A 57,671-nucleotide genomic window follows, 5' to 3' on the forward strand; every position below is an offset into this window, starting at 1 on the left:
TTCTTATTATGAAATTCCGCTCCTAGATACATTTTCTGCCGATGAAATCAGTTCAGCCATTGGCAAACCGCGAATGGTGGTGGGCATTCTAGATGCAGGATTTGCAAAGAAGGTGCAGGAATTAATATTAGGTTAGGAAGGTGATTGCATGGGAAAAAAAAGAATTTATGAACTTGCAAAAGAATGGAACAAATCGAGCAAAGAGGTTGTTGAAAAAGCACAATCTTTAGGCTTTGATGTGAAAAATCACATGGGCGCGATCTCAGATGGAGAGGCGCAAAAATTGCGGCAGTCATTAGGCGGCAATCCAAATGATCGATCATCAGCAAAACCAACTCCCGCAAATCAGAAACCAGCCAACCAGCCGGAAAAACAAGAGCAAAAGAAATTTAAAACGCAGAGAAATAATCCTAACTTCCAGAACCGACACAATAATCAAGGGCAGCGGAACACGACGAATTATCGTCCTAATGGTCAAGGACAACCCAACCGCCCAACAAGTCAAAACAACGGATCAACAAATCAAGGAAGTAATCGACCAAATAACCAAGGAAGTCAAAATCGAGTGAATAACCAAGAAAATCGTAACAATCAAGGACAACAAAATCGTCCAACGAACCAAAATAGAACACAAGGACAACAAAATCGTCCAAATAATCAAACCACAAACAATCGGCAAGGACAGCAAAACCGTCCAACGAATCAATCAAGCAATAAACCCGGACAACAAAACCGTCCTAGCGGTCAAGGGCAACAAAATCGCCCAGCACAAGGACAACAAAATCGTCCGAACCAAGGAAATCAAAGTCAAAATCGCCCAGCACAAGGACAACAAAGTCGTCCAAACCAAGGGGCTAGCAGTCAAGGAACACAAAACCGTCCAGCTGGTGATAACCAAAATCGCGGTGGAAATCAAAACCGTGGTAAGTCAAACTACAACGGACGCAACAATAATTTCAATAACAATAACCGCAACAAGTTTAACAAAAAAGGGAAAAAAGGTCGTCAACAGCAAGAGAAAAAACCACCTGTTCCAGCACGTAAATTCCGTGAATTACCAGAAGTATTGGAATATACAGAAGGCATGAATGTAGCGGATATCGCGAAAAAAATCTATCGTGAACCTGCTGAGATCATCAAGAAGTTGTTTATGATGGGAGTTATGGTCAATCAAAACCAACCATTGGATAAAGATACGATCGAATTGTTAGCAACTGATTACGGTATTGAACCACAAGAAAAAGTTCAAATCGACATCGCGGATATCGATAAATTCTTTGAACCAGAAGAACAAAACAAAGAAAATCTTGTTTCTCGTCCGCCGGTAGTTACCATCATGGGACACGTTGACCACGGGAAAACAACGTTATTAGACACATTGCGCCATTCTCGTGTGACAAGCGGAGAAGCTGGTGGGATCACGCAGCATATCGGTGCTTATCAAATCGATATCGATGGCAAACCAATTACTTTCTTGGATACTCCTGGACACGCGGCCTTCACAAGTATGCGGGCACGGGGAGCAAGTATCACTGATATTACGATTTTAGTTGTAGCAGCAGATGACGGTGTAATGCCACAAACTGTCGAAGCAATCAACCATGCTAAAGCAGCAAAAGTACCAATCATCGTTGCGGTTAACAAAATCGATAAACCAGGTGCGAACCCGCAACATGTCATGCAAGAATTAAGTGAATATGAATTGATTCCAGAAGCCTGGGGTGGCGATACCATCTTTGTAGAAATCTCTGCTAAATTTGGTCAAAATATTGAAGAATTGCTGGAAATGATTTTACTTGTTGCTGAAGTAGAAGATTTGAAAGCAGATCCATCACAACGGGCGATCGGTACAGTGATCGAAGCTCGTCTGGATAAAGGAAAAGGTCCGGTTGCTACCTTATTGGTACAGCAAGGAACGTTACATGTAGGTGATCCTATCGTCGTCGGGAACACATTCGGTCGAGTTCGTGTGATGACCAACGATTTAGGCCGTCGGGACAAAACAGCGGGACCAGCTACACCAGTTGAAATTACCGGATTGAATGATGTGCCGCAAGCGGGTGATCGATTCGTTACATTTGAAGACGAAAAGACAGCTCGTGCAGCAGGGGAAGAACGCGCGAAACGCGCCGTGATGGAACAACGCGCTTCCAGCAGCCGGGTAACGCTTGACAATCTGTTTGAAAGCCTAAAAGAAGGCGAATTAAAAGAAGTCAATGTAATCATTAAAGCGGATGTTCAAGGTTCTGCTGAAGCGTTGGGTGCTTCATTGAAGAAAATCGATGTAGAAGGCGTTCGGGTCAATATTGTCCATTCAGCAGTTGGAGCAGTCAATGAAAGTGACGTGACACTTGCAGCAGCAAGTAACGCGATCATTATTGGTTTCAATGTGCGGCCAACTCCGCAAGCTAAACAACAAGCCGAAGCCGAAGAAGTCGATATTCGTTTACACCGAATCATTTACAAAGCTATCGAAGAAATCGAAACAGCGATGAAAGGGATGCTTGATCCTGAATTTGAGGAAAAAATCACTGGTCAAATGATCGTTCGTGAAACCTACAAAGTTTCTAAAGTTGGTACGATCGCCGGTTGTTATGTAACGGAAGGCAGCATTCGCCGTGACAGCGGTGTGCGGGTAATCCGTGACGGAATCGTGATCTATGAAGGAAAATTAGCTAGTTTGAAACGTTTCAAAGATGACGTGAAAGAAGTAAAACTAGGGTTTGAATGTGGTGCCATGATCGAGAAATTCAATGATGTCAAAGTAGACGATGTGATTGAAGGCTACGTAATGGAAGAAGTACCAATGAATTAAGACACTAGTTATCAGGGAGGTTTTTTGAATGGCTAATTATCGTGACCGTAGAGTTGCCCAAGAAATCTTAAAAGAAGTGAATCAAATACTTCGTAAGAAAGTCCGTGATCCTCGTGTTCAAGATGTTACCATCACAGATGTTCGCGTGACAGGGGACTTGCAGCAAGCAACGATTTTCTACAGCACTTTGAGTGATCTTGCATCTGAAAAGCAAAAAGCACAAGCCGGATTAGAGAAAGCAACAGGGTTGGTCCGTCGTGAATTGGGACAGGCACTGTCATTATATAAAGTTCCGGAGTTGCAATTTGAACTAGATGAATCTGTTCAATATGGAAATAAGATCGATGAAATGATTCGCGATTTGCATAAAGGCGAATAAAGAATCACATAAAAAAAGGCCGCGTATATGCGGTCTTTTTTTTATTACTGAGAGGTGAGGCTATTCTATAATGATCAAACAGATACTGTGCAAGGCCAAAAATCATAACAAAATGGTGATCAATGCAGCAACTGCTAATCCTAAAAACCACCCACCGATAACATCTGTCAAAAAATGGATCCCTAAATAAACGCGACTGAACCCAATCATAAAACTGAGCAGGACCGCAAGAATGCTCATGGGCAGAACAGCAGGTGGCAAAAGAAAAGCCATATTCATCGCTGCAGTTCCATAAAGTGCGGCAGAAGTAGCAGCATGGGCACTAGGGAAGCTGTGGTCTTTTTCTTCGACTAACCGATGATCGTTTGGTCGTTCTCTGCGGACGATCCGTTTAATCAGATAAGCGAATGCAGAGACAAGTAAGACACTCGCTGCTGCTTTCGGCGCTAGGATAGTTTGTGTAGCTGGAAAAACATAAAGCAATAATAATAAGATGATCGTGGGCAATGCTTTACCGAAATTTGTAAAAAAGAGCATCATCCGTGTTAAAGCAGGTGTTCGGCTCTTGATAACAAATAAAGCCAGTGCCTCCTCTTGTTGTTGCAGCGTACCACGTTGAACCAAATATAAAAAAAGTATGAAACCAATCAATGAACAAACGAATACAATCATGTGGCACCTCCTTATAATATAAGTGTATCATGAACGAATATCATTCTGAAAGACTTTAAGACCATACTAAGTTTTTTTAGAATATGGTATAATGGTCAAGTTGAAAAAGAAGCGGAGGGATACTATGGATGGAATTTTGCCATTATGGAAAGAACGTGGTCAAACCAGTCACGACTGTGTCTTTAAACTACGAAAAATTTTACATACAAAAAAAGTCGGACACAGTGGAACCCTAGATCCTGATGTAGACGGTGTATTGCCGATCTGCATTGGCAAAGGAACCAAAGTCGTGGAATACTTGGTGGATTCCGGAAAGATATATACAGGAGAAATCACGCTAGGTTTTTCCACAACGACCGAAGACCGTTCGGGTGAAGTTGTTGAAAGGACGCCTTTAGCAAAACCTTTTACTACAGCAGAAGTCGATCGTGCAATGGCAAGTTTGACTGGTGAAATTACCCAAATTCCGCCAATGTATTCCGCAGTTAAAGTCAATGGGAAACGTTTGTATGAATATGCCCGGGCAAATGAAGAAGTGCAGCGTCCAAAACGGCGAGCTTTGATTCATTCATTTAAGCGGATCAGCGATCCAATCTTTGATGAGACAAGTGGCACCCAATCGTGGCGGTTTCAAGTAAGCTGTGGGAAAGGAACGTATGTCCGTACGTTAGCCGTCGATACGGGTGCTGCTTTGGGAGTAGCCTCTCATATGTCTGACTTGACACGGTTAGCAAGCGGCGGCTTTACCAAAGATCAATCTGTTACGCTTGCAGAAGTTCGTGAAGCAATGGAATCAGGGCGAATCAATGAGTTGCTGCAGCCCATTGAATATGGGGTAAGCGGGTTTCCCAAAATTGCAATTGATGAGAAGTTGTGGCAGAATGTCAAGAATGGCATGCCCTTGCCATATCGTAGTTTTGGTCTTCAAGAACCTCCTGCAACACCTGTGGCATTGTTTTATCAAGATAAAGTCGTTAGTATCTATATGCCGCATCAAAGGAAACAGGGGCTATTAAAACCTGCGAAAGTTATTCGTACAGAAATAGGAGAGTAAGAATGGAAATTATCGAGCTACGTCATCCATATAATAAAGATGTCATTCCATCAGAACCTGTCGTTTTGGTTCTAGGCTTTTTTGACGGTGTGCATCTAGGTCATCAAAAAGTTATTGAAACAGGAAAAGCAGCAGCAAAAGAAAAAGGATTGAAGCTGGCATTGATGACATTCAACCAGCATCCATCTATTGTCTTTCAAAAAGTGGATCCTGAGGCAATGCAATATCTAACCAGCTTATCACAAAAAGAAGCCCATATGGCTGATTTAGGAGTCGACTATCTTTACGAAGTGGATTTCACTTCAGCTTTTGCAAATTTAGCGCCGCAAGTCTTTGTCGATCAATACATGGTAGGTTTACATGCGGAAGTGGTCGTGGCTGGATTCGATTATACCTATGGAAAGAAAGAGACAGCAAACATGGCACTTTTACCTTCTTATGCCCAAGGCCGTTTTGAAGTGATTACCGTTCCCAAGGAAACTTTGGCAGGGGAGAAAGTCAGCTCAACAAGAATCCGCGCCGCTTTGCAGAACGGAGAAATGGCAGAAGCCAATCGACTGTTAGGTTATCCTTATGAGTTTGAAGGAACTGTCGTACATGGCGATGCCAGGGGACGCGAACTTGGCTTTCCGACAGCGAATATTAAAGTCAAAAGTACAGTGCGCCTGCCAAAAGAAGGTGTCTATGTTACCGAGCTTAAAGTAGGTGATCGCTGGTATCCGTCTATGGGATCGATTGGTCATAATGATACCTTTGGTCAAGGCCGACAATTAACAGTGGAGATCTATATTTTAGATTTCCATCAAGATATCTATGGAGAGACTGTTGCGATTCGCTGGCACCACTTTTTGAGAGATCAAGTTGCTTTTAGTGGCGCAGAAGCCTTGATTGAACAACTGCAACAAGACGAGATTGATACTAGGAAATACTTCGAATAAATAAGAGCTACCTTTAGTACTCGTAAAAAATCTTAAGAGGATCGGAAAGTGTCAATCAAACTGATCTAATTAAGATTTTTTGTTATTTTAAATAATAGTTAAAAGAGTTTTATGACGAATGTTATCGTTTTTATTGTAGTCTAGACAAAATATAAGTTGGTTTTTTTCTATTACTGTTCACTTTGTTTAGCGGGATGAGTGGTGTAAGGGGATATCTTGCGTGAATAAAATTATTTTTCTAATCATTAATAGTTAAAAGTCTGAAAAATTCCAAAATTCTGTTTTATCTTTTTTCTAAAAAATTTGTTTAGGTGCTAATTTCCAGTAAAGGAACGGAACGCAATAGAAGTTATTTTAATCTAAATAATGGTTTTTATCTCGTTATTTATATATCGCTTAACCCATTGTTAAAAAACGATGAAAATTGTTATTATTTTCTCTTGACCAAAATAATTTTGGGGTTTATTCTAAAATGAGGTGATGACTGAAACGAAATGAATGGTCAAAAAAAATGATATTCTATTCAATTTCTGGTCAATGTTAATGACAGTTATCGAGAAGTTCGTTAGAAGTGAAAAAGCGTTGTGGACAGCTCATTCGACTTACAAATAAACTTTGCTCGATACATGGAAATCATGATCATTCGAGAATTCGGTTCGATCACTGAAATCATATGTTTAAAGGAGAAAGTAATGAACGAGAAACAATTGCGCTGGTATAATATTGCGCTAATGGCGTTTGTCTCTGTTTGGGGACTCGGGAATGTAGTGAACAACTATGCACAACAGGGATTGACTGTTGTTGTATCTTGGATCTTGATCATGGCATTATACTTTGTTCCCTACGCATTGAGTGTAGGTCAACTAGGATCAACGTTCAAGGAATCAAGCGGTGGTGTATCCTCTTGGATCAAAGAAACTTCAACCAAACGATTGGCCTTTTTCGCTGCTTGGACTTACTGGGTCGTTCACGTCCCATATCTCGCACAAAAACCACAAGGGATCCTGGTATCATTGAGTTGGTTATTTAAAGGAAACGGCTCTTTCGTATCGACTGTCGGATCAATGGAAGTCTCATTAATTTGTTTAGCTATTTTTCTTTTCTTTTTATGGATCGCATCTAAAGGATTGACTACATTGAAGATGATCGGTAATATTGCCGGAACAGCGATGTTTGTCATGTCGATCTTATTTATTATTTTAGCAGTAACAGCACCAGCGATGACTGGAGCTCAAGTAGCAACACCAAATATGACAACTGTTTCAACTTATATTCCTAAATTCGATTTTACTTACTTAACGACGATTTCGATGCTGGTGTTTGCGGTAGGTGGCTGTGAAAAAATTTCGCCTTACGTTAATAACACGAAAAACCCTGCCAAAGAATTTCCTAAAGGAATGATCTTTTTAGCCGGAATGGTCGCTTTATGTGCGTTACTAGGATCAATCGCAATGGGGATGCTGTTCGATGCAAACAATATTCCTAAAGATTTGATGGTAAATGGCGCTTATGAAGCATTCCAACGTCTTGGCAATTTCTATGGGATTGGCAATACATTTGTGATTCTTTATTCGATCGCCAATGCATTAGCGCAAATTTCAGCATTAGCATTTTCTATTGATGCGCCGTTGAAAATTTTGCTTTCTGATGCAGATCCAGAATTTGTACCAAATGGTTTGGCAAAATTGAACAAAAAAGGTACACCGATCAATGGATATATCATGACAGGGATCTTAGTCAGCATCTTGATCATCATTCCTGCGTTAGGTATCGGAAATATGACTGAATTGTATCGCTGGTTGTTGAACTTGAATTCGGTTGTGATGCCATTACGTTACTTATGGGTATTTGTAGCCTTCATGCTGATCAATAAACAAGCCCATCGATTCTCATCAGATTATAAGTTTGTTAAAAATACAAAACTAGGCTTTGGTATTGGTTTGTGGTGTTTCTTATTTACAGCATTTGCTTGTATCTTAGGGATGGTACCAAAATTAGATTATGCTGCTGATCCAAAAGCTTGGTTGTTCCAATTGTCATTGAATATCATCACACCGATCATCTTTATCTTGATTGGACTGATTTTACCAATGATCGCAAAACGTGTGAATAAATAGAAGATGCATCACCTAAAAGTCTTCAAGATATTTTACTGTCTTGAAGACTTTTTCTTGTCTATTACTTGTTTGGTACATCAGTGTTCTCCTAGCTTATTTCGCTAGAATTTACAACAAATTCTAATGGTTTCCCAATGAGTAAAGGGCAAAATTCCGCTATACTAAAAAAGATGGAAAATGATAATTTATGCAGTGAATGTATAAGGTGAAAGGGAGAAAATTGGTGAAAAAGAAAAAAGATTTAACAAAAATGAAAACGCCACACACGTATGTGATCATTTTTGGCGTAGTGCTGGTAGCATGGGTATTGACGTTTCTGATTCCTGCCGGAAAATTCAGTACGGAAGAGATTGAATATGTTGATGCAAATGGTGAAGTGAGCACGCGAACGGTTTTGAAACAAGATTCATTCCGTTATGCGTATCCGCTTAATACCGATTTTGTCTTCGAGCAGTTAGAGAATTTAGAAGAAAATCCAGCAGAGCTAGAAGAATTGGGTGTCGATCAAGCAGCACTGCAAAGTGTGCTAGACGAAGGGGAGTCGAAACTTGATCAAGAAAAGCTCGATGAGCTCTCCCTAACGGATGATGTTCTTTATGAGTTATATGGAGATAAAATCTACGATACATCAGAAAAACTTCATAAGACAGCAAAGGTTTGGGGAACAGATGATTTTGGCGGTTTTGGTTTCTTGAACTTTGTGTTTGAAGGATTGGTTTCAGGAGATAAATATGGTTCCGCTGTGGGGATCGCTGCGTTGATCTTAGTAGTCGGTGGCGCATTTGGGATCATTATGAAGACCGGAGCGATTGATGCTGGGATTTTTGCCTTTATCAGTAAGACACGAGGATTAGAACGATTGGCTTTACCGCTTTTATTCTTTGCTTTTTCATTTGGAGGAGCAACTTTTGGGATGGCGGAAGAAGTAATTCCTTTTTCTATGGTCATGGTGCCATTTGTGATCGCACTTGGGTATGATTCGATCGTGGCGGTAACGGTCACCTATGTGGCCTCGCAAATCGGGAATGCAACTTCTTGGATGAGTCCGTTTAGTGTGGCGGTTGCGCAAGGGATCGCGGGTATCCCAGTTCTTTCAGGGGCAACTTTCCGAATTATCATGTGGGTAGTCATTACTGGCTTATCAGCTGCATATTTGATGGTGTATGCAGAACGTATTCGTAAGAATCCGGAGAAATCATTGACTTACAAATCGGATGCCTATTTCCGCGACCATATCCAGAAGACATCTGATGAAAACAAGCCGTTTCTTTTGGGGCATAAACTGATTTTGCTTGAAATGCTGGCAGTTTTGATTTGGATCGTCTGGGGAGTAACACAAAAAGGGTACTATATTCCAGAAATTGCTTCACAGTTCTTCGTGATGGGCTTAGGTGCAGGCCTGATTGCTGTGATCTTTAAGTTAGAAGACATGGGCTTGAACGATGTAGCAAGTGCTTTTCAATCAGGTGCAGCTGATTTGGCCGGAACAGCGATTGTTGTTGGGATGGCAAAAGGAATCCTGCTTGTTCTAGGTGGTTCTGATGCCAATGTGCCTTCAGCGTTGAATACGATCCTACACAGCATCGGCGGATTGCTAAGCGGTGTGCCAGCCTTTATCGGTGCTTGGTTCATGTATATTTTCCAAAGCTTATTTAATTTAGTTGTTACTTCGAACTCAGGTCAAGCAGCATTGACAATGCCGATCATGGCGCCATTAGCTGATCTTGTGGGTGTCTCCAGACAGATCGCCGTTTTAGCTTATCAATTAGGTTCCGGATTCATGGATGCATTCACTCCAGTATCTGCCAGTTTGATCGGTGTGCTTGGCGTTGCCCGAATCGAATGGGCAAAATGGGCAAAGTTCCAAATTAAAATGCAAGGATTTCTGTTTGTGTTAGGTACGATCTTTATCTTTATCGCTGTAGCGATTGGTCTGCAATAAGAGGGGAGCTGCGAGAATGAAACTTATTCGTCAAGCGGAAGTTTATGCACCAGAATATTTAGGAAAGAAAGATATTTTAGTGATCAATGACAAAATTGTTGCCATCGAAGATCAAATCAGTGGCGGCTTTGATCAACTAACTGTCGAAGAAATCGATGGTTCTTCATTGATTGCGACACCCGGATTCATCGATTGCCATTTCCATATCTTAGGTGGTGGCGGGGAAGGGGGCTACCAGAACCGAACGCCTGAAGTAACCCTTAGCCAGCTGACAACTGCTGGAGTCACAACGGTTGTCGGCTGTTTAGGAACCGATGGTGTTGGGCGTGATATGGTGGCATTGATCAGCAAAGCCAAAGGTTTAGAAGCGGAAGGAATCTCGACTTATGTCTATGACGGTTCGTATCGATTGCCTCTTGATCCAGTGACGGATTCATTGATCAAGGACTTTTTGACGATCGACAAAGTGATTGGCATTGGTGAAATTGCGGTCTCAGATCACCGTTCTTCACAACCTAGTTTTGAAGAATTTACTCGTGCTGTAGCAGATGCTCGAGTAGGGGGCATGCTCTCAGGAAAAGCAGGGATCATCAATGTGCATTTAGGTGGTGGCAAGCGACAATACGAACTCTTGCTACAAACTGTGGAGGAGACTGAGATCCCTATTAGTCAATTTTTACCGACTCATGCAAATCGGACAAGTGAGTTGTTTGAAGCAAGTATCGCTTTTGCTAAAATGGGCGGTACCATCGATTTTACCGCAAGTGAAGATCCTGATTTTTGGGAAAGAGAAGATGATGAAGTTCGCTTTAGTAAAGGGCTAAAACGTTTGTTAGACGAAGGTATCGGGTTGGATCAATTCACCATGACATCGGATGGTCAAGGAAGTCTGCCTTACTTTGATGAAAACAATCAATTCATTGGGCTTGGGGTAGGTAGTTCCCGAGCTTTAATGGTAGGAATCAAAGAAGCTGTACAAGTAGAACAGATTCCTTTGGAGATTGCATTGCGTGCAATTACTTCTAATCCAGCAAAGATTTTGAAGTTGGCTCAAAAAGGCCGGATCGCTCCTGGAATGGATGCCGATCTTTGCCTGTTGAATCAAGATACGCTAGATGTTGAAACGGTGATCGCTAAAGGAAAAGTGATGGTCGATAAAAAAGACGTGAAAGTCTGGGGAACCTTTGAACAATTAGTATAAAACAACCGTAAAAAGGCTCACCTGCAAGTTGATCATTTTGCAGGTGAGCGATTTTTTGCGTTAGGGACGTTTAGAGTTGATCTAAAAAGGCCATATCTTCATCGGAAATGGTAAAATCAACTTTTGCATTATCCAAAATATATTCTTCGTGAACGGATTTTGGCAATGGTAAAATGTCCTTTTGCAATAGATAACGAATAGATAATTGAGGGATCGAGCGTTGATAGTTCTCGGCAATTTTCTTGATGTCGGCATTATCCAGCAAGCGACCAGTCGCGATTGGTGAATAACCTTCCACTAAAAGGTCGTTGTCTTTACAGAATTGCAGCAACTCTTCATTTGTTTTTCCAATATGATAAATGATTTGATTGACCATTGGTTTCACATCGCAATGGTCAAAAATATTTTGCAGGTCATCTTGGTCAAAATTGGAAACACCAATCGATTTGATCAAACCACTTTGATACGCTTCTTCCAGTGCTTTCCAGACATCAATGTTTTCTTCGAAATATTTTTTTTGCTCCGGATTATCCCGCATGATTTTCCAAGGTCGTGGAGCATGGATCAAAACAAGATCGATATACTCAGTGTCAAGCTCTGCCATTGAGCGTTTGATGCTATCGACAGCTTCTTGAAAAGACTTCAGTTCAGCAGGAATTTTTGTCGTAACGAATATCTCTTCTCGAGGAACACCAGAATCTCGGAGGGCTTTGCCCACAGCCGCTTCGTTTTTATAGGCAGCAGCAGTATCCACATGACGATAGCCGTTTTCAAGAGCAAATTTTGTCGCATGATAGGCATCTTCCGGAGAGGACTGCCAAGTGCCCAATCCGATCTTAGGTATTTTGATTTGATTCTTCAGTGTGAATGTTTCATTCAGTAGACTCATAGTTTCCCAACTTTCTATTTTTTTAAAAGCGTTTTCCTATCTATTACTTTAACCCGAGTAGCCTATAAGAAGTCAAGGAAAATGATTCTATTTAAATAAAAAAACGATCACTCGAGAGATAAATTGACATTTTCACAAGATATTGATAAATTGAACCAAATAATCTTTTCAGAAAGTGGGACGATCATGAATTTTGTAAAAGATGACTTTGCCTATTATCGGCGATCTTTTGAACAAATGTATCGCAGTTATTTCCAACGAAGAATGATTGTTGTTGGAATCGCTCTTTTGATTATTTGTGCTTATCTAGCGCTGATCCAAGAGGGATTTCTACTAAACTTGTTTTTGATTGCTGTTTTGCTCGTGCTGTTTGCTTGGCTTTATCTACGTTGGCAAGAAGTCGATCAAATAATTGCTGAATTTGAACAAGAAAATAGCGAACCGATCATTTATCAAATCGTAGAATTTGAAGATTATTATGCTGCCAAAAATAAAAACGGGCAGCAAGTGCGAATCAAGAAAAACGGCAATCGGAATTTTCCGTCTGCTAATAAAACGTACACGTTGATGGCAGGATTCAAAAAAGCATTTTTCCCTAAACAACCTCTTTTTATCTTTTACTATGATATGTTGGAGAATACTTATGATGAAGCCTATCGTATTAGAAGAAATGGACAAATTACTTTTAGCAAATGGTCCCGTTACTTTAGTTTCCGCTCGTTTCGTGCCTCCATTGGAAATGGCTTCCGCTTTATTTTAGGTAACCTGTTTTTCTTGTTTTTGATCTATCGATTGATTCGTTATCTGATTTCGCTCTTGCGGATGTTTATTCAATGATAGGAAAACGTATAGCCTGAAGAGCTTTTTTTCTCACTATAGCATGCGAAGGTCAGACCTAGTTAAATAAGTCGTTGTTAGCAAAAAATTACTGTGAGCAGTAGTTAACCCAAAACATGAGTCTTTTAAGGAGTGGAGAAATCCACTCTTTTTTTATGGAGGGCAGAAAAAAACGATTAACAACCTTATTTAGAGAGAGTTTATAAGTTGATCCATCAACTATCAGTTGAACAAAAGACACTTGAGAAATAGTTTTTGCGATATTCTTTAGGAGAAATGATCGCAAATTGCTTGAATACTTGGATAAAGTGGCTTTGATTCGAAAAATGAAGCAATGCAGCTATTTCTTTATAGCTATAATCAGTAAACAATAACAAATGCTTTGCTTCCGCTACTTTCTGCTGATTGATATAGGTGTGGATCGTTTGGCCTACATGTTTTTTGAATTCTGTGCTCAGATGGGTGGGGTGTTTTTCAGTAAATTCAGCCAAATCGTTTAATGTAATTTTATCGTAAATATGCGTATCAATGTAATTGATGAGACTTCTGATCAAAAAACTTTTCTGGGTAGGAAATGCATGAATCAACCTCATGAAATGATAAGTACTTTCCTGAATATGGGTCAAACATTCCTGAACGTCATAAATATTTTGTAGTTTTTGGAGTAGTGTATCGGATAACCCATAGGCTTGACTCACCGGAACGCCTTCATTGATACTGACCCGAGTTAGAATGGTAATCAATCCTGAATACTTGTATTTCAAACTTTCTAGCTTGTTGTTTGCTAGTTCGACGCTGTAGGTGCTGCTCATTTTATGGAATAGCCAAAGAATTTTTTCGGGTTGATTTCGGCGTACAGCCTCTACGTAACGTTTCTCAAATTCAAACGAGTCCAAATAAGGATCCTCTAACCGTCGTTGATAAAGATTTTCTTCTAATAGGGTGGACGTATTGGAATTTGCTTGTTTCTCTGGAACGCTCCAACGAAACTTGTTGGCATCAGGGATGGCTCCTTTTAGGATCGTGTAAAACAATTCAACGAAAGCGACAAAAGATTCTCGACTTTCTTTCGAGTAATGGACCCCAGCAATGTAATCATATCCTTGAAAAGGAAATGATCTTTTGTTAGTACCTAATATCCCGCAAGGTCCAATCAGCACATTGCCAATTGAAGAATCTGGTAGATCACAAGTAAAGCTGCTGAAAAAAAAGTCATCTCCTTCAAAAAACGTCACCACATCCAATTCAGTCGATTGGCTGGTAAGGAAAAAATGTTCCGCCACTTGTTTATCAGTTATGAAGGAATTACGAGGAATCACCACTTGCTGTTTTTCATCGAAGATAAATAAAGGAATCAAATATTTATCGTAGAGTTTTTTCACAATTGATTCTAGTGCTTCTCGATTCATCAAAAACCTCATTTCTGTTTTTTTAGTATGAATTCTCTTTTTTTAGTATACCTTATTTTAGAAGATTCCTATAATAGAATTACGACTAAAAACGCTTGCAACTACCTGAGAGGGATAGTCGATCAAAACGTGACTATCTGTCTGAGAAGAAAAAGGAGGACAATGATGAAACAACGACAGCATTCTCAAAAATTGATACTAGGAGGAGAAGTCCATAACTCCACTGCTTCATCTATCGCTTACATGGAGGAAAAAGTATGGGACAAGATTGACAAGGTTGCGACCAATACCCTTTTGATACCTATTTATTGGGAGCTGATCGAACCACAGCCTAATCAGTTTGATTTTTCATTAATTGATTCCCATTTGGAAAATGCCGCTGAGAAGAAAATCGATGTGATTTTTTTGTGGTTTGGCCTTTGGAAGAATGGCTTATCCACGTATGTTCCTGAATGGATCAAAACGGATCCCAAATATTTTCGCATAGAGGATAGCGCCGGAAACAAGATGAATAGTTATAGTCCGCTATGTCAAGATGTGATAGCACAGGCTCATTCAGCCTTTGCCGCCATCTGCGACTACTTGGGAAGCCATCCTTTGCGGGCCTTTATCAGAATGGTGCAGATTGAAAACGAGATTGGTAGTCTTGGCACTAGTCGTGATCATTCGTCAGCAGCAGAAAAAGTCTATCAGATGGCGTTGCCGCAAGAAATCAGAAACCTCTATCCCGGAGCTAAACAATGGTCAGAAGTCCCCTTTGGGGATGAAGTGTTTATGGCATATCATTATGCCGCAGCAATCCAAGACTATGCAAAGATTGCAAGAAAACGTTTAGCGTTGCCGTTATTTACGAATGTATGGCTCAAAAAGCCAGACAGGCGGCCGGGAGAATATCCTAGTGGTGGCGCTGTATCCACCACTTGGCAAGTTTGGAAAGTTATTGCCTCTCAGTTGGATTTTATTGCCCCAGATATTTACGAAGAAGAAATCAAACCGATCATCGCGGAATACGGGAATGATCAGCCGTTGTTAATTCCGGAAACCCGAATTGACAAAAGATATATTTCGAATCTATTTTATGCTTTTGGTCAAGGAGCAATCGGCTATTCACCTTTTGGTATCGAAGATCTTCTGACGGATGATACTAGTCAGGATTACCGCTTTTTATCCCAGTTAGGATTAGCGAAAGACGCCTTTGATTCTTCCGATACACTGCCTCATTTAAACCAAGGATATCGAATCATCGCCGCCCTTGAGCCACTGTTGCAAGATCAGGAAGCTCAAATCTTCTCATTTAAAAAAGAAGGGGCTCAGAACCAAATTGTGTATGAAAATGGACAGGATCGCTGGGCAGTCAAATTATTTTCTCGAGACAAAATGATCAATTCCGCAGGTCTGATCATTAAACACAAAGAATATTACTATCTCACCGGTGCTAATTTCGCATTGGATCTGCAAGCGCAGCAGGGTTCTAATCCTTTAGGTATCCTTTCTTTAGAAGAGGGGATTCTACAAGATGGGCAATGGCGGACAAATCGTCGCCTGAATGGGGATGAAGCCTATTTCCCATTTATCGGTGAAGATTTTAAAATTTTGCGCATGCGATTGTATTCTTATTAACGGGTAGCAGTGAGATCTGCTTCTAACTACTTTTAAAGCAGAGGCGTTTCGAGATAATCTTACTTATGATAGAATGGGGAGCGGATATACCTCGGATCAGGTTCATTTGTTGCGAGCCGTATTTGTGCAGTTGAACGTTGATTTGATCTCTGAAAGGAATAAAAATATGCAAACCATGAATAAGATTCCAATCAATACACTTTCCACCAGTACTTCTGCCTATATTCACATCCCATTCTGTGAACATATTTGCTATTACTGTGACTTTAATAAAGTTTTTTTAGAAGGGCAACCGGTTGATGAATACATCGACTGTTTGCTGAAAGAAATCGCTCTAACGGTGAGCAAACAACCAATCACTACTTGTGAGACGATTTATATTGGCGGCGGAACGCCGACTTCCCTTTCGGCTGCGCAGCTAGACCGTCTGATTACGGGCATACATGAATTACTGCCCACGCAAACGACCAAAGAATTTACGGTAGAGGCCAATCCTGGGGATTTATCGGAAGATAAATTGCTAGTTTTGAAAAATCTGGGCATTGATCGGTTGTCGATGGGGGTGCAGACTTTTGATAACCGCTTGTTAAAGAAAATCGGCCGCAAGCATACGGCAGAGGATGTCTATCAAACGATTCGGTTGTTAGATAAACATGATTTTCAAAATATTACGATCGATCTGATTTATGCTTTACCTGGACAAACGATGGAAAGTTTTCGAGATACGCTAACACGAGCGATTGATTTGGGTTTGCCTCACTATGCTATGTATTCACTGATTTTAGAGAACAAAACGATGTTCATGAATTGGGTTAGGCAAGGGAAAATGGAGTTGCCTTCTCAGGAATCTGAGACACAAATGTTTGAAGAAGCCATCACTGCAATGGCTAAAGCTGGCTTATCGCAATATGAGATCAGTAATTTTGCCCGGCCAGGATATGAGTCTAAGCACAATCTTGTTTATTGGAATAATGAACATTATTACGGATTTGGCGCAGGAGCGAGTGGTTATATCGGACAGACGAGATACAAAAACTTTGGACCGATCCAGCACTATCTGCGTCCATTGAGGGAAGATCAACTGCCGATCCATGAAACAGAATCGTTAACGACCAGCAATCAAATGGAAGAAGAAATGTTTCTTGGATTACGGAAGAAACAAGGTGTATCGAAAGCAGCCTTTTCAAATAAATTTGCCTGTTCTTTTGATTCGATCTATGGCAATGTCGTTGAAGAACTTTCTAAAAATGGCTGGTTAGTCTCAGAAGGAGACCGCGTTTATTTAACAAAGGCTGGGATGTTTATCGGCAATGATGTATTTGAAAAATTTTTATTAAGTTAAGAATAACCAAGAAGATCGAGCTGTTTTCGATCTTCTTTTTTTGGAGCTAATTGACAATGAAGTGGATTAGCACTCTCTCTATAAGAGTGCTAAAAATCTGTGTCAAATTCTTGACATTCGTAGGAAATATGGTATATTAATAATCGTGTTAGCACTTAATGTGAAAGAGTGCTAACGGAGGAGTGGATAAGATGTTGACACAACGACAACAAACTATTTTACACCTCATCATCCAAAATTATACGGATACTGGTCAGCCTACGGGCTCCAAACGATTGATGGAGGATGGGGTTGAAGCAAGTTCGGCTACCATCCGCAATGAGATGAAGGCCTTAGAAGAAGCGGGTCTCTTATTGAAGACACATTCCTCTTCTGGACGTGTTCCTTCAATGGCCGGCTACCGCTATTACGTTGATCACTTATTAAGACCATCAAAAGTCAATCAAAATGAGATCAAAGCAATTCGCCATTCCTTGGGGAAAGAATTTCATGAAATCAATGAAATCATTCAGCAATCTGCTACGATCCTATCCAACCTTACGAGCTATACCGCATTATCGTTAGGACCGGATGTCAAAGAACGGAAATTAACTGGCTTTCGGATCGTACCTTTGAATGCCCGACAAATTATTGCTATCATTGTTACGGATAAAGGCAATGTTGAAAATCAGATTTTTTCATTACCTTCATCGATGGATAGCAGCGACTTAGAAAAGATGGTTCGGATTATCAATGAAAAATTAGTGGGTGAACCGCTCATGACGGTCTATCATCGATTGCGAACAGAGATTCCGATGATTTTGCACAAGTATTTTCAAACAACAGAAGGAATCATTGATTTATTCGATGATATGTTGAGTCATCTCTTTGAAGAGAAAATTTACGTCGGCGGACGGATGAATTTATTAGATTTTGAACCAAGTCAAGATGTTCGTCAGTTTAAGTCGATGTACTCTTTCATGAAAAATGCAGAGGAACTCACACAATTATTGGCACCGAGAGACTCCACGATTCAGATCCGCATTGGTCAGGAACTAGGGAATGAATTACTCCAAAATATGAGTTTGATTCAAGCAAACTATGACATTGAAGGTCATGGCCAAGGGACGATTGCTTTATTAGGTCCTTCTAGTATGCCTTATTCGCGAATGTTTGGACTGATGGATGCCTTTCGTCGAGAATTAGCAATGACATTGGCTGATTACTATCGCACACTAGATGCAAACAGTGAATGATCAAATAAGTGAATTATAGAAGGGATGGTAGCAAGTGTCAGAAAAAGAAGAACAGGTAGAAAAAGATCTTGAGACAACTGAAGAGCCTCTGACAGAACCGTCAGAAGAAGAAATCGATGCAGCTGGTCTATCAGAAGCAGAAGTAGAAAAAAGCGAGATCGACAGTTTAAAAGAAAAAAACAATGAACTAGAAGACCAATTTCTGCGCGCACGGGCCGAAATCGCTAATATTACAGCAAGAAATCGTAATGAACGTGAATTGTTGCAAAAATACCGTTCGCAAGATTTGGGCAAAAAATTATTGCCAGCGATCGATAATTTGGAACGCGCTATGGCAGCAAATGTGGAAGAAGACCAAGCGGCTAACTTGAAAAAAGGTGTCGAAATGGTGTTGGAAAGTTTGCGTCAAGCGTTGAAAGAAGAAGGAATCGAAGAAATTCCTGCTGAAGGAGAAACTTTCGATCCCAATCTTCATCAAGCGGTACAGACCGTACCTGCGACAGAAGATGTGCCTGCGGATACGATCGTCACAGTATTGCAAAAGGGCTATAAGCTGCATGATCGTGTCTTGCGTGCAAGTATGGTTATCGTAGCACAATAAATAAAAAGAACGATGAATGAAAAGGAGCGTATTACTTATGAGTAAAATTATCGGTATTGACTTAGGTACAACTAATTCAGCTGTTGCTGTCCTAGAAGGCGGCGAAGCAAAAATCATCACCAATCCAGAAGGAAATCGTACAACACCATCTGTTGTTTCATTTAAAAACGGCGAGATCCAAGTAGGGGAAGTCGCTAAACGTCAAGCAGTTACGAACCCTAACACGATTTCATCAATCAAACGTCATATGGGTGAAGCTGGCTATAAAGTAGAAGTTGAAGGGAAATCATACACTCCTCAAGAAATCTCTGCAATGGTCCTACAATATATCAAAGGATTTGCTGAAGATTATCTAGGAGAAAAAGTAGACAAAGCAGTTATCACTGTTCCTGCTTACTTCAATGATGCACAACGTCAAGCAACAAAAGATGCTGGTAAAATTGCCGGATTAGAAGTAGAACGAATCGTCAACGAACCAACAGCAGCAGCTTTAGCTTATGGATTAGACAAAACAGACAAAGACGAAAAAATCTTAGTCTTCGACCTTGGTGGAGGTACATTTGACGTATCGATCCTTGAATTAGGGGATGGCGTATTCGATGTGTTGTCTACTGCTGGGGACAACAATCTAGGTGGAGATGACTTTGATAACAAGATCATCGATCACATGGTTGCAGAATTCAAAAAAGAAAATGGCATTGATTTAGGTAAAGACAAAATGGCATTGCAACGTCTGAAAGATGCTGCTGAAAAAGCGAAAAAAGACCTTTCAGGTGTGACAAGTACACAAATCAGCTTGCCATTTATTACAGCTGGCGATGCTGGTCCATTGCACTTAGAAATGACATTGACACGGGCAAAATTTGATGAATTAACCGCTGATTTAGTCGAACGGACAAAAGTTCCTGTACGTCAAGCGCTAAAAGATGCTGGTCTTTCACAATCTGAAATCGATGAAGTGATCTTAGTCGGTGGATCAACTCGGATTCCTGCAGTCGTCGAAGCAGTTCGCAAAGAAACCAATAAAGAACCAAACAAATCAGTGAACCCAGATGAAGTAGTAGCAATGGGTGCTGCGATTCAAGGTGGCGTGATCACTGGTGATGTGAAAGATGTCGTTTTACTTGATGTCACACCATTATCATTGGGTATCGAAACAATGGGCGGCGTCTTTACGAAGTTGATCGATCGCAATACGACGATCCCAACAAGCAAATCACAAGTCTTCTCAACAGCTGCAGACAATCAACCTGCTGTAGACATCCATGTCCTACAAGGCGAACGTCCAATGGCTGCTGACAACAAGACATTAGGAAGATTCCAATTAACGGAAATTCCACCAGCACCTCGAGGAATTCCACAAATCGAAGTAACATTTGATATTGATAAAAATGGTATCGTAAATGTATCTGCAAAAGATTTAGGAACACAAAAAGAACAAAAAATCACGATCAAATCTTCTTCAGGTCTAACCGATGAAGAAATTGAACGGATGGTTAAAGATGCGGAAGCAAATGCGGAAGCAGACAAACAACGTAAAGAAGAAGTTGATTTGCGTAATGATGTCGACGCATTACTATTCACTGTTGACAAAACATTGAAAGAGCTTGAAGGCAAGGTAGATGCCGATGAAGTGAAGAAAGCGGAAGAAGCTCGTGATGAGTTGAAAGCTGCTGTCGATGCAAACAATATCGAAGAAATGAAAACAAAACGCGATGCATTGAATGAAATCGTACAAAACTTGACAGTGAAGTTGTATGAGCAAGCTGCACAACAACAAGCACAAGAAAATCCAGAAGCTGCACAAGGCGGCGCAGACGATGTGGTAGACGCCGATTTTGAAGAAGTAGACGGCGACGATAAATAATCGCTGTTTGTGAAAAAGCCAAAGTCACCACTTTGGCTTTTTCTTATGAATTTCTGAAACGTATTTTTCTGAAGCAAATTATATGCTAAAATACGAGGGACGCAAGAAAATAGTGGAGGGAAGCCAATGGCAGACAAAAGAGATTATTATGAGGTCTTAGGTCTACAAAAAGGGGCTTCGGATGACGAAATAAAAAAAGCATATCGGAAGCTTTCCAAAAAGTATCATCCAGACATCAATAAAGAACCTGATGCAGAAGCAAAATTCAAAGAAATTTCTGAAGCATATGAAATACTGAGCGATCCTCAAAAACGAGCTGCTTACGATCAATATGGTCACGCGGGAACTGATCCGAACTACGGTGGTGGTTATGGCGGCGGCTTTGGCGGCTTTAACGGCGGGGGATTCTCCGGTGGCGGCTTTGGTGGATTTGAAGACATCTTTGAATCATTCTTTGGCGGCGGTGGCAGAACGGCAAATCCAAATGCTCCGCGACAAGGAGCTGATTTGCAATATGCTGTGGATCTTTCTTTCGAAGAAGCGATTTTTGGTGTGGAAAAAAATATTCAGTATAACCGCGAAGAAACCTGTCATACTTGTGGCGGTAATGGCGCAAAACCAGGAACACAACCTGAGACCTGTCATAAATGTCATGGCTCAGGTACGATCAATGTGGAACGTCAAACACCTCTTGGTCGTGTCATGAGTCGTCAAACCTGTGATGTATGTCATGGTACAGGGAAAGAAATCAAAGAACCTTGTACGACTTGTCATGGCACAGGACACGAAAAGAAAAAACATAGCGTCAAAGTCAATGTACCTGCTGGCGTGGAAGATGGCCAACAAATGCGCCTATCCGGTCAAGGAGAAGCTGGCAGCAATGGCGGACCTTATGGAGACCTGTATGTCGTTTTCCGTGTTGAGGAAAGTGATATCTTCGATCGTGATGGATCCGAAATTTATTACGAATTACCATTGAACTTTGTTCAAGCAGCTTTAGGTGACGAGGTCAATGTTCCGACTGTTCACGGAAATGTCAAATTGAAGATTCCTGCTGGTACCCAGACGGGCACGAATTTCCGTCTAAGAGGCAAAGGTGCACCAAAATTACGTGGCAATGGCAATGGTGACCAACAAGTCAAAGTTAAGTTGATCACACCAAAGAATTTGAATGAAGAACAAAAAGAAGCGTTACGGGCTTATGCAAAAGCAAGCGGCCATGTAACCAACGAGCAACAACCCGAAGGATTTTTTGATAAAATGAAAGATGCTTTTGGTGGTAAGAAAAAATAATAAGCGGAGCCTGAAGAAAACCACTTTTTCAGGCTGCGCTTTTACTAGTTTTTGTGAAATTTTTAACAAAGTCGGGAATTGGTATAAAAAACTGAAAGTAGGAGAGTTCATGGAAAAAATATTTGTTAGTCCGCAACGCTACATTCAAGGAGAAAACGTATTAAAAAAAGGCTTGCACTATATTAGCTCATTAGGAGATAAATTATTACTAATAACCGATCCATTTGTTTGGAGGATTGCTGGCGAAGAACTGGCAAGCGATTTAGCCCATCTAGGAATCGAAGTAACCTTAGCAAATTTCAGCGGTGAATCCTCCAATGCAGAAATCAGACGTATTGCAAAAGAAGCAGAAAGAGCAGAAGCGGCAGCAGTTGTTGCTCTTGGTGGCGGAAAGGTGATCGATACCGGTAAAGCAGTGGCCCATCAATTGAAGCGAGCGGTTGCTGTCGTACCAACAGTTGCCTCAACAGATGCCCCTACCTCCTCCATCTCGGTTCTTTATTCGGAAGAAGGGAAGTTTGAACAATATGGTTATTATCCGAAGAATCCAGAACTGGTCTTGGTTGATACAACTCTGTTAGCCAAGGCACCTGCAAAATTATTAACTTTCGGCATCGCCGATGGATTGGCGACGTATGTTGAAGCCAGAGCAGTAGCTAAAAGCGGCGCTCAGAATCTCGTAGGAGGCCGGCCGACTTTAGCAGCTCTGGCAATTGCTGAGAAATGTGAAGCAGTGCTGTTTGCCGATGGGGTCGCTGCCTATAAAGCCAATCAGCAGCAACAGGTAACAACCGCTTTCGATCAAGTAGTGGAGGCGAATACGCTTTTGAGCGGACTAGGATTTGAAAGTGGAGGACTAGCAGCAGCTCATGCGATCCATAATGGGTTGACAGCCGTTACTGGGAAGTTCCACCAACTTTCTCACGGAGAAAAAATTGCCTATACGACGTTGATGCAATTGCTGTTGGAACAAGATACAAACGAGTTGGAACGTTATATTGTTTTATATCAAGCTCTGGGGTTACCAACAACGTTAGCAGAAATGCAGATGGAATCACTTAGCGATCAGGAATTACTAGCAATCGGTATTCAAGCCACTATCCCTAATGAAACGATCCATCGAATGCCCTTTAAGATCACAGCAGAAGAGGTAGCAAATGCATTTCAGGCTGTCGATGCATATGTCACCAAAAATTTTTCACAAAGAAAAAAAGATTGACTTCTATTTTTTCCCATGCTATTTTGTTTACAAGCTTAAAAAGGAGGGGACGTAGACATGACAAACAACAACTTTGCATTGGTATGTTGTTGTTGTATGGTGCTAAAAAGCAGCATACTGATTTGTCATGCCTATTAATCGTTCCCTCATCTGGATAAATCACTCTAAGAGTCTCTTTCGTTGGGAAAGAGTCCTAGAGTCATTCTCTAAGAGGTACTGATTGAATAGTCAGTGCCTCTTTTTGTTTGCCTTGATTTACCTTGCAAAGATCTGTAAACAAAGACAGATCATGCCTTTTTAAGCAGGTGATCACCTAGGAATGACCAATTTTAAAACGCAGTGCCTCTGATTTGCTGCAGCACTTTAGTGGACTGACAACAAAAATTTCATTGAAAAGAAGGTTGCCCATGATCGTATCAGATATTAAAGAATTAATTGGTAAGACACCGATTTTTCAGTTTTTAGCCACTGACTACGGCGGAGAAAGCCAAAGCCGGATCTATGCGAAATTAGAATACTTAAACCCTGGAGGTAGTATCAAAGACCGATTAGGCAGTTATTTGATCTCAGAAGCAGTTGCTGCTGGAAGAATAACGAAAGACACAACCGTGATTGAACCCACCGCTGGCAATACTGGGATTGGCTTAGCTTTAGCCGGTTTGGCATATGGATTAGACATGCTTTTTGTGATTCCAGAGACATTCAGTCAAGAAAAGCAACAACTAATCAAAGCCTTAGGAGCACGAATCATTCACTCGCCTAGTCAAGAAGGCATGCAAGGGGCAATCAGGAAAGCCAAATTTCTTGCTGACCAATTGCCAAACTCTTTTTTGCCGCTACAGTTTGAAAATGAACAAAATCCGGCTGCCTATTATCGAACACTAGGTCCGGAAATCGTTCAAGAAATTCCTGAGAGAATTGACAGTTTTGTAGCAGGAGTGGGGAGTGGCGGGACTTTCGCCGGGACAGGCGCGTATTTAAAGTCGATAGATTCTACTATACGTTTGATTGCTGTGGAACCAGAGGGATCGATCTTGAATGGCGGGCCTGCTCATGAACATGCGATCGAGGGGATAGGCGTTGAAGAGAGGCCGATCTTTTTTAAGAGTCTTATGCCAGACAGCATTGAGACTATCAGTGATCCAGAGGGATTTTATTATACCCGGTTGCTGGCAGCCCGTCATGGTCTATTGGTAGGCAGTTCCAGCGGTGCAGCATTTGCAGCCGCTATCCGAGAAAGCAAGCGACTGCCAAAGGGAAGCACGATCGTCACTATCTTTCCTGACAGTGGAGATCGCTACTTGTCAAAAAATATTTATGGTCAACTAGAGGAGGCATAAACATGGAATTTCGCACAAAATTGATTCATGCTGGGATCAGTCAAGATCAAGAAACGGGGGCTGTCAGTGTACCTATCTATCAAACGTCTACCTACAAGCAAGTAGCTGTGGGACAGCCAAAACAATATGAGTACTCTCGTTCGGGCAATCCTACACGGTTTGCATTAGAAGAACTGATTGCTGAACTAGAAGAAGGCATACGTGGGTTTGCTTTTGCTTCAGGTTTAGCAGCAACCCATACTATTTTTTCTTTATTTCAGTCCGGAGACCATATTTTGTTGGGAGATGATGTCTATGGAGGCACCTTTCGACTGCTTCAGAAAATCTTCAAAAAAAATGGATTGACGTATACATTGGTCAAGACTGATGACCCCCAAGCGATTCAGCGGATTGCCGCAGCGATTCGGCCAGAAACAAGAGGAATCTTTCTGGAGACGCCTACTAATCCTTTGTTGAAAATCACAGATATTCAACAAGTTGCCACGATTGCTAAGAAAAAGGATCTCTTGACCATCGTTGATAACACATTTGCGACACCTTATTTTCAGCGTCCACTGGTATTAGGTGCCGATATTGTCATTCATAGTGCAACGAAATATCTGGGGGGCCATAGTGATGTCGTTGCTGGGTTGGTCGTAACCAATCAAGCGGAACTAGCTGAGCAAATTGGTTTTCTGCAAAATGCTATAGGTGGTGTGTTAGGGCCTCATGACAGCTGGCTAGTTCAGCGGAGCATCAAAACATTGGCTTTGAGGATGGAAGCCCATCAAGCCAATGCACTAAAAATCGCCACATTGCTTCAAGAACATGCAGCTGTAGCTAGAGTTTATTATCCGGGGTTATCAAGCCATAAAGGACATGAGATCGCCAAAAAACAAATGTCTGGTTTTAGCGGGATGATTTCATTTGAATTAAAAGCCGAAAACCGAGTAGCTGCGTTTGTTGAATCGCTAACTATTTTTACACTAGCTGAAAGTTTAGGTGGCGTTGAAAGTTTAGTTGAAGTTCCTGCGGTCATGACGCATGCTTCAATTCCACCTTCAATCAGAGAAAAAGCGGGAATCAAAGATGGCTTGATCCGTTTGTCTATTGGTATTGAAGACGCTGCCGATTTATGGACGGACTTAAAGCAAGGATTAGAAAGGGTGCTGGAAGATGGGGCGTGAATTCATTCCGATTTTTTCTGAGTGGGCCAAGCAATATGACGAGACCGTCAAAGGGAAGGATGAAGAATATCGGGAGGTTTTTCTTCATTATCCAGAATTGTTAGCAAATATTGCTGAAAAAGCAGGAGATTCTGTGATAGAATTTGGTAGTGGTACGGGAAATTTGACGTTGGAGTTGATTCGCAGAAAGAAAACAGTGTTCGCGATCGAGCCATCGGCTGCGATGCGTCAAGTAGCTGAGGCAAAGCCGGAGTTGTCACAGGTAACTTTTATTGATGGAGATATGGAACAATTTCCACAGATCAATTTTCCAATCGATACGATCGTTTCTAGTTATGTCTTTCATCACTTGAATGAAACAGAGAAACAGCGAGTGATCAAAAGATATAAAGCGCTGCTTTCTGAAGGCGGAAAAGTCATTATAGGGGATACGATGTTTTTATCCCCTGAGCATAAAGAAAGCATCCTAAGACAGGCAATCAAAGCCAATCACTTACGATTAGCAGCGGATCTGCAACGAGAATACTACCCATTGATACCAGATATTGAAACCTATTTTCGAGCCAATGGTTTTACCAGTCGCTTTAAACAAATCAATGCTTTTGTTTGGCTCGTCGAAGCGAGAGGAGAAAAAGAATGAAAATGAACGTGGAAAGCTTTAATCTAGATCATACGAAAGTCAAAGCACTTTATGTACGGGTCGCTGACAAAAAACAAGGAACAAAAGATACGATTATCAAATATGATGTTCGATTGAAACAACCGAATCAAGCACATATGGAGATGGCTAGCCTCCACTCATTAGAGCACTTGACCGCAGAATTGATTCGTAATCATGCCGATTACATTGTTGACTGGTCTCCGATGGGCTGTCAAACAGGATTTTATCTAACGGTTTTAAATCATGAAGATTATGATGAAATTTTAACTGTGTTAGAAAAAACGATGGAAGATGTGTTGAAAGCGACAGAAGTTCCAGCTAGTAACGAAGTCCAATGCGGCTGGGCAGCCAACCATACCTTAGAAGGCGCCCAACAATTGGCAAGGGAGTTTTTAGCCGAACGGGAGAACTGGTCAACCGTCTTTGCTTAAATCCATTCTAAAAAGCTGTAAGCCACACGAAACATTTCAGCGTGGTTTACAGCTTTTTTTGTTTTGTTACGTAGAAAGAACCTTCTGAATACGTTAGTAACAGTGATATACTATTCTTACTATAATATTTTTTTGCAACTTTTTTGTTGTTCACTCGTCTATATAAGTAAGGAGGGGTAGTGTTGGAGGAGATTTATCAGATTTATTACGAGAAAATTCAGCACTACTTTCAAAAAAGAGTGGGGGATGAGTATCAAGCAGAGGATTTAACGCAAGACGTATTTGTTAAAGTTTTTTTGGCTTTGCCAAAGACAAAGCCAGATGACTTTGAGAGGTGGCTCTTTACGATTGCTAAGTTTACACTATATGATTTTTACCGTCGTAAGCGGTATCTTTTGGTAGCGGAAGAAGTCGATACTTTGATGCAGGAGATTCCTATCGAAGACCAAGATAGTCTTGAAAAAGAAGAAGCGCTCCGTCATGTGAATCAATTGCCTAACAAATTAAGGCATCCTTTGATATTGGCGATTCGCGGCTATAGCTATCAAGAAATAGCAGAAATATTAAATCTAACGTTAAGTACAGTGAAATCTCGTGTTTTTCAAGCGAGAAAACAAGTGAAAAGCAGGTGGTCACATGGATAAAAAACAGTACCAGCGATTACAAAAGTCAGTGGATCGTACAAAGAAAAGCATGGTACTCCAAATGATCTATAGCGTGTTGTTTTGGGGGATGGTAGTGCTTGTTTTATGCTACTTTTTACCATTAGCCTATTATCGTGCAACCGGAAATGACCGCGAGGATTATCAATCGATTCCTTCGGCGATGAATGCTCCATATTCGGAAGATCCGCTCAAGAATGATACGTTAGAGAAGTACCGCTACTATTGGTATGAGATGGGACAGCGAAACCTCCATTACGATCCTATCAATCGGCAATCTCTGCTTGTATTTTTGGGGAAAGAGGACGTTTATCCGGTCATTTCTCGTTTAGGAAATCAGAAGACGGTCGCGTACACAGTCGAAAATCGCTATATTTTTGATCAGGCAGTTCAGACAATTGTTTCCAGCGATACGCTGACCGCATTTGCTCCCTCTGCAACACTTTACGAGCCAGGCAATGCGGTTTCGACCTATGACTCCTTTCTCGCCTATTTACGTTCACTCGGCGAGTACAAGCAGGCTGAAATTTCTATTACTTTAAAAAATCCTCAAATTCCTAGTGAGCTAAGGGAAAAACTGGCTGATTTGTCTGTTCAACATTATAGTATTGATTATCATTCAGGCAATATTTTTGGTTATTCAGATGAAATGGTTCGTCAGACAACAGGAAATGATTATGATCGGCAAGTAACAGAAAGCGTCACGCAAGGACTGGGTTTTTTGGAAAAATATTATCCGACTTTTGGGGATCTAGGCTGGGATAGTCCTGACAATCTCCATTTTACCAATGATCTTACCAATCAAATCAATTTCTATGATTTCGGCGACATTCTAGATTATGTCAAAGATAATGGTGTGAAAGTAAGTGCCGTTCATGTATCGGCCTCTTGCACTGAATTAGCTCGATGGTTAGCGGAGAATCGGTCGCTTGTCATGAGAGTCCAGCTGCAGCAGCTCTCAGATATCATGGTCCAAGATGTAATCACGGAAGGAGAATGAGTATTGTTGAAAAAAATTCCATTTAGCAAACTATTCCGTTGGTTTGCAAAAGGGTATTCATTGGTGTTTTTGTCTTGTTATGTTTTCAGTCGTTTCATTCTTTTTCGTTTCAGTTCTTTTAGGTTAAGCACAGGGGGTGATCAACTAACAACCAGAACCTATTCAGGTAATTTGATTGGCTTATTGTTTGAACCGACTATTTTATTGCTGATCATTGGCGGTTTGCTGTATCTTGCTTGGAAAGAAAAACACTGGATCAAAGAATTGATGTATCCAGTTGTTGTTTTGTTATTAATAGTCATTGGAACAATTCTTTATTGATCAAAGGAGGGTATGGGATGAGTTTTTTTAAGGAAATAAAGGAGCAGCGGCAGCAAAAGAAAGAAGCGAAGAAACAAGAATTGCGTAAAAAGAACGCTGAATTAAGGAAACAAGGAAAAGATCCGCTGAAAGGCTGGGGGCAAATGATGGATACTGGTGCTGGGGGATTCAACAAAGCCAATCCAATCGATACAAAAGTTTATTTTGGTGAAAAGCAGAAACGAATCGCTTTAGAAGCACAGCACAAAAAGCAGCAACGAGAAACTAAAATGTCAGATGAATAACAAAATCCGCAGAAAACGGCCAAGTTTTCTGCGGATTTTGTTTAGATATTCAAGACTTTGTCTAAAAAGTCTTTGGTCCGTTCGTTTTTCGGACTAGTGAAAATTTGTTCTGGTGTGCCGTCTTCTAGGAAATTTCCGCCATCGATAAACATGACGCGATTGGCTACTTCTTTAGCAAAACCCATCTCATGGGTAACGATAACCATCGTCATGCCTTGTTTTGCCAATTTTTTCATAACATTCAAAACATCGCCGACCATTTCAGGGTCTAACGCAGATGTAGGTTCATCAAACAGCATAACATCAGGATTCATAGCTAATGCACGGGCGATGGCTACCCGTTGTTTTTGACCACCAGATAGATTGTCTGGATACATGTCTTTTTTGTCAGCCAAACCCACTGTGTCCAGCAATTGAATGGCTTTTGATTCAGCTTCATTACGGGACATCTTTTTTAAATCCATCGGTGCTAAGATAATATTCTCTAGTACAGAAAGATGAGGAAACAGATTGAAATGTTGAAAAACCATGCCAATGTGTTGACGGACGGCATTGATATTGGTGTTTTTATCCATTAGATGAGCACCATCGATAATGATATCACCACTAGTAGGTTCTTCTAAACGGTTCAAGCAACGCAGGAAAGTAGATTTTCCTGAGCCAGAAGGACCGATAACACAAACGACTTCGCCTTCTTGGATCGAGACATTGATATCATTTAAAACAGTGTTATCCCCATATTTTTTTACAAGATTTTCGACTAAAATTTTTTCCTTCATTTATTTCACCTTCTTTTCTAAAACTTTAGCAAGTTTTGTTAAGGCTGTGATAACAATTAGATACATGACAGCAACGATTAGATAAACATAGGTACTTTGTGTGGTTCTTGCGACAATGATCTTACCAGTTTGCAGCAGCTCCACAACACCAATAACCGAAATGATTGTCGTATCTTTCAGCGAGATAACGAATTGATTGACGAAAGATGGGATCATGATCTTGATGGCTTGCGGCAAAATGATTTTTTGCATGGTTCGGGTATAGGTCAATCCCAAACTGCGGGAAGCTTCCATTTGGCCTACAGGAACAGCCTTGATCCCTCCGCGAACGATCTCTGCGATATACGCACTAGCGTTCAGTGTCAAAGTGATGACTCCTGCAGCAAAGTCGGGGATTGTAATCCCAATTGCATCCGAAAGGCCAAAGAAAATGAAGAAAGCTAACACCATCATTGGTATCCCGCGAATAATATCGACATAGATACCGGCGAAGATACGCAAAGCTCGGATTGGGGACACGCTGAAGAGTCCCAAGATGATCCCAATGATCAACGCTAAAGCAAAGGAGATCAATGCAAGCAGCAGGGTATTCCATAAACCTTTTAGCAAAACTTTGTAATTGTTTTTGATTAAACCAGCGACTGTTGATTCATCGGCTTTCTTTTCTGTAGCCGAACCGTCTTTGATATAACGGCCGACGATTTCATCGTATTCGCCAGTTCGTTTCATTTCTTTTAACGCTTCATTGAACATTTGGATCAATTCAGGATTTTGCCCTTTTTTGACGGCAAACCCATATTGTCCGCCCACTTCTTTTTCAATCGGCGTACTTAGTTTTTGTCCTTGACTGATGGCGTAGCCAATGACTGGGTAATCATCCATCATGGCGTCGATCTGACCGCCACTGACTGCAGCATAAAGTTGATCAGCTGCGTCATAATACTTAATGGTATAGCCGTATTTGTCTTCATTTTCAATCAAGAAGTCTGCACTCTCGGTACCAACTTTAGCACCAACTGTTTTTCCTTCTAAATCTTCATAAGACTTGATACTATCGTTTCCTTCTTTGACCGCAATTTGAATACCACTTTCAAAATAGGAGTCTGAGAAGTCATACGCTTTTTTGCGTTCATCATTGATACTCATCCCAGCAATCATACCATCCGCTTGATTCCCATCTAACGCTTGTAGCGCTCCTGAGAAACCAATGAAATTAAACTCAATGTTGAATCCTTGCATTTCCGCCGCTCTAGTTAAGAGATCGACATCGATTCCGACATATTCATTGTCTTCATTTTGAAACTCAAAAGGTGCGAATGCAGAGTCACTTGAGATTCGATAGACGTCTTTTTTCGGTTCAACTTTAACCACTTCACTTGCTTCATCAGAAGTGCTTTCTGATGAAGCAATATAAGTAGCAATGATTTCGTCGTATTTACCACTGGATTTCAACTCTTTTAGACCAGCGTTGAATTTAGCCAGTAATTCAGGATTTTGGCCTTTTTTGACTGCGAACCCGTAAGATGCCCCTTTTTCAGGCTCACCCACAAGTTTCATAGCTTCACCATTACTAATCGCATAACCTAAGACTGGATAGTCATCAAAGATGGCCACAACTGTTCCATTGCGAACGGCACCATAAAGCCCGCTAGCATCATCATAGTTTTTGATAGAGTAGCCATATTTTTTTTGATTGGTTTCTAGAAAACGAGCACTCTCGGTACCAACTTTAGCGCCAACTGTTTTATCTTTCAAATCAGCGTAAGTTTTGATATCTTGGTTGTCTTTTGCGACAGCCATCTGAATCCCACTGTCGAAGTAAGGATCTGAAAAATCAAAGGTTTCTTTCCGTTCGTCTGTAATACTCATCCCAGCGATCATCCCATCAAGTTGATTGGATTGGACGCCCTGTAACGAGGAATCAAAGCCTAATGGGCGCAAATCAACAGCAAAGCCTTGATCTTCAGCAATAGCATTTAACAGATCAATGTCGATCCCTACATACTCATTTTTTTCGTTTTGAAATTCGAAAGGAGCAAATGTCAGGTCTGTTCCGATTTTATACGTTGTTTCTGCTGCACTGACTGGCTTGTTCGCAAAAGCGAAAAAGCAGAAAATCACTGAAAACAGTGCACAAAACATATATTTTCTTTTCAAGAAAATTCCCCCTTTTGATTTTAACGTATTTTTAGATTATAGGTATTTTTGTAAAAACACACAAGTCTTTCGGTCAATATTTGCAAAAAACAGCGCTATTTCTGACATTGGGTGTTAGAAAAACTGACATCTTAAGTAAAGTTAAACTAGCAGAATAAAAAGTACAAAAGATGGCGAAAGTATGTTCGCTATGGTATACTATTCTATGGAAAAGCGTCAGCTTTCTTTTTGTTTCACGGACGCTTCGCAAATATAAATACAGGGGGAATGAAGATGATCGAAAGAACGACTTCCCATGAATTTGAATTAATCTCAAAATATCAGCCGGCAGGAGATCAGCCAGAAGCCATCCATCAATTGGTCGATGGCGTCGTTGGGGGCAAGAAGGCGCAGATTTTGTTGGGGGCAACTGGAACAGGGAAAACCTATACTGTTTCAAACTTGATCAAAGAGGTCAATAAGCCAACACTGATTATCGCACACAACAAAACATTGGCGGGTCAATTATACGGTGAGTTCAAGGAATTCTTTCCTAATAATGCAGTAGAATATTTTGTCAGCTATTATGACTATTATCAACCAGAAGCATATGTACCTTCCAGTGATACTTACATTGAGAAAGATTCAAGTATCAATGATGAGATCGACAAGCTGCGGCATTCGGCGACCAGTTCATTACTGGAACGCAACGATGTGATCGTGGTTGCATCAGTCTCTTGTATTTTTGGTTTGGGTTCACCAATCGAATATGCTAAGCAAGTGGTTTCTTTACGAGTAGGAATGGAAAAACCGCGGGATCAACTACTGAAAGAAATGATCGACATACAATTTGAACGCAATGATATCGATTTCCAACGGGGACGCTTTCGTGTTCGAGGAGATGTGGTAGAAATTTTTCCGGCATCGCGGGACGAGCGGGCATTACGCATCGAGTTTTTTGGCGATGAGATCGATCGAATTCGAGAAGTGGATGCGTTGACTGGGGAGATTTTAGGGGAAACAGAACACGTTTCTATTTTCCCAGCTACTCACTTTGTGACCAACGAAGACCATATGGAACATGCTATCGCTTCGATACAAAAAGAACTCGAAGATCGATTAGCTGTTCTTCGAAGTGAGAACAAATTATTGGAAGCACAACGTTTAGAGCAACGCACCAATTATGATATCGAAATGTTGCGGGAAATGGGCTACACATCCGGGATCGAAAACTATTCACGACACATGGATGGGCGCAAAGAAGGCGAACCACCTTACACGTTGCTGGACTTCTTTCCTGACGATTTCCTGATCGTGATTGACGAGTCTCACGTAACGATGCCCCAGATTCGTGGGATGTACAACGGCGACCGTGCCCGCAAACAAATGCTGGTGGATTATGGCTTTCGTTTACCGTCTGCGTTAGATAACCGGCCGTTACGTTTAGAAGAATTTGAAGAACATGTGAATCAGATCGTTTATGTCTCAGCAACGCCGGGACCTTACGAGCATGAACAAACGGATACCGTTATCCAACAGATCATTCGTCCAACAGGGTTATTGGATCCAGTAGTAGAGGTTCGCCCAATCATGGGGCAAATTGATGATCTTGTAGGAGAAATCAATGAGCGGGTAGAAAAAGATCAACGGGTCTTTGTTACCACATTGACGAAAAAAATGGCAGAGGATCTGACCGATTATTTTAAAGAGTTAGGAATCAAAGTCAAATATCTTCATAGCGACGTCAAGACACTTGAGCGGACAGAGATCATTCGCGATTTGCGACTTGGTGAATTTGATGTATTAGTCGGGATCAATCTGCTTCGAGAAGGGATCGACGTTCCTGAAGTTTCTCTCGTAGCGATCTTAGATGCAGATAAAGAAGGATTCTTGCGTAGTGAGCGTTCTTTGGTCCAAACAATTGGTCGAGCTGCTCGGAATTCTGATGGTAAAGTGATCATGTATGCGGATAAAATGACTGACTCTATGCAGCGAGCGATTGATGAAACAAGTCGCCGCCGCAGTATCCAAGAGGCGTATAATAAAGAGCATGGCATCGAACCAAAAACGATCATTAAGGAAATTCGCGATTTGATCGCTATTACGAAAGTTGCGGAAGAGTCAGGCGATTATACAACCACTTCGTATGAAGACATGACTCGTGAAGAGAAAGCAACTCTCTTATTGAAACTGGAAAAAGAAATGAAAGATGCCGCAAAAGCATTAGACTTTGAAACTGCAGCTACTTTACGAGACACGATCTTGGAATTGAAAGCAGCTGAGTAAAAGGAGACAAGAGAATGGCAAATGATAAAATCGTAATCCATGGCGCTCGCGCACACAATTTAAAGAACATTGATGTGACGATTCCTAGAGATAAACTGGTTGTTGTGACCGGTTTGTCTGGTTCAGGAAAGAGCTCTTTGGCGTTTGATACCCTTTATGCAGAAGGACAGCGGCGGTATGTGGAAAGCTTGTCTGCATATGCACGACAATTTCTAGGACAAATGGATAAGCCAGATGTGGATAGTATCGATGGACTGAGTCCAGCGATCTCCATTGATCAGAAAACGACGAGTAAGAATCCTCGCTCAACGGTCGGTACGGTGACCGAGATCAATGACTATCTGCGTTTGCTGTACGCCCGTATTGGACACCCGATCTGCCCGAATGATCATATTGAGATCACTAGTCAATCAGTGGAACAAATGGTCGACGAAGTACTGGCATTGCCAGATCGGACAAAGATCCAGTTGTTGGCACCGATCGTTTATCAAAAGAAAGGCCAGCACAAAAAAGTTTTTGAAATGATTCAACGAGAAGGGTATGTGAGGATTCGAGTAGACGGTGAAATCTATGATGTTTCTGAAGCGCCTGAACTGGAAAAAAATAAAAAACACGACATCGCCATCGTGATTGACCGGATCGTTGTCAAAGAGGGCATTCGTTCGCGATTGTTTGATTCTTTTGAAGCCGCATTACGTTTGGCAGATGGCTACGCTGTAGTAGATGTGATTGGTCAAGAAGAAATGTTGTTTAGTGAACACTATTCTTGTCCTTATTGCGGATTCACAGTAGGCGAGTTAGAACCACGTTTGTTTTCTTTCAATGCACCTTTTGGGGCTTGTCCGGATTGTGATGGATTAGGGGTAAAATTAGAAGTTGATACTGATCTAGTGATTCCTGATACTAGCAAAACGTTGCGTGAAGGTGCGATCGTTCCTTGGAATCCCATCAGTTCACAATATTATCCACAAATGCTGGAACAAGCTTGCTTGGAATTCAATATTGACATGGACACGCCTTTTGAAGAATTGCCAGAAGAACACCAAGCAATTATTTTGAATGGTTCCAATGGCGAAATGTTCCATTTTCATTATGAAAATGATTTTGGCGGTGTACGGGACGTTGAAGTACCCTTTGAAGGAATTCTTCCTAATATCAAACGTCGCTATCATGAAACCAATAGTGATTTCACCCGGGAACAAATGCGTCTGTACATGACAGAATTGACCTGTAAAACCTGTCATGGCTACCGGCTAAACCCGCAAGCATTATCCGTCAAAGTGAATGGCAAGCATATTGGTGAACTTAGTGAGATGGCAATTAACAACGCCTTATCATTTGTCGAAAAATTAACGCTCTCTGAACAAGAAAAGATGATCGCAAAACCGATCGTCAAAGAAGTGGATGACCGGTTAAGCTTTTTGCGCAATGTGGGATTGGATTATTTGACTTTAAGTCGGGCTTCTGGCACTTTGTCCGGGGGCGAAGCTCAACGTATTCGCTTAGCGACACAAATTGGTTCCAATCTTTCTGGTGTGCTTTATATCTTGGATGAACCTTCGATCGGTCTTCATCAGAGAGACAATGACCGCTTATTGGATTCATTGCGTAAAATGAGAGATCTTGGCAATACATTGATTGTGGTCGAACATGATGAAGACACCATGCGTTCTGCCGATTATTTGATTGATGTGGGTCCGGGAGCTGGACATGCTGGCGGCGAGATCGTTGCAGCAGGGACCCCAGAGGAAGTTGCGGCTAATGAACATTCGCTGACTGGACAATATCTTTCAGGAAAACGGGAGATTCCAACGCCGGCAGAACGTCGAGCAGGAAATGGACAGTCCATTCGCTTGACTGGAGCAGCTGAGAACAACTTGAAAAATGTCAGCGTTGATTTCCCTCTTGGAAAGTTTATTGCTGTGACTGGGGTATCTGGTTCGGGAAAATCAACATTAGTGAATGAAATTTTGAAAAAAGCTTTAGCACAAAAAATCAACCGCAATTCGAACAAACCGGGAAAATATAAGAAACTAACCGGATATGAAGCAATCGAAAAGCTAATCGACATTGACCAAAGTCCCATCGGGCGAACCCCTCGAAGTAATCCGGCAACTTATACAAGTGTTTTTGACGACATTCGTGATTTGTTTGCAAAAACCAATGAAGCCAAAGTCCGCGGTTATAAAAAAGGTCGCTTCAGCTTTAATGTCCGCGGCGGTCGCTGTGAGGCATGTAAAGGAGATGGGATCATCAAGATCGAGATGCATTTCTTGCCGGATGTCTATGTTCCTTGTGAGGTTTGCCACGGCAAACGATACAATTCAGAAACCCTCGAAGTGCATTACAAAGGGAAGAATATAGCAGAGATCCTTGAGATGACGGTCGAAGATGCTGTCGAATTCTTCAAACATATTCCTAAGATCCATCGAAAATTACAAACGATCGTTGATGTAGGTTTAGGGTATGTCACGATGGGGCAACCGGCAACCACTTTATCAGGTGGGGAAGCACAGCGAATGAAACTTGCCAGTGAACTCCACAAAAATTCTCACGGAAAAAGCTTCTATATATTAGATGAACCTACAACTGGTTTGCATACGGATGATATTGCTCGTTTATTGAAAGTCTTGGAGCGTTTTGTTGATGCAGGGAATACAGTTCTAGTGATCGAGCATAATCTTGATGTGATCAAATCAGCAGATCATGTGATTGATTTAGGTCCAGAAGGCGGCGAGGGCGGAGGAACGATCCTTGCAACTGGTACACCTGAAGAGATAGCAGCAGTTCCTGAAAGCTATACCGGAAAATACCTCAAGAAAGTCTTATGAGAGAGGTAGGATAAAGGCGGAGATAAAGGGGATTTTAGCAAAATTTAATATTTACTGTAATAATTCTGCAAATTCTCAAATAACTCTTGTAATGCACCGTTTATTTGTTAAAATAGCAATAGGTAAATGTCTATTCGTAACAGAATAAACGACCTATAAGTTCTATCCGTTCAAAGAAGAGGAAGGCAATCAGAGGTACATACTTTGATTGCTTTTTTCTTTATGGTATTATAGGTCTGTTGTAACAAAGTAAATAGGTAAAAATCTAAATTTATATATGCAAAAGAGAGAGTGGTTTTATGAATCCGGAAAAATTCGTTCCTATTTTGTTAGGAAGCGATATGAATGTCTATGGTATGGCAAGAGCCTTTCACGAAGCATATGGCATCCAGTCAATTGCTTATGCTGGGACACAGCTTGCCCCCACCCGCTATAGCAAAATCGTCAAGGTCAATCAAGTAGCAGGATTTGATCATGATCCTGGTTTTTTAGATACATTGATTGATTTGGCAAAAACCACTTATAACGATCCCTCTATGACTTATTTGTTGATTCCTTGCGGGGATGGTTATGCTGAATTGTTAGCGAAACATAAAGCAGATTTAGCGTCATATTACACATTTATTGCGAATGATTATTCTTTGTTGAAACGATTGATCAATAAAGTGAGTTTCTATGAAGTGTGTGAAGAGTTTGGCTTACCTTATCCAAAAACTTTTATTTTGACACCAGATCTATTAGAGGATGGCCGCTTTACTCAAGAACTGCCATTTGAGTTTCCCGTGGCATTGAAACCGGCAAATAGTGTCGCCTGGTTATCTGTTGATTTCGAAGGACGGAAGAAAGCCTTTATTATTGAAGATCGTGCCGAGTTCGATAAAATTGTTGAGCGGATTTATCAAGCTGGCTATAATTACGAGATGATCGTGCAAGATTTTATTCCAGGGGATGACAGCAATATGCGTGTGCTGAATGCCTATGTTGACAAAGACCATAATGTACGAGTGATGGCATTGGGTCATCCACTTTTAGAAGATCCAACTCCTGGAGCAGTCGGCAATTACGTGGTTATTCTGCCGGATGAAAACCAACAAATCTATCAAATGATTTCGACGTTCTTAAAACAAATTCAATATGTTGGCTTTGCCAATTTTGATTTGAAATATGATAGCCGAGATGGGCAATACAAATTATTTGAAATCAATCTTCGTCAGGGGAGAAGTAGCTTTTTCATCACATTAAGTGGATTGAATCTTGCTAAATTTCTGACAGAAGACTTAGTATTTGATGTGCCTTTCCAAGAAACTGTTTATGGGAAAGCAGATGCTCCAACAGCGAAGCTTTGGTTGGGTGTACCGAAAAACATCTTTTTGGATTATGCCAATGAAAATGAAGAAAAAGAACGGGCTAAAAAGCTGCTAGCCGAAAATCGCTGGGGGACTACCGTTTTTTATGACAAAGATCTCTCCATCAAACGTTGGATTCTACTAAAAAGAATGTTCTATCTTTACAACAAACGATTTAAACTGCATTTCCATTCGAAAGAAGGCTAGTCTATGGAAAACTTCTTTAGTATCTTAGGTGGAATGGGAACGATGGCGACTGAAAGTTTTGTACGAATCTTGAACCGTCGAACCGTTGCTCATAAAGACCAAGATTATTTGAACTATGTGTTATTCAATCATGCGACAGTGCCAGATCGCACTGCGTATATCTTGAACAACGATTTAGAAGATCCTGTTCCTTATTTGCTTGATGACATCGCTAAACAGAACTTATTACAGCCAAATTTTATTGTACTGACATGTAATACTGCGCATTATTTCTTTGATCAGTTGCAAGAAGCCACACCGATTCCTCTACTTCACATGCCGCGGGAAGCTGCTAAATCTTTGCAAAAAGAAGGTGTTACCGGGAAAGTGGCCTTTTTAGGAACAGAAGGTAGTATCAAGGCTGGGATTTATGAAGCCGAGTTACGTGCTTGTGGCTTTGATGTCTACTTGCCTGAGCCGCAATTACAACAAAAAGTAAATACATTGATTTATGATCGGATCAAAGAATCTGATACATTAGACCAAGATCTTTATTTTGAGATCTTAGAAGAAGTAACGCATAAAATTGGTTGTGAGAAAGCTGTCCTAGGCTGTACCGAACTTTCATTGATGGAAGAATTCACGGAAAATAATCCTTATCCGGTAGTCGATGCGCAATCGATTTTAGTCGATCGAACAATTGAAAAAGCGTTAACTTATCGAAATTGAGCGAGGCATTGACATGGGAGTCAACTCTCATGTTGATGCTTTTTTTGTGCGGTAGTGTTTAAATGATACGCCCGGCATGATATACTGTTAATGAGTGAGGAAGGAGTTTTACGATGACAGAAGTAGATAATTTAGAACTAGTGATCATCACTGGTATGAGTGGAGCAGGAAAAACCGTTGCTATTCAAAGTTTTGAGGACATGGGCTATTTTTGTATTGACAACATGCCGCCGAGTTTAATTCCTAAATTCTGGGAATTGATCAAAGAGTCAGGGAAAGTGACCAAAATTGCATTGGTCGTTGATTTGCGTTCGCGTTCCTTTTTTGAAGAAATCCAAAGCATGCTGATCGATATCGAGAATACTCGATTCATCGATACAAAAATATTGTTCTTAGATGCTACAGACAATGAGTTGGTTTCTCGTTATAAAGAGACACGCAGAGCCCATCCCCTTGCGATGGACGGCTTAATAACGGAAGGGATCCGTAAAGAGCGTGCGATCTTGGAAGACTTGAAGACAAAAGCGAATATCGTGATCGACACGACAACTTTAACACCAAGACAGCTGCGAGAAAAGATCAATCAAGAATTTCGTTCTTCCCATGAACATGGATTTCGGGTGGAAGTTGTTTCCTTTGGCTTCAAATACGGATTGCCTATCGATGCGGATATCGTGATGGACGTGCGATTCTTACCAAACCCACATTATATACCCGAATTGCGTCCGCTAACGGGAAAAGATAAAACCGTATATGACTATGTCATGTCTTTTCCAGAAACTGAAGAGTTTTATCAGCAATTTGAGACATTGCTTGAAACTATAATGCCTGGGTATATCAAAGAAGGAAAAAGCAGTTTGACGGTCGCAATTGGTTGTACGGGCGGACAACATCGTTCGGTCGCTTTATCTGAACGGATCAGCGCTGCTTTAGCAAAAAATTACAAAGTCAATGTGACCCATCGTGACAAAGATAAGCGCAAAGAGACGGTGAATCGATCATGAAAATGAAAACCTATCGAATCCGTAAACCTAAGATCGTTGTCATTGGGGGCGGAACTGGCCTGCCGGTCATTTTAAAAAGTTTGCGGAATCAAGGTGTTGATATCACAGCAATTGTGACGGTCGCAGATGATGGTGGCAGCAGTGGTGAGATCCGCAACCTAGTTTCGTCTATTTCGCCTCCAGGTGATTTGCGCAATGTGCTGGCTGCTTTGTCAGATATGCCGCAACTCTATAATGATATTTTTCAGTATCGGTTCAAGAAAGAAGACAAATTTCTTGCAAACCATGCCTTAGGTAATTTGATCATTGCCGCCATTGCGGAAATGCGCAACAGTACCTATGAAGCGATCCAGATACTTTCAAAAATCATGCACATTGATGGCCATGTCTATCCCTCTTCTGACCAACCTTTGATTTTGCACGCTGTTTTTAAAGACGGGACAGAAGCAGTGGGAGAATCCAAAATTGCCTTGGATCGTAAAACCATTGATCACGTGTTTGTGCGGAATCAAGATGACGAAAATGAACCCAAAGCTGCACGTAAAGTTGTGACGTCGATATTAGAAGCTGATATGATCGTATTAGGACCGGGTAGCTTGTTTACGAGTATCTTGCCGAATTTGATGATCAGTGAGATCGGACAGGCGTTGCTAGAAACGGCAGCGGAGACTGTTTACATCTGCAATATCATGACGCAAAAAGGGGAAACAGAACACTTTACTGATGCAGATCATGTTCGAGTTTTGCATCAACATTTAGGGAAGTCTTTTATTGATACCGTGTTAGTCAATACAGAGAAGGTCCCAGAAGGCTATATGGATCCAGAAATCTACGATGAATACCTTGTCCAAGTGAAACATGACTTCCAAGGACTGCGGAATGAAAGTTGTCGCGTGGTTTCAGCGGATTTCTTAGAGTTACGTGATGGCGGTGTCTTTCATGACGGTGATAAAGTGATCGATGAATTACTGCGGATCGTCTACGGTGCCAAAATCTAGAAAGGAGGCGACGCTATGTCCTTTGCAGCAGAAGTCAAAAAGGAACTGACATCACTAGAAGTACATCGGGAACATGCAAAAGCAGAATTAGCTGCTTTGATACGAATGAATGGATCGTTAAGTATTAATAACCAGCAGTTCGTTCTCAATGTGCAAACAGAAAATGCTGCCATTGCTCGGCGGATTTATTCCTTATTGAAAGATCACTACAATGTCCGAAGTGAGCTGTTGGTTCGTAGAAAAATGAAGTTGAAAAAGAACAATGTTTACATCGTTCGCTTAAAACAAGAGACCAAACGTGTATTGCTAGATTTAGATATTATGGATGGATTGATGTTTCATAGTCATGTATCGGATGAAATTATGGGGAATGCCCAAAAAATGCGTTCCTATTTACGGGGGGCATTTATGGCATCAGGTTCAGTCAACAATCCAGAGACCAGCCGCTATCATTTGGAAATCTATTCGATCTATGAAGAGCACAATCAAGATATCTGCGATATGTTGAACTATTATGGATTGAATGCGCGAGCCCTTGAACGACGAAATGGCTTTATTTCTTATTTAAAGGGCGCAGAAAAAATTGCCGATTTTCTCACATTGATCGGCGCGACCAATTCGATGCTCAAGTTTGAAGATGTTCGGATTGTCCGCGACATGCGCAATTCAGTCAATCGTTTGGTGAATTGTGAAACAGCAAATATGAACAAGACCATCGATGCAGCTTCCAAACAGATTGACAATATTGAATTTATTCAACAACGGGTGGGGCTGGGAGCTCTTCCAGAGAAGCTGCAGGAAATTGCCGAATTGCGATTGGAACATCCTGAAGTCAGCTTGAAGGAGTTGGGAGAGATGATTCCTTCTGGAGCGATCTCCAAATCAGGCATCAACCATCGAATCCGTAAAATCAATGAATTTGCGGATCGTTTGCGAGATAAAGTCAGTTAAACTAACCTGTGCCACAGGTCATAACAAGACAACAGTTGAAGGGATAGAATGAAGCTAAAACGGCTAAGTATCAAGTAGTTTTGGCTTCGTTGGACCGCACGTGCGAGTCGATTATCCTTCAAGAGTGGGTTGCTGTTAGAACTGTGGCACAGGTTTTATTCATTGATCAATTGTGTCAACTCATCCGCTGAGATTGATTCATCGAAAATGTGACTGCCTACGATAACGGTCGGCACAAATTGAATATTTGCTTTTCGGGCTTCTTCCACGATTTCACCAGCATACGTGGAATGGTTATGTTCGGTTAATCCTAGCTGGTTTTGCGCAAATTCTGCAACCTCCTCTAAAGTTAAATGTCCCCATTGATCTTGTGTTTGATAGATTTTAGTAATATCTGCGATCGTTTGAGCAGGATTATCCGTTGCTACAAACCGATGCATCACATTTCCCCGTTGAAGAGACTCTTTTTCTTTATCGAATAATTTGATTACTCGTTGAACTTTTCCCGCAGCAACAGCTTCGGTTAGGATCGGCAATGACTCTTCAAACCATTTGCGGCAATAAGGACAACGAAGATTCATGAATTCAATGATTGGCTTAGCATTTTCATCACCAATCTTGATTCCAGTAGTCGTATTTGTTTCTTTAGCTTTGATAATTGAAATATCCATGTTTCATCCTCCTTTTTTTTAAGTTTAACAGAATTTCAACTAGAAAGAAAAGGAGAAACAACCAAATGAAATTTGTGAAAAAATCTTAGATTAGATAGAAACTGTATCGTTTGCTCTTTCACTAAATCGCTGCTATTTTGATTTGCAGTATTTATTCAAGTAGATTTTTCAGCTATAATGGATTGTGTGAGAATGCTCAAAATGGAAGATAAAGGAAGTTAGAGAGATGCGCAAGAAAAAAACAATGGACGGAAATACAGCGGCAGCCTACATTTCTTATGCTTTTACAGAATTAGCCGCAATCTATCCTATTACCCCTAGTTCAACAATGGCGGAATTGGTAGATCAATGGTCCGCCAGCGGAAAGAAAAATATTTTTGGACAACCAGTGAAAGTGGTTGAAATGCAGTCAGAAGCCGGAGCAGCTGGTGTAGTACATGGTTCATTAAAGACTGGGGCTTTAACGACGACTTATACAGCTTCGCAAGGATTGCTGTTGATGATTCCAAATATGTACAAAATCGCGGGAGAACGTTTGCCTGGCGTATTTCACGTTGCCAGCCGAGCAGTCACTACGAATGCATTGAATATTTTTGGTGACCATACAGACGTGATGGCGGCTCGCCAAACAGGCTTTGCGATGTTGGCGGAAAGCAGTGTTCAAGAAGTTATGGATCTTGCACCTGTGGCTCATTTAGCGGCGATTGAAAGTGGGATTCCCTTTCTGAATTTCTTTGATGGTTTTCGAACCAGCCATGAAATCCAGAAGATTGATGTACTTGAATACAGTGAATTGGCTCAATTGATTGATCAAGAAAAATTAGCAGCTTTTCGCGAAAAGGCAATGAATCCAAACCATCCAACGGTTAGCGGAACGAATCAAAACCCCGATATTCATTTTCAACAGCGAGAAACGGTCAATGCCCATTACGATGCGTTACCGGCAACAATTCGCAAATACATGAAAGCCATTAATGATTTGCGCGGAACCAACTATGATTTGGTCGATTATTATGGCTGTGCTGATGCGGAAGAAGTAATTGTAACAATGGGTTCTTCGGCTCAGACTGTACAACAGACGGTGGATCATTTGCTCAAACAAGGAAGAAAAGTCGGGGTCTTGACAATTCATTTGTATCGACCATTTCCATTAGAAGTCTTTTTGGAAAAACTTCCATCAACGGTCAAAGCAATTGCCGTTTTAGACCGTAGCAAGGAGCCGGGAGCAAACGGCGAGTCTCTGCTTTTAGATGTCCAAAGTGCCCTTTATGATGCAGCGATCCGGCCAGCTGTCATTGGTGGTCGCTATGGATTGGGTTCAAAAGATGTAACGCCAGATCAAATCGTTGCTGTATACGAAGAACTGACGAAACCAAAAAGTGAGCAAAAAAGACGGTTTACGATTGGGATCATGGATGATGTTACCCATCTCTCGTTGAACACGGAAGCTACTTTGGACTTGACCAATCCCAATACATTTCAGGCGAAATTTTGGGGATTTGGCTCCGATGGAACCGTGGGTGCCAATAAATCAGCGATCAAAATTATTGGCGATCACACAGATAAGTATGTTCAAGGTTATTTTTATTATGATTCCAAAAAATCAGGAGGATTAACAGTCTCCCATTTGCGTTTCGGAGACACACCGATCCGCTCGACTTATTTGATCGAGCATGCTGACTTTGTCGCATGCCATACCCCAGCGTATCTGCATACATATGATTTGCTGAAGGGGCTAAAAAAAGGCGGTACCTTCCTACTAAATACCACCTGGAATGAGCAACAAATTGCAACTAGTCTTCCTAAACACATCAAGCGTTACATTGCAGAAAATGACATCCGTTTTTATACCATCAATGCCATGCAATTAGCGATGGAGACTGGGCTCGGCAGACGCATCAACACGGCAATGGAAACTGCCTTTTTCTATTTGTCTGATATTATGCCTTTCGACGAGGTTCTGCCGATTTTAAAAGCGGAGGTATTAAAGAATTACGGACATAAGTCCATGGAAATTGTCGAAAAAAACTATTTAGCGATTGATCGGACCCTTGAATTGCTTTGCGAGATTCAAGTGCCAGCTGAATGGGCCTTCATTGATGTGCCTGAACGGAAATCAACTGCAACATCCCGTTATGTTCGGGAGATCGTTGAGCCAATCAATCGACAGGAAGGCAATCAATTATCAGTGGGGACGCTCGTTCGGAATCAAATGACGGAAGGAGCGATGCCTCTAGGGACCACTGCAGTGGAAAAACGAGGGATTGCTTTAGAAGTGCCAGAATGGTTATCCGACCGTTGTACGATGTGCAATGAATGTGCATTTGTTTGTCCGCATGCAGCGATTCGACCTTTCTTAGTGGATGAAGATGAACTGACAGAGGCACCAGAAGGGTTTATTGTTCGAGAAATGCGAGGAAAAGATGGTCAGAAGTATCGAATCCAAGTTTCAATCGAAGATTGTACTGGCTGCGGGCTTTGTGTTGAAGCGTGTCCCGCAAAGGACAAAGCTTTGGTCATGCGCTCTTATGAAAGCCAAAAAGAGCAAGCAATGAATTGGGCCTTTGCTATGACACTACGTCAGAAAGAGAATCCGGCAAAACCGGGTACCGTAATGGGCACCCAATTCAATAAACCGCTTCTAGAATTTTCAGGAGCCTGTGCAGGATGTGGCGAAACTCCGTATGTCAAACTGTTGACTCAAATGTTCGGGGACCGCATGATGATCGCAAATGCCACCGGCTGCTCATCGATTTGGGGCGGCGCTGCTCCGGTGTCTCCTTATACGACCAACGACCAAGGGCAGGGACCGGCATGGTCCAATTCACTATTTGAAGACAATGCCGAATTTGGTTATGGGATGTTTCTAGCAAATCAAACACGAAGAGAAGCCTTAGCAGCAAAAATGCAGGCAGCCTTAGTCACTGTTCCGATAGATCTACAAGGGATTATGCAAGACTGGATCGATCATCGGGAAGAAAGTGCAGGAAGCCAACAGAGGGCGGCAAAATTACAGGCTGCTTTACAGCAAGAAATTCATCAACAGCCAAGTTTGCAAGCGATTCTTGACGACAGCGACTTGTTTGTTAAGCCAAGTCAATGGATGATTGGTGGCGATGGTTGGGCTTACGATATCGGATTTGGCGGAATCGATCATGTCTTGGCCTCAGGCGCGGATGTAAATATTCTGGTTTTAGATAATGAAGTCTATTCAAATACTGGCGGGCAAGTCTCTAAAGCAACCCCAACTTCAGCGATTGCTAAGTTTGCAGCTAGTGGGAAATATGTGTCGAAAAAAGATTTAGGGATGATGGCTATGACATATGGTCATGTATACGTGGCGCAAATTGCTTCCGGAGCCAATCAAATGCAGACGATCAAAGCTTTCGAAGAAGCGGAGAAATTCCCTGGACCATCTCTGATCATTGCTTATACACCATGCATCACCCATGGATTAGCAGGTGGCATGAGACAATCCATCAAAGAAGCAAAAGAAGCAGTAGCTTCCGGTTATTGGTCTCTATACCGTTACAACCCATTAATGACTGAAAAAGGTAAGCCAGCAATGACACTAGACTATAAAAAACCTGATTTTTCGTTGATGCCAACGTTTATGAAAACACAGGTTCGTTTTTCAGCCTTAGATGCAGCTAACCCAAGTGCTGCAAGTGCATTATTCACAAAAACAGTCTTGGATGCCAAAAACCGTTTCTATAATTATGCGCGTCTTGCTGGGCAAGAAGAAAAGATTCGAGCAAAATTAGAAAAAGAGACATTGTCTGAAGCAGAACCTCAATCGGTGGAAAAACAAGGAGAATCTGTTAGAACTAAACAGCGTAGATCAGTCTCTGATCCTGAAGTCGAAGCAGCTCGCGCGGCAAGAAGAGCTGCCAGAGCGCAGCGGAGAAAAAAATCAGAATAGACAAGTGTCACAGCTCTAGCCAGTATCTGGCAGAGCTGTTTTTTTTAAGCTCCATTACGTAAAGATCAACCGTGTTATCCAATAATCGAGAGTCCAGAAAAAAGTGAGATTTTTTTTGGAAAAATGAGATAAATTTGCTTTTTTTCAACGTGTTAAAAGAAGTCCTATGTTATACTATTATTTGAAGTCTTAAGAATAAAGGAAGGCTGTTTATGTCGATGAATTTCAGTGATTTTTTTAATTTTGATTATTGGAGAGAAGTTTTCTCGTTTAATATATTTTCTATTTCGTTTTTAATCAATGTTTTGGATGTTTTAGTTGTCTGGTATGTGGTCTACAAATTGATTCAGTTAGTCAGAGGGACCAAGGCGATCCAGCTATTCAAAGGGGTCGGGCTGTTTATCGTCTTACGTTTTTTAGCGGGTTTGATTGGTTTGAGAACTCTCTCATGGCTGATGGATCAAGTAATCACCTATGGGGTGATCGCTGCTATTGTCATTTTTCAACCGGAGATTCGGCGAGGTTTGGAACATTTAGGTCGGAGTTCGCTATTCAAGACCTCTAAGTCTGAAAAGCACGAAGACGAAGTGATGGTCCAATCTTTAGATAAAGCGATCCAGTATATGGCGAAACGCAAAATAGGTGCCTTGATTACAATTGAGCGAACTACCGGTTTGGAAGAGTATGTCGAAACTGGGATTGCCTTGGATGCCGATATTACCGGAGAACTATTGATCAATATTTTTATTCCCAACACACCTTTGCACGACGGAGCAGTCATTATACGAGACGGCAAAATTGCGGTTTCGAGTGCGTATCTGCCCCTTTCAGAAAGCTTGTTGATTCCTAAAGAATTCGGGACTAGGCATCGGGCGGCAGTGGGGGTGTCAGAAGTCAGTGATGCTTTGACGATCGTTGTGTCTGAAGAAACTGGGGATGTCAGTATCACTATGAACAACCAATTGTTATCTGGGTTATCTCGAGAACAATACTTGGATATTTTGAATCGAGAGCTTGTGCCTGAAGAAAAAACAGCAAAACGTAATCTACTGCAATCTTTCCTTGACGGTGTGAACAAAGGGGGAAGAAAATGATTAAGAAAGAACGCCAACGAAATATTTTTTATGGTATACTAGCGCTGTTCTTTAGTTTGGTGTTGTTTTTTATTGCTAGTGGTTCCACACTGCAAGTCAATCTATCCGGCTCTACTAGTGGTTATGAAGAACATCTTAGCAATGTTCCCATCCAAACGACATATGATACAGATAGCTATTTTATCCAAGGGTATGAAACCACCGTGAATGTCACCTTGAAAAGTCGAAATCGTATCCAGTTGAATGCAGAAAAAAATGATGAGACACGAAACTTTCGCGTGATGGCGGATCTTTCTGAATTAGGGGAAGGAACGCATGAAGTTCCTTTAGAAGTTCAGAATTTGAGTTCGGGTGTAACAGCTGAAATCGAGCCGAAGACCATCACAGTGACTATTGAAAAGAAAGTAACAAAAACATTTACTGTTGAACCAGTCATATCGGGCGCAGATTTAAAAGAAGGGTATTCTATCGCTTCTCTAGAGGCAGATCCTCAGAAAGTAGCGATCACAACGGGTGATCGCACCTTAAATGATATCGATCGTGTGGTGGCTGTCATTGATCCTAATGAGATCGGAACGTCCTCTTCAACAGTCAAAGGAACGATACAAGCGTGGGATACCGCTAAAAATGCATTAGCAATTTTGCCAGATCCCGAAACAGTTAACGTAACGGTAACATTAGAAGCCCCGACAAAACAAGTGGAATTATTCGTCACCCAGCAAGGAACAGTTCCTAACGGCATCTCCCATTTTATCTATAGAATGAGTGCAATCAGCGGAACGATTTCTGGTAGCCAGACTATTTTAGATACATTAGATCAAATTGGCGTACCAATCGATATTTCAAGAATCACCTCAACTGTTGAGCGAACTGTTGAAGTGCCAGTGCCAGATGGTGTGACGATTGATCCTAAAGTAGTGACGATCCAAGTGACACCTGTTTTCCAATCAACGGAAACGAATGGTCAAACTGGCAACGAGTCATCTGCCGAATCTCGATCAGATGAAACTAGTGAATCATCTAGTGAAGAAAACCGTGATTCAGAAAGCGAAACAACTGTTACAACTTCAGATGAGAGTAAAGAATAAGAGAGGGTAATACATTATGGGAAAATATTTTGGTACAGATGGTGTTCGTGGAGAAGCAAATAAGGAACTTACACCAGAATTAGCATTTAAACTTGGCCGCTATGGCGGATATGTATTGAGTCAACACGAAACAGACGATCGTCGACCTCGCGTCTTAGTTGGGCGAGACACACGAATCTCTGGTCAGTTATTAGAAAATGCACTGATCGCTGGTTTGCTATCTGTGGGAATCGAAGTGTTTCAACTAGGCGTCATCTCAACGCCGGGTGTGGCTTATCTGACACGGGTCCAAAAAGCTAGTGCTGGAGTAATGATCTCAGCATCACATAATCCAGCACAAGACAACGGAATTAAATTCTTCGGTAATGATGGCTTCAAATTGGTGGACGAACAAGAAGCGGAGATCGAAGCTTTATTAGATGCTGCAGAAGATACGTTACCACGGCCGTCAGCTGAAGGTTTAGGAACCGTTGATGAATTTCCAGAAGGTCTTTTGAAGTATTCCCAATTTCTCCGTCAAACGATCCCGGGTGATCTAGAGGGCATCACCGTCTGTGTAGATGCAGCCAATGGGGCGACTGCTACAAGTGTCAATCGGTTGTTTGCAGACTTAGAAACTGATTTTTATACCATGGGAACTTCGCCAAATGGTTTGAACATCAATGATGGTGTTGGTTCCACTCATCCTGAGAAATTAGCAGAGTTCGTTGTCGAAAAAGGGGCCGATGTTGGACTAGCCTTTGATGGAGACGGTGATCGGGTGATCGCTATTGATGAACAAGGTAATATTGTTGACGGCGATAAGATCATGTACATTTGTGCAAAATACTTAGCTGAACAAAAACGTTTGAAACAAGATACCATCGTTACAACTGTGATGAGCAATTTAGGTTTTCATAAAGCTGTTGAAGCCATTGGTTTGAAAGATGTGATTACTCAAGTGGGTGATCGCTACGTTGTAGAAGAAATGCGCAAAAATGACTACAACTTTGGCGGGGAACAGTCCGGACACATGATCTTCTTAGACTTCAATACGACAGGGGATGGAATGCTGTCTGGTATCCAGTTATTGAATATCATGAAGCAGACTGGGAAAAAACTTTCTGAGCTGGCAGGGGAAGTTACGATCTATCCGCAAAAATTAGTTAATATTCGTGTGACAGATAAAAATGGCGCGATGGATGTACCGGCAATCCGAAAAATCGTCGAAGAAACAGAAGCAGAAATGAATGGGGAAGGTAGAATCTTAGTACGTCCTTCTGGAACAGAGCCACTATTGCGCGTGATGGCTGAGGCACCAACAACAGAAAAAGTAGATTACTATGTCGATAAAATCGCAGCTGTCGTACGGGAAGAAATCGGTGCGGAATAAATGAGATCAAAAACCAACGAAAGTCGTTTTCGTTGGTTTTTTTATCTTGTGAAAATATAATGATAATCCAAATAATGATTTTCATGTGGTATACTCACTGTATAAAGCGCAAGAAACCGATTGGTGAATGGATCTAAACGTTAGGCAGACGTGTAGAGAGGATGAATGTGTGATGGGAAATACAACAGGATGGTTAGTCGTGGGTTTGTTTTTTATTACAGGTATCCTATTTTTAAGCAGACATGGATGGCAATTGATTGCTGGATACAATATGGCTTCTGAAGAAAAAAAGGCACAGTATGATTTAGATCGTTTGTATGTAGCGAATGGCATCGGTATGTTGGTTCTGGGTGCTTTCATCCTGCTTTCATTACTTATTAGTGATCACTGGTCATTAATGGGGAATATTTTATTCGTTGCAACTAGTTTACTGACGATAGTAGGGATAATCATCATAAATGGCACGTGGTGTGTAAAGAAATGATACATTTCTCCTATGTTGATCAACAGAGGTGCAATGAATCTGGGATGAATGCTGCTTGCTGTTTTGTGCATTACTTAAAAGACTTTAAAAAAATTGAGGGACGAGAAAAGAAAGGATGATCAAAATAGGCCATTCCAAGCAGTTTCAGCTTGTCTAAAAAAATTGCTTTTAATTGGTTGTACGAAAAAAAGAGCCGCGACAATCGTCTTGTCGCAGCTCTTTTTTCTGCCTAAAAACTTTTAAAAGTTTTATTCGACAGTCACTGATTTAGCTAAATTTCGAGGTTTATCCACGTCATACCCTCGTTGCAATGTTGCAAAGTAAGCCAACAGTTGCGTAGGAATCACGGCAACTAAACTAGTAACCAATGGATGGACCGAAGGCAAAACAATGTGATCCGTCGCTTTCGCTAGTTCTTGGCTGACGATGACTAAAGTATGAGCGCCACGAGACTCAACTTCTTTCAAATTTCCTCTCGTATGGGAGCCGGTCACTTCTTCAGTGATGATTCCGATGACTGGGGTTCCTTCTTCGATCAGTGCGATGGTTCCATGTTTCAATTCGCCAGCTGCAAATCCTTCTGCTTGAATATAAGAAATCTCTTTTAGCTTCAGTGCAGCTTCCATGGAAACATAATAGTCATTGCTTCGACCAATATAAAACGCATTGTGACTAACAGACAAATACTCTTCTGCTAATTGACTGATGACCGCTTTTTCATCAACTAATGTTTCCATAGCAGAGGCAACAATACTTAATTCATGGAAAACATCGAAGTCCTGTGCAGCAGCAATACCTTTAGCATCACCGATTGCTTTTGCTAATAAGGTTAAAACTGCGATTTGAGCAGTATAGGCCTTGGTAGAAGCTACGGCGATTTCAGGTCCGGCATGAAGTAACAATGTATGGTCAGCTTCACGAGAAAGAGTCGAGCCTGCTACATTTGTAATAGTCAGACTAGGCAAATTCATTTGATTGATTTTTACCAAGACTTGTCGGCTGTCGGCTGTTTCTCCACTTTGTGATAGAAAAATAAAGAAAGGTTTTGCAGACAGCAAAGGCATGTTGTAGCCGAATTCACTTGATAAATGTACTTCAACAGGAATCTGTGTCAGAGATTCTAGAATCGCTTTTGCGGCCCAACCAGCGTGATTACTGGTTCCGCAAGCAACGATGTAGATGCGGTCGCTCGCAATCATTTGATCCTTTAATGCGTCATCGATCGTCACTTCTCCTGTGCCTTGATACTCTTGAACGAGACGACGCATCACAGCTGGCTGCTCGTCGATTTCTTTCAGCATATAGTAAGGATACGTTCCTTTTTCGATGTCTGTTAAATCAAGTTGTGCTTCATAAGACTCGCGATAAACAAGATTTCCTTTTAGGTCTTCGATTTCAATCGTTTCTGCCGTCACAGTTACCATTTCACCGTCTTCAATTTCAACGAAATGAGTAGTCTGATCCAACATAGCCAATGCATCACTACAAATAACGTTAAACCCATCCCCAAGCCCAATCAATAACGGACTTTTATTTTTTGCTACATAGATGGTTTCAGGGTCATTTTTATCAACTAATGCAAAGGCATAAGAACCACGAATCAATGAGAGTGCCTTTTTGAACGCTTCTTTAGTCGAAAGGTCTTTTTTCAATACTTCGATCAAGTGGACGACAATCTCTGTATCTGTCTGTCCTTCGAAGTGATGATCACTTAAATAGTTTTGATGCAATTCTTCAAAATTCTCGATTACTCCGTTATGAACCAGTACTAATTCTTGGTTAGAAGAAGTATGAGGGTGGGCATTTTTTTCTGATGGTTTACCATGAGTTGCCCAGCGAGTGTGTCCGATACCGATCGTTCCTGTTACTTCTGGTGTGACTTTGTCTTCCAAGTTTTTGATACGCCCTTGTGCTTTGACTAAGTGGCCAGAAGTACGATCAGCAACATATAAACCTGCTGAGTCATACCCACGATATTCTAAACGTTCCAAACCATTCAAAATGACTTGTTCAGCATTTGATTTTCCTACAATTCCTACGATTCCACACATAATGACAAATCCTACTTTCCACTACTTATTTACGATTCATTATGTATTTCTACCTGCGCAGCAAGAGGTTTGTTTTCATCTCACAATGAGGTTTTGTTCTTGCTTATAGAGTGCAGTCCCTAGAGATACCCGCCGAAAACTTCGATAAACTCTTTCCTCGTCATCTGTTGTACAGATCTGGCGCTATTCCTATTGGTCTATCTATCCTCCTTAAATTATTTTGTAGAAATACATGCATTATCATAATATTTATAAGGACGTTAGTCAAGAGAAAAAGCTAAAAAAAATAATTGGTATAGATGTTATTAGAGGCAATGTTTGTTCTGTAATGGAGATTTAAAGAAGGAGAATTGCGGATGATCCAATTCGTAAAATTGGAATTGTCGTTTTTGACTATCCTTTTTTTTTTAATTTCGATACAATGACAGAAGAAAGTGAGGGATGAAGATGTCAGAAGCTGTACAATGTATGACGTTTTCCGAGTTGAAGGAAATAGTGGAAAGATTAGAGAAACAAGAAAATGTCAATGATGATACAAAAATCATGTTAGACACTGGTTGGGACAGCCTGCAGGAAATTCTTCCGGGTGCGATCTCTGTTCAAGAAGCACAAGCGTTTCGAGTGCAAGATGAATTAACTAAAGAATATTTCGGCGGCTACGCATTGAAAGAAAAAAGCGAAAAATTCGATGCAAGTGGACTAGTTGAAGCGGTAATTGTGATTGAGAACCGCTATTAAAAAGGAGTGGAAAAATGAATAAGAGAAGATGGGTGGCTGTTGCGATTGCAATTGGATTGTTTGTGTGCTCAGGTGTTTTTGCTTTGATGGCTCCGCCAGCAAATGAAGAGTCGTCACTGGACGGATTGAATGCTCTTTTATACGGAAGCAATGAATTGGAGGAACATCAAATAGCGGTTGGAGATAGCAATAACCGCATCCTTCGCTTGACTTTGGAAGGGACGATTGCGAATACTTCAGGTGGTGGATTGTTCTCAACAGAAGGATATGATCATCAATTATTTCTGGAAGAATTACGTGCCGCGCAAGAGGACCCAACGATCAAAGGGATTCTATTTGAAGTGAATTCGCCTGGGGGCGGAGTTTACGAAAGTGCAGAGATTGCTCGTGAAATGAAAAAGATCAAAGAAATTGGAATTCCTGTCTATGTCAGTATGAAGAACACCGCAGCTAGCGGTGGTTATTATGTCTCAGCGGGTGCGGACAAAATCTTTGCCACAGATGAAACCGTGACAGGTTCTATCGGAGTTATTATGTCTGGATTGAATTATTCAGGTTTATTGGATAAATTAGGGATCGAAGATAGCACCTATAAAAGTGGTGCCTTGAAAGATATGGGTTCCTCTACAAGAGCCGCTACCGATGAGGACAAGAAAGTTCTGCAAACTTACGTGGATAATGCATACGGACGCTTTGTTTCCATTGTAGCTGAAGGACGAGGCATGTCAGAAGAAGCTGTTAGAAAAATTGCTGACGGACGGATTTATGATGGTCAACAAGCTGTGGAGAACGGGTTAGTTGACGAAATTGGGTTTCCTGAGGACGCCTTCGCTGCATTAGAAGCAGATCAAGGGTTAGAGGATGCGGAAATTTTTGAATATGGTGTCGGTTCCACAGGGTTCGCTTCTACATGGCTGGGTTCAAAGCTGGCAGAGTTTCAAGGGCTGAAGGCATCTGAGTCTAGTAGTCTTTTGCAAGTAGTAGAAAGCCTGGGTACGATGGATGCGCCGAAACCTCTTTATTATTATGGAGGTGAATAACTATGCCTGAAAAAGAAACGAAAGAGCCACGAATCAAACAACAACCTGTTGAACAGGGAGCAGAAAACGTAACTCTGGAAAATCTAGAGTCGACCTCTGGAATCTCTACAGAGCAGGCGAATCAAGAAGCACAACTAGCTGTGGATACCCCAAATCAAGAGGCCGCTGTGACGAATCATCCAGATGATTTCTATCAACAAGTATTGGGCTCGTTTAAGAGAAAAGAATTTAGCGAGGAAGAGATTAATCAGCGTCAAAAAGAATGGCAACGGTATGAGGGGATAGAAGACAAACAGAAAGAACGCAGACGAGTGAATGATTTTCCAGATTACTTTTTTGCTGGGTTTTGGATTCGGCTATTTGCTTATCTCGTAGATGTACTTTGTATCGGAGCTATTACAGGAATTACTCTGGATACGATCTATCACTTAGGTGGTTGGTCAAGTAGCGGGCATCCTTTTGGACTCTACCAGTTACTCTCGTTGGCCATCTACTTAGGCTATTTTGTTTTATTAACAAAGTTCAATCAGGGACAAACGGTAGGTAAGATGATTTTCGGTATTCGGGTCGTGTCATTTACAGAAGCTGATTTGAGTTGGAAAACAGTTCTGACAAGAGAACTGTGTATGCGCTACGTTTTGCAATTCAATCCTTTCTTTTATTGCGGTTATTTGCCAGTGATTTTTACTAAAGAAAAGCAGCATGCCGGAGATTATTTTTCTGAGACCAGTGTGGTTACTATCAATTTGATTAAAGCATTCAATAAACAGGCAAATGCCAATATGTAACAAGAATAGACAATAACGTAATGAGCGGTCAGTCTCTATTTGAGGCAAACGAAGACTGACCCGTTGAAAAGCGGTCTTGCTACCAGAAGATTGCACCATACAAGCGGAAGTGCGATTGCAGATCGATTACAGATAAAGGAGAATGAGATATGGGAGACACGATCCAGTTTCCAAAACCTGAAGACCGCCTGCGTCATTCAGCAGAAAAAGCATATCAGGCAAAAGATTATCTGAAGGCTTACCATGATTACCAGGAAATTTATACTGAGCATTCTTCTTTTGAGATCAATCAGTCTCTCGTTAAGTGCTTACAGCAACTGGCTGATTTTGCAAAAGCGTTGGAAGTGGCAGATGATTTCTTGGATGAATACCTACAAGATCCAAATGGTTTTGTTCAAATTGGTCATTTGTTGATTCTTGATGGTCAATACTTGCAAGCGAGAAAATGGATAAGACTCGCAGAGGAATTTCCGGTGATCTCTGAAGCGGTAAGCGAAAATTTAGTGAAAGAATTGGATAAAGTAGAAGAAGTTCAACAAATACTTGGTTTGGAAGATTTTTTAGGAAAAAAACAGTCATTGCTTGCAATGGACAGTAGCAACCAACCCGTTAGCGGGCATACATGGCACGTTTTTTCCCAAGGACTCACAAAGGATCAGTTTGTATCGTTGATGACGGAGCTGCTTCCTCAGTTAACGAATCCTTTTTTGTTACCAAAACTAGTAGAAGAACTTGTCCGTTTAGGAAGTTCACAGCAGTTTGAATTGATAGACTACATGGGGGATCAACGGCAGATCATTCCCAATCAGTTATCTTTATTGAGGGAAGTGCCAGTTTTCAGCCAAATGCGACAAGCTGTGAATGAACGAATCGGGCAAGAAAATCCAACCTTAGCAGAAGGCATTTTAGAAGAGTTGAATGATCATTTTGCTTTAAGCTATCCGTTCTTGCCAGAAACCCAAGAGATTGATCGCTGGGTACAAAGCTATATCGATGAGTATCAAGATCTTTTTGCAAAAAGCGAACCACAAGCGATCGACGAGGAGATCCAACGTAAGAAAACAAGATTACGAAAGATTTTGGGTTCTTTCTAATTATGAAAGCAGATCACTCAAGAAAAAAACGAGAAGTTTCTAGGTAAAATGTTTACAATTAAAGAACGTTAGTGTACTATTTAAAGGTATGCATGAAACTATTTCATATGTAAAATATAATTGTTATTCGGAGGGAAATAAATGACTGCAAAATGGGAAAAAACAGGCACCAATGATGGTGTATTGACATTTTCGATCGAGCAAGCTGAAATCCAAAAAGGCTTGACGACTGCATTTAATAAAGTGAAAGGCAACTTAAACGTACCTGGCTTCCGTAAAGGAAAAGTATCTCGCCAAGTATTTAACCGTATGTACGGAGAAGAAGCATTGTATGAAGATGCATTGAATGCTGTCTTGCCAGAAGCTTATGAAGCAGCAGTTAAAGAAGCTGGTATTGATCCAGTATCACAACCAAAAATCGATGTTGACAGCATGGAAAAAGGTCAAGACTGGGTGATCAAAGCAGAAGTGACTGTGAAACCAGAAGTTAAACTTGGTGATTACAAAGAGTTGACTGTTGAAAAACAAGATCGTGAAGTAACAGAAGAAGACGTAGATGCTCGCATCAAACGTGAACAAGAAGCACAAGCTGAGTTAGTCATCAAAGAAGACGAAGCTGCTGAAAACGGCGATACAGTCGTTATCGACTTTGAAGGTTTCTTAGGTGAAGAAACATTTGAAGGCGGCAAAGGCGAAAACTATTCATTAGAATTGGGTTCTAACTCTTTCATCCCAGGTTTTGAAGATCAATTAGTAGGAGTGAAAGCTGGCGAAAGCAAAGAAGTCAA

At 41.2% G+C, this 57,671-nt stretch carries 48 protein-coding genes (2 of these 48 cut by a window edge); 41 read left to right on the forward strand and 7 right to left on the reverse strand.

The features are described 5' to 3' along the window. The 3 genes in view from ACTFWY_RS03165 to rbfA are tightly spaced (at most 28 nt apart) and all read left to right on the forward strand, a layout consistent with a single transcriptional unit that may run on beyond the window. Positions 1–136: the final stretch of a YlxQ-related RNA-binding protein gene (locus tag ACTFWY_RS03165; RefSeq protein ID WP_005471295.1), read on the forward strand. The gene continues 167 nt to the left of window position 1, outside the view; the window shows 136 of its 303 coding nt (coding positions 168–303); the start codon falls outside the window, past its left edge; the stop codon is at positions 134–136. Between the two features lie 12 nt (positions 137–148). Further along, positions 149–2,815 carry a translation initiation factor IF-2 gene (infB, locus tag ACTFWY_RS03170; protein ID WP_156247442.1) on the forward strand — a complete coding sequence of 889 codons (2,667 nt, stop codon included), beginning with the start codon at positions 149–151 and terminating at the stop codon, positions 2,813–2,815. A 28-nt stretch (positions 2,816–2,843) separates the two neighbouring features. Next, positions 2,844–3,194 (forward strand): 30S ribosome-binding factor RbfA, encoded by a 351-nt coding sequence (gene rbfA / locus ACTFWY_RS03175; protein ID WP_005471299.1) that lies wholly within the window; start codon positions 2,844–2,846, stop codon positions 3,192–3,194. Between the two features lie 102 nt (positions 3,195–3,296). On the opposite strand, the gene ACTFWY_RS03180 is transcribed toward rbfA, so the two are convergent. Continuing rightward, complete coding sequence (locus ACTFWY_RS03180) at positions 3,297–3,866, reverse strand: phosphatase PAP2 family protein (RefSeq protein ID WP_005471304.1); 570 nt, start codon at positions 3,864–3,866, stop codon at positions 3,297–3,299. A gap of 124 nt (positions 3,867–3,990) precedes the next feature. Here ACTFWY_RS03180 and truB point away from each other — a divergent pair, with 124 nt between their 5' ends. The 5 genes from truB (at position 3,991) to iadA (ending at position 11,118) form a co-directional block, all read left to right on the forward strand. Then, positions 3,991–4,920, forward strand: coding sequence for a tRNA pseudouridine(55) synthase TruB (gene truB / locus ACTFWY_RS03185; protein WP_219645026.1), 930 nt, complete (start codon positions 3,991–3,993; stop codon positions 4,918–4,920). Positions 4,921–4,922: 2 nt separating this feature from the next. Next, positions 4,923–5,858, forward strand: coding sequence for a riboflavin biosynthesis protein RibF (gene ribF / locus ACTFWY_RS03190; protein WP_103299759.1), 936 nt, complete (start codon positions 4,923–4,925; stop codon positions 5,856–5,858). Between the two features lie 692 nt (positions 5,859–6,550). Then, complete coding sequence (locus tag ACTFWY_RS03195) at positions 6,551–7,975, forward strand: APC family permease (RefSeq protein WP_003126386.1); 1,425 nt, start codon at positions 6,551–6,553, stop codon at positions 7,973–7,975. Positions 7,976–8,171: 196 nt separating this feature from the next. Next, positions 8,172–9,917: a putative basic amino acid antiporter YfcC gene (gene yfcC, locus ACTFWY_RS03200; protein WP_029486754.1), complete on the forward strand. Its 1,746-nt coding sequence runs from the start codon at positions 8,172–8,174 to the stop codon at positions 9,915–9,917. Between the two features lie 16 nt (positions 9,918–9,933). After that, the gene (gene iadA, locus ACTFWY_RS03205) at positions 9,934–11,118 is read left to right on the forward strand and encodes a beta-aspartyl-peptidase (RefSeq protein ID WP_003126388.1); all 1,185 of its coding nucleotides are present in this window, start codon (positions 9,934–9,936) and stop codon (positions 11,116–11,118) included. Positions 11,119–11,188: 70 nt separating this feature from the next. On the opposite strand, the gene ACTFWY_RS03210 is transcribed toward iadA, so the two are convergent. Further along, positions 11,189–12,007: an aldo/keto reductase gene (locus tag ACTFWY_RS03210; protein WP_029486755.1), complete on the reverse strand. Its 819-nt coding sequence runs from the start codon at positions 12,005–12,007 to the stop codon at positions 11,189–11,191. Positions 12,008–12,193: 186 nt separating this feature from the next. Here ACTFWY_RS03210 and ACTFWY_RS03215 point away from each other — a divergent pair, with 186 nt between their 5' ends. Next, positions 12,194–12,844 carry a hypothetical protein gene (locus ACTFWY_RS03215; protein ID WP_225585836.1) on the forward strand — a complete coding sequence of 217 codons (651 nt, stop codon included), beginning with the start codon at positions 12,194–12,196 and terminating at the stop codon, positions 12,842–12,844. A 215-nt stretch (positions 12,845–13,059) separates the two neighbouring features. On the opposite strand, the gene ACTFWY_RS03220 is transcribed toward ACTFWY_RS03215, so the two are convergent. Then, positions 13,060–14,253, reverse strand: a complete 1,194-nt coding sequence (locus ACTFWY_RS03220) for an AraC family transcriptional regulator (RefSeq protein WP_311810606.1) — start codon at positions 14,251–14,253, stop codon at positions 13,060–13,062. A gap of 165 nt (positions 14,254–14,418) precedes the next feature. Here ACTFWY_RS03220 and ACTFWY_RS03225 point away from each other — a divergent pair, with 165 nt between their 5' ends. From ACTFWY_RS03225 to ACTFWY_RS03295, 15 genes are all read left to right on the forward strand, one after another. Next, positions 14,419–15,873 carry a DUF5597 domain-containing protein gene (locus ACTFWY_RS03225; RefSeq protein WP_311810607.1) on the forward strand — a complete coding sequence of 485 codons (1,455 nt, stop codon included), beginning with the start codon at positions 14,419–14,421 and terminating at the stop codon, positions 15,871–15,873. 175 nt (positions 15,874–16,048) lie between these two features. Further along, positions 16,049–17,215, forward strand: a complete 1,167-nt coding sequence (gene hemW, locus ACTFWY_RS03230; RefSeq protein ID WP_439926538.1) for a radical SAM family heme chaperone HemW — start codon at positions 16,049–16,051, stop codon at positions 17,213–17,215. A gap of 191 nt (positions 17,216–17,406) precedes the next feature. After that, complete coding sequence (gene hrcA / locus ACTFWY_RS03235; RefSeq protein ID WP_311810609.1) at positions 17,407–18,450, forward strand: heat-inducible transcriptional repressor HrcA; 1,044 nt, start codon at positions 17,407–17,409, stop codon at positions 18,448–18,450. A 34-nt stretch (positions 18,451–18,484) separates the two neighbouring features. Continuing rightward, positions 18,485–19,051 (forward strand): nucleotide exchange factor GrpE, encoded by a 567-nt coding sequence (grpE, locus tag ACTFWY_RS03240; RefSeq protein ID WP_003126396.1) that lies wholly within the window; start codon positions 18,485–18,487, stop codon positions 19,049–19,051. A 37-nt stretch (positions 19,052–19,088) separates the two neighbouring features. Further along, entirely contained in the window at positions 19,089–20,918 is a 1,830-nt protein-coding gene (gene dnaK, locus ACTFWY_RS03245) for a molecular chaperone DnaK (RefSeq protein ID WP_003126397.1), read from the forward strand. 126 nt (positions 20,919–21,044) lie between these two features. Continuing rightward, entirely contained in the window at positions 21,045–22,211 is a 1,167-nt protein-coding gene (gene dnaJ / locus ACTFWY_RS03250; RefSeq protein WP_060813350.1) for a molecular chaperone DnaJ, read from the forward strand. Positions 22,212–22,320: 109 nt separating this feature from the next. Next, on the forward strand, positions 22,321–23,430 hold the full coding sequence (locus ACTFWY_RS03255) for a glycerol dehydrogenase (RefSeq protein ID WP_308052601.1): 1,110 nt from the start codon (positions 22,321–22,323) through the stop codon (positions 23,428–23,430). A gap of 407 nt (positions 23,431–23,837) precedes the next feature. After that, on the forward strand, positions 23,838–24,770 hold the full coding sequence (locus ACTFWY_RS03260; protein WP_096711058.1) for a PLP-dependent cysteine synthase family protein: 933 nt from the start codon (positions 23,838–23,840) through the stop codon (positions 24,768–24,770). Positions 24,771–24,772: 2 nt separating this feature from the next. After that, positions 24,773–25,936 (forward strand): cystathionine gamma-synthase, encoded by a 1,164-nt coding sequence (locus ACTFWY_RS03265; protein ID WP_311810610.1) that lies wholly within the window; start codon positions 24,773–24,775, stop codon positions 25,934–25,936. Further along, the gene (locus tag ACTFWY_RS03270) at positions 25,926–26,576 is read left to right on the forward strand and encodes a class I SAM-dependent methyltransferase (protein ID WP_003126403.1); all 651 of its coding nucleotides are present in this window, start codon (positions 25,926–25,928) and stop codon (positions 26,574–26,576) included. The genes ACTFWY_RS03265 and ACTFWY_RS03270 overlap by 11 nt, the downstream gene beginning before the upstream one ends. After that, positions 26,573–27,028 (forward strand): S-ribosylhomocysteine lyase, encoded by a 456-nt coding sequence (locus tag ACTFWY_RS03275; RefSeq protein WP_439926527.1) that lies wholly within the window; start codon positions 26,573–26,575, stop codon positions 27,026–27,028. The genes ACTFWY_RS03270 and ACTFWY_RS03275 overlap by 4 nt, the downstream gene beginning before the upstream one ends. A 179-nt stretch (positions 27,029–27,207) precedes the next feature. Continuing rightward, positions 27,208–27,672: an RNA polymerase sigma factor gene (locus ACTFWY_RS03280; RefSeq protein ID WP_003126405.1), complete on the forward strand. Its 465-nt coding sequence runs from the start codon at positions 27,208–27,210 to the stop codon at positions 27,670–27,672. Further along, on the forward strand, positions 27,665–28,690 hold the full coding sequence (locus tag ACTFWY_RS03285) for a hypothetical protein (protein WP_156247449.1): 1,026 nt from the start codon (positions 27,665–27,667) through the stop codon (positions 28,688–28,690). The genes ACTFWY_RS03280 and ACTFWY_RS03285 overlap by 8 nt, the downstream gene beginning before the upstream one ends. Before the next feature lie 3 nt (positions 28,691–28,693). Then, entirely contained in the window at positions 28,694–29,011 is a 318-nt protein-coding gene (locus ACTFWY_RS03290; RefSeq protein WP_311810611.1) for a hypothetical protein, read from the forward strand. 17 nt (positions 29,012–29,028) lie between these two features. Then, positions 29,029–29,295 carry a hypothetical protein gene (locus tag ACTFWY_RS03295; RefSeq protein ID WP_081132010.1) on the forward strand — a complete coding sequence of 89 codons (267 nt, stop codon included), beginning with the start codon at positions 29,029–29,031 and terminating at the stop codon, positions 29,293–29,295. Positions 29,296–29,336: 41 nt separating this feature from the next. On the opposite strand, the gene ACTFWY_RS03300 is transcribed toward ACTFWY_RS03295, so the two are convergent. Further along, positions 29,337–30,074 carry an amino acid ABC transporter ATP-binding protein gene (locus tag ACTFWY_RS03300; RefSeq protein ID WP_003126409.1) on the reverse strand — a complete coding sequence of 246 codons (738 nt, stop codon included), beginning with the start codon at positions 30,072–30,074 and terminating at the stop codon, positions 29,337–29,339. Further along, complete coding sequence (locus ACTFWY_RS03305) at positions 30,075–32,231, reverse strand: amino acid ABC transporter substrate-binding protein/permease (RefSeq protein WP_311810612.1); 2,157 nt, start codon at positions 32,229–32,231, stop codon at positions 30,075–30,077. A gap of 273 nt (positions 32,232–32,504) precedes the next feature. On the opposite strand from ACTFWY_RS03305, the gene uvrB reads away from it, so the two are divergent. The 7 genes from uvrB (at position 32,505) to whiA (ending at position 42,541) form a co-directional block, all read left to right on the forward strand. Then, positions 32,505–34,496 (forward strand): excinuclease ABC subunit UvrB, encoded by a 1,992-nt coding sequence (gene uvrB, locus ACTFWY_RS03310; protein ID WP_005471338.1) that lies wholly within the window; start codon positions 32,505–32,507, stop codon positions 34,494–34,496. A gap of 14 nt (positions 34,497–34,510) precedes the next feature. Continuing rightward, on the forward strand, positions 34,511–37,327 hold the full coding sequence (gene uvrA / locus ACTFWY_RS03315; RefSeq protein ID WP_003126412.1) for an excinuclease ABC subunit UvrA: 2,817 nt from the start codon (positions 34,511–34,513) through the stop codon (positions 37,325–37,327). Between the two features lie 299 nt (positions 37,328–37,626). After that, positions 37,627–38,880 carry a carboxylate--amine ligase gene (locus tag ACTFWY_RS03320; RefSeq protein ID WP_060813336.1) on the forward strand — a complete coding sequence of 418 codons (1,254 nt, stop codon included), beginning with the start codon at positions 37,627–37,629 and terminating at the stop codon, positions 38,878–38,880. A 3-nt stretch (positions 38,881–38,883) separates the two neighbouring features. Next, complete coding sequence (locus tag ACTFWY_RS03325; protein WP_021149805.1) at positions 38,884–39,588, forward strand: amino acid racemase; 705 nt, start codon at positions 38,884–38,886, stop codon at positions 39,586–39,588. Between the two features lie 113 nt (positions 39,589–39,701). Continuing rightward, positions 39,702–40,592 (forward strand): RNase adapter RapZ, encoded by an 891-nt coding sequence (rapZ, locus tag ACTFWY_RS03330; protein WP_311810613.1) that lies wholly within the window; start codon positions 39,702–39,704, stop codon positions 40,590–40,592. Beyond that, on the forward strand, positions 40,589–41,590 hold the full coding sequence (locus tag ACTFWY_RS03335; RefSeq protein ID WP_005471344.1) for a gluconeogenesis factor YvcK family protein: 1,002 nt from the start codon (positions 40,589–40,591) through the stop codon (positions 41,588–41,590). Before rapZ ends, ACTFWY_RS03335 begins: the two co-directional genes overlap by 4 nt. A 15-nt stretch (positions 41,591–41,605) precedes the next feature. After that, the gene (gene whiA / locus ACTFWY_RS03340; protein ID WP_003126418.1) at positions 41,606–42,541 is read left to right on the forward strand and encodes a DNA-binding protein WhiA; all 936 of its coding nucleotides are present in this window, start codon (positions 41,606–41,608) and stop codon (positions 42,539–42,541) included. A 155-nt stretch (positions 42,542–42,696) separates the two neighbouring features. On the opposite strand, the gene ACTFWY_RS03345 is transcribed toward whiA, so the two are convergent. Beyond that, entirely contained in the window at positions 42,697–43,212 is a 516-nt protein-coding gene (locus tag ACTFWY_RS03345; RefSeq protein WP_003126419.1) for a DsbA family protein, read from the reverse strand. 226 nt (positions 43,213–43,438) lie between these two features. Between ACTFWY_RS03345 and nifJ the strand changes: the two genes are divergently transcribed. The 5 genes from nifJ (at position 43,439) to ACTFWY_RS03370 (ending at position 51,172) form a co-directional block, all read left to right on the forward strand. After that, positions 43,439–47,134, forward strand: a complete 3,696-nt coding sequence (gene nifJ / locus ACTFWY_RS03350; RefSeq protein ID WP_208773982.1) for a pyruvate:ferredoxin (flavodoxin) oxidoreductase — start codon at positions 43,439–43,441, stop codon at positions 47,132–47,134. A gap of 212 nt (positions 47,135–47,346) precedes the next feature. Further along, on the forward strand, positions 47,347–48,228 hold the full coding sequence (gene cdaA, locus ACTFWY_RS03355; RefSeq protein WP_005471347.1) for a diadenylate cyclase CdaA: 882 nt from the start codon (positions 47,347–47,349) through the stop codon (positions 48,226–48,228). Then, a complete protein-coding gene (locus ACTFWY_RS03360; protein ID WP_311810614.1) occupies positions 48,225–49,316 on the forward strand; it encodes a CdaR family protein in 1,092 nt (363 codons plus the stop codon). Before cdaA ends, ACTFWY_RS03360 begins: the two co-directional genes overlap by 4 nt. Positions 49,317–49,332: 16 nt before the next feature. Next, positions 49,333–50,688, forward strand: coding sequence for a phosphoglucosamine mutase (gene glmM / locus ACTFWY_RS03365; protein ID WP_003126423.1), 1,356 nt, complete (start codon positions 49,333–49,335; stop codon positions 50,686–50,688). 172 nt (positions 50,689–50,860) lie between these two features. Then, positions 50,861–51,172, forward strand: a complete 312-nt coding sequence (locus ACTFWY_RS03370; RefSeq protein ID WP_311810615.1) for a DUF3784 domain-containing protein — start codon at positions 50,861–50,863, stop codon at positions 51,170–51,172. 248 nt (positions 51,173–51,420) lie between these two features. On the opposite strand, the gene glmS is transcribed toward ACTFWY_RS03370, so the two are convergent. Further along, on the reverse strand, positions 51,421–53,223 hold the full coding sequence (gene glmS / locus ACTFWY_RS03375; protein ID WP_311810616.1) for a glutamine--fructose-6-phosphate transaminase (isomerizing): 1,803 nt from the start codon (positions 53,221–53,223) through the stop codon (positions 51,421–51,423). Between the two features lie 447 nt (positions 53,224–53,670). Here glmS and ACTFWY_RS03380 point away from each other — a divergent pair, with 447 nt between their 5' ends. The 5 genes from ACTFWY_RS03380 to tig all read left to right on the forward strand — a co-directional run. Beyond that, positions 53,671–53,961 carry a hypothetical protein gene (locus ACTFWY_RS03380; protein WP_060813438.1) on the forward strand — a complete coding sequence of 97 codons (291 nt, stop codon included), beginning with the start codon at positions 53,671–53,673 and terminating at the stop codon, positions 53,959–53,961. Between the two features lie 14 nt (positions 53,962–53,975). After that, positions 53,976–55,001, forward strand: coding sequence for a signal peptide peptidase SppA (gene sppA / locus ACTFWY_RS03385; RefSeq protein ID WP_311810617.1), 1,026 nt, complete (start codon positions 53,976–53,978; stop codon positions 54,999–55,001). A gap of 2 nt (positions 55,002–55,003) precedes the next feature. Further along, the gene (locus ACTFWY_RS03390; protein ID WP_081132019.1) at positions 55,004–55,789 is read left to right on the forward strand and encodes an RDD family protein; all 786 of its coding nucleotides are present in this window, start codon (positions 55,004–55,006) and stop codon (positions 55,787–55,789) included. A 149-nt stretch (positions 55,790–55,938) separates the two neighbouring features. Then, entirely contained in the window at positions 55,939–56,883 is a 945-nt protein-coding gene (locus tag ACTFWY_RS03395) for a hypothetical protein (RefSeq protein WP_308052609.1), read from the forward strand. Between the two features lie 141 nt (positions 56,884–57,024). Next, positions 57,025–57,671: the 5' portion of a trigger factor gene (gene tig, locus ACTFWY_RS03400; RefSeq protein WP_003126431.1), read on the forward strand. 637 nt of this gene lie beyond the right edge of the window; the window shows 647 of its 1,284 coding nt (coding positions 1–647); its start codon is at positions 57,025–57,027; its stop codon lies off the right edge, out of view.

Origin of the sequence: Enterococcus sp. 125944 (genome assembly GCF_051909435.1) — a bacterium.
GTDB lineage: Bacteria > Bacillota > Bacilli > Lactobacillales > Enterococcaceae > Enterococcus_D > Enterococcus_D gallinarum.

What these genes read in the sequence shown, in the direction of transcription:
- infB (WP_156247442.1), top strand. Translation starts at nt 149, where the DNA reads ATGGGAAAAAAAAGAATTTATGAACTTGCAAAAGAATGGAACAAATCG.
- rbfA (WP_005471299.1), top strand. Translation starts at nt 2,844, where the DNA reads ATGGCTAATTATCGTGACCGTAGAGTTGCCCAAGAAATCTTAAAAGAA.
- ACTFWY_RS03180 (WP_005471304.1), bottom strand. Translation starts at nt 3,866, where the DNA reads ATGATTGTATTCGTTTGTTCATTGATTGGTTTCATACTTTTTTTATAT.
- truB (WP_219645026.1), top strand. Translation starts at nt 3,991, where the DNA reads ATGGATGGAATTTTGCCATTATGGAAAGAACGTGGTCAAACCAGTCAC.
- ribF (WP_103299759.1), top strand. Translation starts at nt 4,923, where the DNA reads ATGGAAATTATCGAGCTACGTCATCCATATAATAAAGATGTCATTCCA.
- ACTFWY_RS03195 (WP_003126386.1), top strand. Translation starts at nt 6,551, where the DNA reads ATGAACGAGAAACAATTGCGCTGGTATAATATTGCGCTAATGGCGTTT.
- yfcC (WP_029486754.1), top strand. Translation starts at nt 8,172, where the DNA reads ATGTATAAGGTGAAAGGGAGAAAATTGGTGAAAAAGAAAAAAGATTTA.
- iadA (WP_003126388.1), top strand. Translation starts at nt 9,934, where the DNA reads ATGAAACTTATTCGTCAAGCGGAAGTTTATGCACCAGAATATTTAGGA.
- ACTFWY_RS03210 (WP_029486755.1), bottom strand. Translation starts at nt 12,007, where the DNA reads ATGAGTCTACTGAATGAAACATTCACACTGAAGAATCAAATCAAAATA.
- ACTFWY_RS03215 (WP_225585836.1), top strand. Translation starts at nt 12,194, where the DNA reads ATGAATTTTGTAAAAGATGACTTTGCCTATTATCGGCGATCTTTTGAA.
- ACTFWY_RS03220 (WP_311810606.1), bottom strand. Translation starts at nt 14,253, where the DNA reads ATGAATCGAGAAGCACTAGAATCAATTGTGAAAAAACTCTACGATAAA.
- ACTFWY_RS03225 (WP_311810607.1), top strand. Translation starts at nt 14,419, where the DNA reads ATGAAACAACGACAGCATTCTCAAAAATTGATACTAGGAGGAGAAGTC.
- hemW (WP_439926538.1), top strand. Translation starts at nt 16,049, where the DNA reads ATGAATAAGATTCCAATCAATACACTTTCCACCAGTACTTCTGCCTAT.
- hrcA (WP_311810609.1), top strand. Translation starts at nt 17,407, where the DNA reads ATGTTGACACAACGACAACAAACTATTTTACACCTCATCATCCAAAAT.
- dnaK (WP_003126397.1), top strand. Translation starts at nt 19,089, where the DNA reads ATGAGTAAAATTATCGGTATTGACTTAGGTACAACTAATTCAGCTGTT.
- dnaJ (WP_060813350.1), top strand. Translation starts at nt 21,045, where the DNA reads ATGGCAGACAAAAGAGATTATTATGAGGTCTTAGGTCTACAAAAAGGG.
- ACTFWY_RS03255 (WP_308052601.1), top strand. Translation starts at nt 22,321, where the DNA reads ATGGAAAAAATATTTGTTAGTCCGCAACGCTACATTCAAGGAGAAAAC.
- ACTFWY_RS03260 (WP_096711058.1), top strand. Translation starts at nt 23,838, where the DNA reads ATGATCGTATCAGATATTAAAGAATTAATTGGTAAGACACCGATTTTT.
- ACTFWY_RS03265 (WP_311810610.1), top strand. Translation starts at nt 24,773, where the DNA reads ATGGAATTTCGCACAAAATTGATTCATGCTGGGATCAGTCAAGATCAA.
- ACTFWY_RS03270 (WP_003126403.1), top strand. Translation starts at nt 25,926, where the DNA reads ATGGGGCGTGAATTCATTCCGATTTTTTCTGAGTGGGCCAAGCAATAT.
- ACTFWY_RS03275 (WP_439926527.1), top strand. Translation starts at nt 26,573, where the DNA reads ATGAAAATGAACGTGGAAAGCTTTAATCTAGATCATACGAAAGTCAAA.
- ACTFWY_RS03285 (WP_156247449.1), top strand. Translation starts at nt 27,665, where the DNA reads ATGGATAAAAAACAGTACCAGCGATTACAAAAGTCAGTGGATCGTACA.
- ACTFWY_RS03295 (WP_081132010.1), top strand. Translation starts at nt 29,029, where the DNA reads ATGAGTTTTTTTAAGGAAATAAAGGAGCAGCGGCAGCAAAAGAAAGAA.
- ACTFWY_RS03300 (WP_003126409.1), bottom strand. Translation starts at nt 30,074, where the DNA reads ATGAAGGAAAAAATTTTAGTCGAAAATCTTGTAAAAAAATATGGGGAT.
- uvrB (WP_005471338.1), top strand. Translation starts at nt 32,505, where the DNA reads ATGATCGAAAGAACGACTTCCCATGAATTTGAATTAATCTCAAAATAT.
- uvrA (WP_003126412.1), top strand. Translation starts at nt 34,511, where the DNA reads ATGGCAAATGATAAAATCGTAATCCATGGCGCTCGCGCACACAATTTA.
- ACTFWY_RS03320 (WP_060813336.1), top strand. Translation starts at nt 37,627, where the DNA reads ATGAATCCGGAAAAATTCGTTCCTATTTTGTTAGGAAGCGATATGAAT.
- ACTFWY_RS03325 (WP_021149805.1), top strand. Translation starts at nt 38,884, where the DNA reads ATGGAAAACTTCTTTAGTATCTTAGGTGGAATGGGAACGATGGCGACT.
- rapZ (WP_311810613.1), top strand. Translation starts at nt 39,702, where the DNA reads ATGACAGAAGTAGATAATTTAGAACTAGTGATCATCACTGGTATGAGT.
- ACTFWY_RS03335 (WP_005471344.1), top strand. Translation starts at nt 40,589, where the DNA reads ATGAAAATGAAAACCTATCGAATCCGTAAACCTAAGATCGTTGTCATT.
- whiA (WP_003126418.1), top strand. Translation starts at nt 41,606, where the DNA reads ATGTCCTTTGCAGCAGAAGTCAAAAAGGAACTGACATCACTAGAAGTA.
- ACTFWY_RS03345 (WP_003126419.1), bottom strand. Translation starts at nt 43,212, where the DNA reads ATGGATATTTCAATTATCAAAGCTAAAGAAACAAATACGACTACTGGA.
- nifJ (WP_208773982.1), top strand. Translation starts at nt 43,439, where the DNA reads ATGCGCAAGAAAAAAACAATGGACGGAAATACAGCGGCAGCCTACATT.
- cdaA (WP_005471347.1), top strand. Translation starts at nt 47,347, where the DNA reads ATGTCGATGAATTTCAGTGATTTTTTTAATTTTGATTATTGGAGAGAA.
- ACTFWY_RS03360 (WP_311810614.1), top strand. Translation starts at nt 48,225, where the DNA reads ATGATTAAGAAAGAACGCCAACGAAATATTTTTTATGGTATACTAGCG.
- glmM (WP_003126423.1), top strand. Translation starts at nt 49,333, where the DNA reads ATGGGAAAATATTTTGGTACAGATGGTGTTCGTGGAGAAGCAAATAAG.
- ACTFWY_RS03370 (WP_311810615.1), top strand. Translation starts at nt 50,861, where the DNA reads ATGGGAAATACAACAGGATGGTTAGTCGTGGGTTTGTTTTTTATTACA.
- glmS (WP_311810616.1), bottom strand. Translation starts at nt 53,223, where the DNA reads ATGTGTGGAATCGTAGGAATTGTAGGAAAATCAAATGCTGAACAAGTC.
- ACTFWY_RS03380 (WP_060813438.1), top strand. Translation starts at nt 53,671, where the DNA reads ATGTCAGAAGCTGTACAATGTATGACGTTTTCCGAGTTGAAGGAAATA.
- sppA (WP_311810617.1), top strand. Translation starts at nt 53,976, where the DNA reads ATGAATAAGAGAAGATGGGTGGCTGTTGCGATTGCAATTGGATTGTTT.
- ACTFWY_RS03390 (WP_081132019.1), top strand. Translation starts at nt 55,004, where the DNA reads ATGCCTGAAAAAGAAACGAAAGAGCCACGAATCAAACAACAACCTGTT.
- ACTFWY_RS03395 (WP_308052609.1), top strand. Translation starts at nt 55,939, where the DNA reads ATGGGAGACACGATCCAGTTTCCAAAACCTGAAGACCGCCTGCGTCAT.